The organism is Mycobacterium sp. NGS29 (genome assembly GCF_059812965.1).
The window spans coordinates 1-54,095 of record NZ_JCALDR010000008.1 but is presented as its reverse complement, the minus strand read 5'-3'; the positions used below and the strand labels follow the sequence as shown (position 1 = coordinate 54,095).

The window sequence follows — 54,095 nt, the reverse complement described above, 5'->3', positions numbered from 1 at the left end:
TGGGCAGGCATTGCCGACGTGTGCGCGGCCGCGCGTAGGCCGGCCGGCACGTCGGCACCCATCCTGGCCCGCGCCGCGACGCCCCGCAGCGCGACCGACACTGCGCCGCCGGTTTCCCCGGCGGCGGCCTCGAAGGCCCGCACCGGGTGGGCACCCACCCGGAGTTCGCCGACCAGGACCTCGAGGGCGGCTTCCAGCGCCGCGCCCTCTGCCATCGCACTGCGGGCGTTGCGTCGACGCCGGTACCGCACCCCCGTCGTAACCCCGACCACAGCCAGCGCGGCGGCTACCGTCACCGGCAAAACCGTCGCAGCCAGCATGAACACGCAGCCGCACAACCAACCGACACCGCGGGCAGTGACCGCGAATCGACGGTGGACGGCACCCTCCGCCCGGAGTCGACGCCGCGGCGAGCCGGGCGCCACCAGCAAGGCCATCGCCAACAGCAGAGCGGCGAGCTGCCAACCCGTCATGGCCGCGCCCCGGCCGGCAACAACGCGAGCAGATCCGCTGCGGGAGCGGCCATCCCGTGATCAGCGTGCCACGCCGGCACCGCGTGCACCCGCCCGTCCCCGGCCTGCCGTAGCGTGGCGATCTCGACCAGCCGGCGTCGTCCGGACCGGTCGCGCGAGACATGCAACAGCACCCGCACGGCCGCGGCGAGCTGGGTGTGCAGCGCGGCCCGGTCCAGCCCGCCGAGCGCGCCGAGCGCCTCCAGCCGGGCCGGTACCTCACCCGGGCTGTTGGCATGCACGGTGCCCGCACCGCCTTCGTGTCCGGTGTTCAGCGCGGCCAGCAGGTCGACCACTTCGGCCCCTCTGACCTCTCCGACCACGATCCGGTCCGGGCGCATGCGCAGCGCCTGGCGGACGAGTTGGCGCACGGTCACCTCACCGACACCTTCGACGTTGGCCCGCCGCGCGACCAGCTTCACCAGATGTGGGTGTGCCGGCGCCAACTCGGCGGCATCCTCGACGCACACGATCCGCTCGGCCGGTGAGACCGCGCCGAGCATCGCGGCCAACAGCGTCGTCTTGCCGGCCCCGGTGCCACCGCACACCAGGAACGCCAGCCGGGCGGTGATGATCCCGGCCACCAGCTCGGCGGCTACGGGGGTCAACGCCCCGGCGGCGGCCAGCGCCGCGAGATCCTGCGTTGCCGGCCGCAACACCCGCAGGGACAGGCAGGTACCGCCCGCCGCCACCGGCGGCAACACCGCGTGCAGGCGCACCGCGAACCCGCGTGCGCCGATCCCGGCCAGCTGTCCGTCCACCCACGGCTGGGCATCGTCGAGCCGCTGGCCGGCCGCCAGCGCCAGCCGTTGCGCCAACCGCCGCACCGCCGCCTCGTCGGGAAACCGAATATTGCTGCGTCGCAATGCGTTTCCATCATCAACCCACACCGAGTCGGGCGCGGTCACCATGACATCGGTGGTGCCGTCGGCGCACAGCAATGGTTCCAGGATGCCGGCGCCGGTCAGTTCGGTCTGCAGCAGCCGCAGGTTCGCCAACACCTCGGTGTCGCCGAGAATGCCGCCGGACTCGGCACGAATCGCCGCGGCCACCACGTTGGGCCGCAGCGGTCCCGACTCGGTTGCCAGCCGTTCCCGGACGCGTTCGATCAGCGAGCCGTTCATGCCGCGCGGCCGTCCAGCGTCGTTCGGCGGCTTGCCAACACGCCGACGACGCGGCGCGCCGCCGCCGCCAACGCCGATCGCCGCCCCAGCCGCAGCCCGGCGTGCTCCAGTCGTTCGGCGAGGTGCGGTTCGGCACGCATCGATGCCAGCAACGGCACGCCCGCGATCTCGGCGACCTCGGCCGCACGCAACCCCCCTGGGGACGGACCGCGCACCACCGCGCCGACATTCGGATTGATCGCGGCCAGCACCGGCGCGATCGTGGCAGTGGCTGCGCAAGCCCGCACATCACACCGGCTGACCAGCACCACCAGATCGGCGGCGGCCAGTGCGACGTGGCTGGCCTCGGACAGACGCCGCGGCAGGTCGCACACCACGGTGACTCCGCCGCGGCGGCCGGCTTCGGCGATCGCCTCCACCGGTGCGGCGTCCAGCTCGCGGCCGTGCCGGGTGCCGGACAGGACACTGATCTCGCGGCGCCGCGGCAGCACGTCCCGCACCGCCGACCAGTTCAGCCGACCACCCTGCAGCGCCAGGTCGGGCCACCGCAGCCCCGGCGACGCCTCGTCGCCCATCAACAGGTCGATGCCGCCACCCCACGGATCCAGGTCGAGTAGCAGCGACTCTCCGGCGACCTCCGCGACGGCGGCGGCGAACAGCGATGCCCCCGCCCCGCCGCAGCCGCCGACGACCGCAAGGACCTGGCCACGCCGCCTGACATCACGCGCCGATTCGGCCGCTTCCGCCAGTGCGCACACCAGGTCCGCTTCCTGCTCGGGCATCCGCAGCACCTGCTCGGCGCCGACGGCGACGGCGGCCGCCCAGGTCGCCGTGCCGGACTCAGCACCGGTCAACACGCTCACGTGGGCGCGACGGGGCAGCGCGGACTGCGCACAGCACTGCGCTGCGTCCGAATCGAGCACCACCGCGGCCGCGGCCAGCCACGTTTTCCTGCTCACCGGGGTGTGGGCACCGGTATGCACCACCCGCGCGCCGACGGCGGCGCCGACGCGATCCAGCTCCTCGCGCAGATGCGAATCGGTCAGCATCGCCAGCACGCCGGAGCCGGCGGTGCGCGGGGAATTGGTCACCCTTCTACGCTGGCGCGCCACCGGTATTGCCCGCCAGTGCCGAAGGCCAATTTGTGGAGAAAGTCCGGTCTGTGTACAAATGTTCGCTGAATGGCGCGACTTCGCGACCAAGCGCTATTTCGGCAATGGTCGACAAACGGGTTCTGAGACCCGTAGCAGTGAATTTTTTACCCCAGAAAAGGGACGACCCCCGCCAGGGGGGGAGGAGGCGAGGGTCGTCGTGTATCAGCCCCGGGGGGTCGGGCTGATACACCCTCGGCTCACGGCCGAGTAATGCTTACTATACACATGCCAGCCGGGCTTCACGCAAGTACTCAACCAACCGAAAGTGCCGCCTGAGCCGTGAAAACACCGACCGGAGAAAGACACCCTTCGTATTCGTGCGCTCAATTCGGGCCGGAGATCACGGGTTTGCCGCATCCCGGACCTATGCTGGATCGGTGACCGTCCCCGACCCGGCCGCGCAGCAGCAAGTCTCGCCGCAAATACCGGGACCGACAGTGCCGGGCCTGCGCACCGCCGCTTTCTTCGATTTGGACAAGACCATCATCGCCAAGTCGAGCACGCTGGCGTTCAGCAAACCCTTCTTTGCGCAGGGGCTGCTTAACCGTCGTGCCGTTTTGAAGTCCAGCTACGCGCAATTCATCTTCCTGCTCTCCGGGGCAGATCATGACCAGATGGACCGAATGCGAGCTCACCTGGCCAATATGTGCATCGGGTGGGACGTCGAACAGGTCAAGTCGATCGTCAGCGAGACGCTGCACGACATCGTGACGCCGCTGGTGTTCGCCGAGGCCGCCGATCTGATCGCTGCGCACAAATTGTGTGGCCGTGACGTCGTGGTGGTATCGGCATCGGGTGAGGAGATCGTCGCGCCGATCGCCCGTGCCCTGGGCGCCACGCATGCCATGGCGACCCGGATGGTGGTCGAGGATGGCAAGTACACCGGCGAGATCGCGTTCTACTGCTACGGCGAAGGCAAGGTCCAAGCGATCCGCGAGCTGGCCGTGCGCGAGGGGTATCCGCTGGAGCACTGCTACGCGTACTCCGACTCGATCACCGACCTGCCGATGCTGGAGATCGTCGGCCACCCGTCGGTCGTCAACCCTGACCGCGGGTTGCGCAGGGAGGCCCTGGACCGCGGCTGGCCGGTGTTGTCGTTCTCCCGGCCGGTCTCGTTGCGCGACCGGATCCCGGCGCCGTCGGGTGCCGCGATCGCGACGACGGCCGCGGTGGGTGTCACCGCGGTGGCTGCCGGCGCCGTCACCTACGCGCTGTTGCGGCGCTTCGCGTTCTAGTCTCCGGCGACAGGGCGCCGACGGACGTCGCCCCAGCTTTCCCAAACGCCACGGCAGCAAACACTTTTCGCGCACGAGCCGAATCCGTTGCGCAACTTTGAGGCGTCAGCCCCTTGCTGTGCCAGTGCTCTAGTAGTACAAAGGAGACACGGCAGCCCGGTGAGGCCAAGGTCGATCCGGAAGAGAAGGTTCGATCTCCCGACCCGGGCACCCAGCACGGTTCCCGGCACCCACGCGGAGTCATAGCCGCGATAATGGCAGAAGTGTTGCGGGCCTGCGTAATTGCGAAGATGGAATGCCGCGACGGCCCTTTGGGTGGGGCTGCAGCAGGAAGTGTCGCAAACGCGCCGAGGCCACCCACGCAGCCCACATAATGCACGCTTGGTAACCGAGAACCGTGTTGGCGGGCGGCGATTCGAAATCTTCGTGTCGCCGCCCGCTTCGCATTTGTCGCAGGGTTATTTCGGCGGGCCGCCGGTTACTGATTCAGCAATAATCAGCGCCTCCTGCGCACCGGCTCTGATCGCCCGGCAACACAGCACCAACCACGCCGCGACTCCGTCGGGCGAGCCCGAGGCGAACTTCAGCGCGGCGTCCCGGTACGCGGCGGACTGCCGCATCCAGTTCACCTCCGGCACTCCCAGCCCGTGCGGATCGAGCCCCCGTGCGATCGTCACCAACCGCGACACCGCGCGGGCCACCACCCCGTCACCGCTGCCGAATGGCTTGAGCGTCAACAACTCCCCGTGCGCCACCGCAGCAACTACGGCCGCCGATGCTGCTGTCGGGCGAGTCACCAGGTCGGCCAGCAACTCGAGGCGCGGACCGATCTCCGGATCGGTCCGCGGCCGGCCGAGCCGGTCGGCGTCGACCTGGTCGGCGGCGGCAAGCATGTGCAATCGGGCCAGTGCCTGCAGCGGCGCCTTCTGCCAGACCGCGATCAGCGGGCCGCTGCCACCTTCCAGCGCCTGGGCCACCCGCAGCGCACCGCCGAACACGGGATCACTGACGCCACCGTGCTGGGTGGCGGCCTCCGCCACGTCGTCCAGGCGCACCGGCCCGCCGTCGAGCACCGACGACGCCCGTGCCGCGCGCAACGACGCCTCGGCGGCGGTCACCGGCCAGCCGCGCAGGTTGGCCCGGTGCCGGTGCGCCCGACCCAGCGCCTCACGCGCCCGGTCGCTGGCTTCGGCGACACCGGGCAGGTCCATCAGCGGAGCCAGCGGGTCGGTCACAGAGAGCCAAACTAGCGGGACGCCGCCGGGGCGCCGGGGATGGCCTCCAACAACTGCCGGGTGTAGTCGTGCTGTGGCGCGGTGAAAACCTGTTCAGTGGCGGCGTGTTCGACCACCCGCCCGTCCCGCATCACCAGCACGTCGTCGGAGATCTGGCGGATCACCGCCAGATCGTGGCTGATGAACAGATACGTCAGGCCCAGCTCGGCCTGCAGTTCGGCCAGCAGGTTCAGGATCTGCGCCTGCACCAGCACGTCGAGCGCGGAGACCGCCTCGTCGCACACCAACACATCGGGCCGCAGCGCCAGCGCCCGCGCGATCGCCACCCGTTGCCGTTGCCCGCCGGACAGTTCGCGGGGCAGCCGGTCAAGCACCGAGGACGGCAGCGCCACCTGGTCGAGCAATTCGCGCACCGCCCGCCGACGCTGGGCACGGTCGCCGACCCGGTGGATCCGCAGTGGCTCCTCCACCGCGCGGGCCACCGAGTACATCGGGTCCAGGCTGCTGTAGGGATTCTGGAAGACCGGCTGCACCCGACGGCGAAACGCCAATTCTGCGCGGCGGTCCAGCGTGGTGACATCGGTCCCGTCGAAAACCACGCTGCCCGACGTCGGCCGCAACAGGCCCAGCACCATCCGCGCCAGCGTCGACTTGCCCGACCCCGACTCGCCGACCACGGCCAGGGTGCCGGCCCGGGCCAGCCGGAACGAGACGGCGTCGACGGCGCGAAATTCCGCGCGACGCCACGGCACGCCGGGTGATTCGCGGTAGGTCTTGGTCAACTCCGACACGACGAGGATGTCCGCGGAACCCCCAGCGTGCTCGGTCGCCGTCGCTGCTACCCGTTCCCGAATCTGGGCTGAGCGCTTGTCCCGAGCCCGCAGCGACGGCGCGGCGGCCACCAGCCGACGCGTGTACTCGTGTTGCGGGTGGCGCAGAATCTCCTGCGCTGCACCGGATTCAACCACGACACCACGATGCACCACGATCACGGATTCGGCCCGCTGCGCCGCCAGTGCCAGGTCGTGGGTGATCAGCAGCAGCGCAGTCCCCAGTTCGTCGGTGAGGTGGCCGAGATGATCGAGGACCTGGCGTTGCACGGTGACGTCCAGCGCCGACGTCGGTTCGTCGGCGATCAGCAGCCGCGGCCGGCCGGCGAGTCCGATCGCGATCAGCGCGCGCTGGCACATCCCGCCGGACAGCTGGTGTGGATACCGGCCGGCCTGCCGGGCCGGGTCGCGCATCCCCGCCTCGGCGAGCAGCTCAACCGCGCGCCGTCGCGCCGCGCGGCCATCGGCATTGGCCCGCAACGCTTCTCGAACCTGAAAGCCGACTTTCCAGACCGGGTTGAGGTTGGTCATCGGATCCTGGGGCACGTATCCGATCTCCCGGCCGCGGATGCTGCGCATCGCGCGTTCACCGGCCCGGGTGATGTCGCGGCCGTCGAAAACGATGCGGCCGGCGGTGATTCGGCCACCCGGTGCGAGCAGTCCCAGGACGGCCGCTGCCGCGGTGGACTTGCCCGACCCCGATTCCCCCACGACCGCGACGGTCTGCCCGGGCAGCACCGAGAAAGACATCCCGCGGACCGCCTGCTGGTCCCCGAAGCTGACCTCCAGACCCGCTACCGACAGCAGCGCGCTCATGCCCGCCACGCCTTGGATGCCGGATCCAGACCGTCGCGCAGCGCGTCCCCCATGACCATGAACGCCAGCACCGTGATCGCCAGCGCGCCGGCGGGATAGAACAGGATGGGTGAACCGGCCCGCAGCCGCATCTGCGCCACGTTGATGTCCCCACCCCAGGAGACCACCGACGGCGGTAACCCGACACCGAGGTAGGACAACGTCGCCTCGGTCACGATGAAGGCGCCCAAGGCGATGGTGGCCACCGCGATGACGGGGCCTATCGCGTTCGGCACCGCATGCCGGAGCAGGATACGAAACCTGCCCAGCCCCAATGCTTTCGCCGCCAGCACGTAATCGCTGCCCCGTACCTGGAGAATCGAGCTGCGCGCGATCCTGGCCACCTGCGGCCAGCCGAACAACGCCAGGATGGCGATCACCGTCCACACCGTTCGGTGCCGCAGCACCTGCATGAGCACAATGGCGGCCAACAGCAGCGGCAACCCGAAGAACACGTCGGTCAGACGGGACACCACCGCGTCGAGCCAGCCACCGTAAAAGCCGGCCAGGGCGCCCAACACCCCGCCGACGACGAACACGGCCATCGTTGCGCCGAGCCCGACCATCACCGACGCCCGGGCGCCATAGATGGTGCGCGCGTAGATGTCATGGCCCTGCAGGTCCGTGCCGAACCAGTGCGCGGCCGACGGGGGCAGCAGGCTCTGACCCGGGTCGGCGTAGGTGGGGTCGGCCCCGGTGAACAACGACGGAAACGCCGCTACGAGCAGGATCAGCACGATCATTGCCGCAGCGATGACGAACTTGGGTCGCCTATACATACCGGATCCTGGGATCCAGCGCGGCGTAGAGCAGATCCACCAGCAGATTGCTCACCAGGTAGATCAGCACCAGCACCGTGACGATCGACACCACTGTAGGCGCCTCCTGCCTGGTGACCGCCTGATACAGCACACCGCCGACGCCGTGGATGTTGAAAATCCCTTCGGTCACTATGGCGCCACCCATCAGCGCGCCCAGGTCGGCACCCAGGAACGTCACCACCGGGATCAGCGAATTGCGCAGGATGTGCACGGTGACCACCCGCGACCGCGACAACCCCTTGGCGGTGGCGGTGCGCACATAGTCGGCGTGGGCATTGGCGGCCACTGCGGAGCGGGTCAGCCGCACCACGTAGGCGAAGGACACCAGACCCAGAACGATGCCGGGCAGCAGCAGCCGGTCGAAGCTGGCCCGTCCCCCGACCGTGACGGGCGCCCACCCCAGCCGGACCCCGAACACGAACTGCGCCAGGAAGCCCAACACGAAAATCGGGATCGCGATGATGACCAGTCCGGCGACCAGCACCGTGGCATCGAAGACACCGCCCTGGCGCAGTCCGGCGATCACGCCGAACCCGATCCCCAGCACCGCCTCCACCACCAGAGCGATCAGCGCCAGCCGTATCGTCACCGGAAAGGCATGTGCCAGAACGGCGCTGACCGGAAGACCGGAGTACGCGCGGCCCAGATCGCCGTGCAGCAGGCCACCCAGGTAGCGCAGGTACTGCACCAGGAACGGGTCGTCGAGGTGGTATTGGGCGCGTAGTTGCGCGGCGACCGCCGGGCTCAGCGGCCGGTCGCCGGCGATGGCGGCCACCGGATCGCCGGGCAGCAGGAACACCATGCCGTAGATCAGCAGGGTGGCGCCCAGGAAAACCGGCACCATCACCGCGATCCGGCGCAGCACATACCAGCCCATGTCAGCCCTTGTGCAGGTTCTCGTAGTCGGGCAGACCGTTCCAGGTGGGCTGCACATTGCTCACCTGAGCCGACCAACCGATCACACTGATGTAGTACCACAGCGGAATGGCAGGCATGTCGCGCAACAGAATTCGCTGTGCGATGTTGACCCGCAGATCGGCCTCGTGCACGTCGGGCGCCGCTTCGGCGGCGGCCAGCGCGGCGTCGAACTCCCGACTGGAGTACCCCACATCGTTGGAACCGGCGCCGGTGGCGTAGAGCGGTGCGAGGAATTCGATCATCGACGGGTAGTCCCCGATCCAGCCGGCTCGGAAGGCCGTATTGATGGTCCGGTTGGTGATTTGGGTGCGGAACCCGGCGAACGTGGGCTGTGGCGCCCCGGCCGCGTCAATACCGAGCACGTTCTTGATGCTGTTGGCCACCGCGTCCACCCACTCCTGATGACCGCTGTCGGCGTTGTAGGCGATCGCGTACCGTCCCGTCCACGGCGAGATGGCATTGGCCTGTGCCCAGAGTCGCTGCGCGCGAGCAGGATTGAAGTCCAACGCATCGCTTCCCGGAATGTTCGGGTCGAACCCCGGCAGCGAGCTGGCAGTGAAATCCCTTGCCGGCTGCCGTGTTCCGCTGAATATCTGTTGGCAGATCTGCGGGCGGTTGATGGCCGCCGACAGGGCCAGTCGGCGCAACCGGCCCTCCTCGCCGCCGAAGTGGGGCAACCGCAGCGGTGTGTCCACCGACTGGCTGACCGCGACCGGCGCCTTGCCGGCATTGCCACCCAGGTCGCGCTGATAGATAGGCAACGCGCTGGACGGAATCGTATCCAGCACATCCAGATTGCCCGACAGCAGGTCGGCGTACGCGGTGTCCAGGTTGGCGTAGAACTCGAACCGCAGACCTTTGTTGTGCGGCTTGCGGTTGCCGTGGTAGTCGGGGTTGGGCACCAGGTCGATCTTGACGTTGTGTTCCCATGCCGGCCCGTCGGCACTGTCGGCGAGCCGGTAAGGCCCGTTGCCGACCGGGCTGCGGCCGAATGCCGCCATGTCGCGAAATGCCATGGGCGGCAACGGGTAGAAGGCGCTGTGCCCCAGGCTCATGATGAAGTCGATGGTCGGTGCCTGCAGCCGGACGGTGAACTCGAGATCGTTGACGACGCGCAGCCCGGACATGCTGGTAGGCCGGCCGTCCCCGGGTGGGCCGGCCACTTCGTCGTAGCCGGCGATCGGGCTGAAGAAGTTCTGCTGCAGTTGGGCGTTGGCGCTCAACGCCCCGTAGTTCCACGCGTCGACGAACGAATGAGCGGTGACCGGCGAGCCGTCGGTGAACTTCCATCCCGGTTTGAGCACAATGCGGTAGTTGATGTTGTCGGTGCTCTCGATCGACTCGGCCACCTCCGGGGATGGCCGGCCCGCCGCGTCGTACGACATCAGGCCCGCGAACAACCGGTCGATGATGCGGCCGCCGTTGGAGTCGTTGGTGCCGGTCGGGATCAGCGGGTTGGGTGGCTCGGCACCATTGACCACCACCACCTCGGGTGTCAGCATGCCGCCGCCACAGCCCGCCAAGTGAGCAGACACCAGCAGGGCGGCCAGCGCGGCCCGCATCCGACGCATGACAGCGACCCTAATAGGCTCGCTACGTGACAGACGCCACCGCCGAAGGCCCGTCTACTTACCCACCGCCCGAGCACTTCGTCGACCAGGCCAACGCCCGCGCGGAGCTCTACGAGAAGGCCGCCGAAGACCGCCTGGCGTTCTGGGCCGAACAGGCCGACCGGCTGGCCTGGGAGACGCCGTTCACCGAGGTGCTGGACTGGTCGGACGCGCCGTTCGCCAAGTGGTTCGTCGGAGGCAAGCTCAACGTCGCCTACAACTGTGTGGATCGCCATGTCGAAGCCGGCCACGGCGACCGGGTCGCGTTCCACTGGGAAGGCGAGCCCGACGACCACCGGCGCACCTTCACCTACGCGGACCTGCAGACAGAAGTGTGCAAGGCGGCCAACGCGCTGACCGACCTCGGCCTGGTGGCCGGGGACCGGGTGGCCATCTACCTACCGCTGATCCCCGAGGCGGTGATCGCGATGCTGGCCTGCGCCCGACTGGGCGTCATGCACACCGTGGTGTTTGGCGGCTTCACCGCGCACGCGCTGCAGGCCCGGATCGCCGACGCCGACGCCAAGCTGTTGATCACCGCCGACGGCCAGTTCCGCCGCGGCAAGCCCGCACCGCTGAAAGAGGCCGCCGACGAGGCGGTCTCGGTCGACGGCAGCCCGGTCGAGCACGTGCTGGTGGTGCGGCGCACCGGGGTCGACGTGTCCTGGGACGACGACCGCGATCTGTGGTGGCACGATGTCGTCGACGCGGCCGCCCCGGAGCACGTGGCCGAGGCCTTCGATGCCGAGCAGCCGTTGTTCCTGCTCTACACCTCGGGCACCACCGGCAAGCCCAAAGGGATCGTGCACACCAGCGGCGGTTACCTGACCCAGTGCGCCTACACCATGCACGCGATCTTCGACGTCAAGCCGGACAGCGACGTGTTCTGGTGCACCGCCGACATCGGCTGGGTCACCGGACACACCTACGGCGTCTACGGGCCGCTGTCCAGCGGCATCACCGAGGTGCTCTACGAGGGCACCCCGAACACCCCGAGCCAGCACCGGCATTTCGAGATCATCGAAAGATACGGCGTCACAATCTATTACACGGCTCCTACGCTGATCCGCACGTTCATGAAGTGGGGGCGGGAGATTCCGGACGCGCATGACCTGTCCAGCGTGCGACTGCTGGGCACGGTCGGCGAGATCATCAATCCCGAAGCCTGGCGCTGGTACCGCGACGTGATCGGCGGCGGGCGGGTGCCGGTGGTCGACACCTGGTGGCAGACCGAGACCGGTGCGGCGATGATCTCCCCGCTGCCCGGCGTGGCCGCCGCGAAACCAGGTTCGGCGATGGCGGCGCTGCCGGGCATCTCGGCGAAGATCGTCGACGACCACGGCGAACCGCTACCTCCCGACAAGGAGGGGGAAGAGCACGTCACCGGTTACCTCGTTCTGGACCAGCCGTGGCCGGGGATGTTGCGCGGTATCTGGGGCGACCCGGAGCGGTACCAGAAGACCTACTGGTCCAAGTACGCCGAGCACGGCTACTACTTCGCCGGCGACGGCGCCCGGTTCGACCCCGACGGCGACATCTGGGTCCTGGGCCGCATCGACGACGTGATGAACATATCCGGGCACCGGATCTCCACCGCCGAGGTGGAGTCCGCGCTCGTCGGACATTCCGGGGTGGCCGAGGCCGCGGTGGTGGGGGTCACCGACGACACCACCGGCCAGGCCATCTGCGCGTTCGTCGTGCTGCGGGAAGACTACGAAGCCAGTGACCGTACCGTCGAGGATCTACGCGGCGAGGTCGCCCACGAGATCTCCCCGATCGCCAAGCCGCGCGAGGTCCACATCGTGCCCGAGCTGCCCAAGACCCGCAGCGGCAAGATCATGCGGCGACTGTTGCGCGACATCGCCGAGAACCGGGAACTGGGCGACACCTCGACGTTGCTGGACCCCGATGTATTCGACGCGATCCGCGAGGCGAAGTAGCTCAGTCGGCGATCGGCACGAATCCTGAACCGGGCCGGTTCTTGGCGTTGATGTCGGCCAGGTCGGCATTGATCGACATCACCACCGCGGGCGTGTGGAGCGGGATGTACTTGGTGACACAGGTGGGCAGATTGTCGCTGAAAGCGCCGTGAATCATCCCGACCAGCATGTTGTCCACCGTCACCGGCGCACCGGAATCCCCCGGTCCACCGCAGACCTGCATCAGGATGGTGCCTGGGTCCTGCCCGGGTCCCCAGGTCACCCCGCACGAGTTGCCGGTGGTGCGGCCCTGCTTGCAGGCGACCTGACCGGCCGTTGGTTCGGGGCCGATGCCGTTGACGGCAAAGCCGTTGAAGTTCGCCACCGGCGTCACCTTGGCCGGATCGAACCTGATCACCGCGTAGTCCAGACCGTCGTTGCCGGCGACCATGGTGCCCACCTGGCCCCGGTTCTCGGCCCCCTCGGCGGCGACCGGCGCGCCGGGACCCCCGCAGTGCGCGGAGCTGAACCCGATGAGGTCGCCGAACTTGTCGTGCCCGATGGCGGTCAGCGTGCACAGGGTGCCGGTGTTGACGACGATGCCCGCACCGGCGCCGAGCGGGACTTTGTCGTCGGCGGCCGCGGTGCTGACGGGCAGGATCAGAAGGCCCAGGAACGCGGCCATCACCGCCGCGACCCGGAGGGGCTTTCGGCCGCTGGGCGCCTTCTGCAAAGTGATACTCCCGTCAGGATGGTCGAAAAGAGGAAGAAGATGGATGAGAGGTTCGGAGAACAGTCCGCCCAGTGTATTGGCCGGGTTCGCCGCGGGTTCGGCTGGCCTCGTCGGGCATCGGGCCACATGGCAACATGAACCGCGACGACTGACGCGCCACCGGAGCTGCAGGGGCGTTGCAACGGAGAGGATCGTCTGTGAGCAAACCTGACAAGAACGGTGTGCCCAACACGCTGACCACGATTCCGCTGGCCGACCCGCATGCCAGGGTCGGCGACCCGTCGGTGGGCGACCTCATCAAGGACGTCACGACGCAGATGTCGACGCTGGTGCGCGCCGAGGTGGAATTGGCCCGCGCCGAGATCACCCGGGATGTCAAGAAAGGGCTGACCGGCAGCGTCTTCTTCATCTCCGCGCTGGTCATCTTGTTCTACTCCACCTTCTTCTTGTTCTTCTTCCTCGCCGAACTCCTCGACACCTGGCTGTGGCGCTGGGCGGCGTTCCTGATCGTCTTCGCGATCATGGTGGTGGTCACCGCCGTGCTCGCGCTGTTCGGTTTCCTCAAGGTTCGCCGAATCCGCGGCCCGCAGCAGACCATCGAATCGGTGAAAGAGGCGCGCACCGCCTTCACTCCGGGGCACGACAAGAACCTTGCCGCGGCACCGCAGTCCAAGGCGATCACGGCCGACGCCAAGACGCCCGCCGATCCCTCGGGTTGGTAGATGGCGGCTCCCGATCCGTCGATGGTCCGGATCGACGGGCCGTGGCGGCATCTGGACGTGCATGCCAACGGCATCCGGTTCCACGTCGTGGAGGCTGACGCCGGCATACCGGCCACCGGGCGGCCGCTGGTGATCCTGCTGCACGGCTTCGGCTCGTTCTGGTGGTCCTGGCGGCACCAACTGCGGGACTTGACCGGCGCGCGGGTGGTCGCGGTCGACCTGCGCGGATACGGCGGTAGCGACAAGCCGCCCCGCGGCTACGACGGCTGGACGTTGGCCGGCGATACGGCGGGTCTCATCCGGGCGCTCGGCCACTCTTCGGCGACGCTGATCGGCCACGCCGACGGCGGACTGGCCTGCTGGGCCACCGCGCTGCTGCACTCGCGGCTGGTGCGCGCCATCGGTCTGATCAGCTCGCCCCACCCGGCCGCCCTGCGCCGCTCCACGCTGGCCCGGCGCGACCAGGGTCGCGCGCTGCTGCCCACCCTGCTGCGGTATCAGGCGCCGTGGTGGCCCGAGCGGTCGCTCACCAAACACAACGGTGCCGAGATCGAGCGCCTGGTCCGCAGCCGCAGCAGCTCTCCATGGGTTGCCTCCGCAGATTTTTCCCAGACCATCGGGTATCTGCGCACCGCCATCCGGATCCCGGGGGCCGCGCACTGCGCGCTGGAATATCAGCGCTGGGCGGTACGCAGCCAGTTGCGCAGCGAGGGACACCGCTTCATCAAATCGATGGTCGCCCCGCTCGCTGTCCCGCTACTGCACATCCGCGGCGACGCCGACCCCTATGTGCTGGCCGCCCCGGTGGAACGCACCCAGCGCTACGCGCCGCACGGCCGCTACATCTCGGTCACCGGCGCCGGGCATTTCAGCCACGAAGAGGCGCCGCGGGAAGTCACCCGACACCTCATGCGGTTCCTCGATCAGGTGCACCGGGTCAGTTGACGCAGGCTCCGGTGGCCACCGGCTGGCTCGCGCCGATCCTGCCCAGCTGACTGCGCACCTCATCGGCAGTCAAGACGAATCCGGTGTCGGCGTCGTCGACGGCCGCGCCGAACACCACGCCGAGCACGTTGCCGTCGAGGTCGACCAGCGGCCCACCCGAATCGCCCTGTTCCACATTGGCCCGGATGGTGTAGACATCCCGGGTGACCGGCTGTGGGCTGCGGTAGATGTCCGGTCCGCTGAGCTTGATCCGCTCGCGGATCCGGGCCGGGGAAGCGGTGAAGTTGCCACCACCCGGATAACCCAGTACCACCACGTCGGTGCCGGTCTTGGCGGGGGAGTACTCGAAGACCAGCGGCGTGGCCTGCAGGCCCGGCACCGCGAGGATGGCGATGTCCACCGCCGAGTCGTAGGACACCACGGTGGCATCGAGGGTCTTGCCGTTGGCCTGGATCGAGACGCTGTTGGACCCCGCGACCACGTGCGCGTTCGTCATCACCCGTTCCGGGGAGATCACGAATCCGGTGCCTTCGAGCACTTTCTGGCAGCTCTGCGCGATGCTGCGGATCTTGACGACGCTGGGCGCGACGGCGGCCACCACCGGGTTGTTGGCCAGCGCCGGATCCGGGGAGGCGACCGGGATGACCGGGGTGCGGCTGAAGGGTTCCAGCACCGCGGGCAGCCCGGAGGTGTTCAGCAGGCCCGAGAGCCGTTGCCGCAGCGGCTGTTTCAGCCACGACGGGGCCACGTCATTGACCGTGGCGAGCACCTGCGAACCCTTCACCGCGGCGGCGAGTTCGGGCTGGTCCTTGGACTGCGTCAGCGGGGTGGCCAGCAACCAGGCCGCGGTCAACACCACCTGGAGCTGGATAGCTACGCCGATCACCGAGTCGATGGTGCGGATCGGCTTGTTGCGGATCGCCCCGCGCACCGCGCGTCCCAGCACCACGCCGGCGACCTCACCGACTACCACCAGCGCCAGGATCAGGAACAGCGCGGCGAACAACTTCGCCCGCGGCGCGGCGATATGGCTGACGATGTGCGGCGCCAGCAGCACCCCGGCGACCGCGCCCAGCAAGACACCCGCGAACGACAGCACCGACCCCAGCGCGCCGGACCGCCACCCGGAGATCGCTGCGATCAGAGCCACCGCCAGGATCGCGATGTCCAGCCACTGCGACGGGCTCATCGAGTTCACCGCAACCCACCCCTGTTCGTCGGGGTTTGCGCCGCAGGGTCGCCCACCAGCACCATCGCCTCGTCCAGCTCGCGGATGTCGTTGGTGTCCCAGGGCTGTGCCCAACCGGCGACGTCGAGAATGGCAGCAATCACCTGGCCAGTGAATCCCCACACCAGCATCTGGTTCAACAGAAACGCCGGACCGGCCCAGCGCCTGCCCAAGGTGCCGCGGTACACCATCAGCCTGTTCTCCGGATTGATGAAGGCCCGCACCGGCACCCGCGCCACGATCGCCGTCTCGGCGTCGTTGACGACGGTGACCGGACCGGGATCCGGTGAATAGGCCAGCACCGGCACGACATGAAAATTCGACGGCGCGATGAACGTCCGCTCCATCGTCGCCAGCGCGTGCAGCCGGCCGACGTCGATCCCGGTCTCCTCGCGTGCCTCGCGCAGCGCGGTGGCGACGGGTCCGTCGTCGCCGGGGTCGGACGCACCGCCGGGAAACGCGGCCTGCCCGGCGTGGTGACGCAGTGTGGCGGCGCGCACCGTCAGCAGCAGGTCGGCGTCATCGGGCACGCGACCGTCCGCCGGGCCGTCCTGCGGCCCGGAGAACAGCACCAGCACCGCGGCGTCCCGGCCGGTACGGCGCAACGACGATACCGATCTGGCCGCGGTCACCATGGCCAGCACGTCGGCCGGCAGGCGGCGCCGGTAGGCGTCGGGAATCTGGTCGACGTTGTCGACCAGCGGTCGTAACCAGGGCGGGCCGATATCGGGAGTCAGAGGAGTCGCAGCACTCACCGGCGTCTCCCTCCTGTCTCGACAGCCCGGCTCGCTCACCCCGCCCCGTCTCCGATCACGGCCGCGATCTCCTCAGCGCTGCCGAACGCCCGCGGCAGGGTTTGGGCAACGCTACCGTCCGGCCGCAGCACCACCGTCGCAGGCATCACGTTAACAACCCGCAGCGCAGCCGCCACTTTGCGGCGACCGTCCTGCAGGGTCGGCAACCGCACGCCGAGTTCGGTCAACCGCAGCAGCGCGGCTGTCTCGTTCTCGTCCTGATGCACCGTCACCACGGTGACGTCGGAACCGACCCGGCGCTGATATTCGGCCATCGCGGGCAGTTCGGCAGTGCACGGCGCACACCAGTACGCCCACAGGTTGAGCACCACCCGCCGGCCGGTCAACGCTCTGCCCAGGTCCACGGCCGCACCGTCGGCCGCGCACTCCACCACGACGCCCCGCAAGGCGCCCTCGCCCTCCCCCGGTCCCGGCCCCGGGCAGGCCGGCAGTCCGGCGCGCCGGCGTGGGCCGGCCAGCGCTGCGGGGGTGTCGGCGTCGCGGTGTTCACGCTGCACCGGCGCCTGCGTGTGCGCCGGCGGCACCGGCTCCCCGCGCAGTTCGGCCACGAAAGCGACCACCAGCGCGACCACCAACACCAGGACCGCGATCGTCCAGCGAGCCGTGCCGGAAAGTGCTTTCATCCGGGCGGGTTACAACCCGGCCAGGGCCAGCAGGTGGTCGGTTTCGGGTCCTTGGACCAGCGGCGCGGCCAGCAGTGGCTCGGTCGGACCAAGCCCGTAGGAGGGACAGTCCTTGGCCAGCACGCAGACTCCACAGGCCGGTTTGCGGGCGTGGCACACCCGGCGGCCGTGGAAAATCACCCGGTGACTGAGCAATGTCCATTCCTTGCGCTCGATCAGCTCACCAACGGCGCGCTCGACCTTGACCGGGTCCTCTTCCTCGGTCCATCGCCACCGGCGCACCAACCGCCCGAAATGGGTGTCGACGGTGATGCCGGGAATGCCGAAGGCGTTGCCCAGGATGACGTTGGCCGTCTTGCGGCCCACCCCGGGCAATGTCACCAGTTCGTCCATCGTCCGCGGCACCTCGCCGTCGAACCGCTCGACCAGGGCCTGCCCCAGCCCGATCAGCGACGACGCCTTGTTGCGGAAGAAGCCGGTGGGATGGATCAACGTCTCCAATTCGGCGCGGTCGGCCTGCGCGTAATCTAGCGCCGTGCGGTACTTGGCGAACACCGCCGGGGTGGTCAGATTCACCCGCTTGTCGGTGCTCTGCGCCGACAAGACGGTAGCCACCGCCAGTTCCAGCGGCGACGTGAAATCCAGTTCGCAGTAGACGTGCGGAAACGCTTGCGCCAGAGTGCGATTCATCCGCCGCGCCCGTCGCACCAGACCCGTCCGGGTCTCATTGGACCAGCGCTTGGACGCCTTCGCCGCTGTCACCTACGACAGAGTACTTATTTCGTGATCTGACTGAGACCCCGCCTTGATCGAAGTCCGTGTTTACTCTCCCTTGTGTTGTGGTTGCTGGTGGCCTGCATTCCCGGGTTGCTGATGCTGGCGGCGCTCGGGCTCGGGCGGCTGGAGAAGACCCTTGCCCACGACGCCGTCAGCAGCACGGACGTCGCCGCATTCCGGGAGCAGGCCGAGGCGGTCGACGTGCACACCCTGGCCCGCGAGGGCATGCCCGAGGCCCTGGAGTATCTGCACCGCCGTCATGCTCTGGGACTTGCCGCCGCACCCCAGTCCCGGTTGCTGACCGGGCGCCATCACGCCGAGACATTCTTCGTTGCCGACGTCGTCGGACGAATCGAGACGGGACTCCCCACCCGCATCCGACACGTCAATCGTGTGTAGCGTTGGCAGGCCGCACAGATTGGCCTACCTTTAGAATCGTGTCGGCCGTCACAGGTTGGCCTGCCCGTATCAACTTCGTCACCAACTGAAGAGGCAAGAAGAGGCAACGTGGACGAGATCCTGGCAAGGGCAGGAATCTTCCAAGGGGTTGAGGCCAGCGCGGTCGCCGCGTTGACCAAGCAACTGCAGCCCGTTGATTTCCCCCGTGGACACACGGTTTTCGCTGAAGGCGAGCCGGGTGACCGGCTGTACATCATCGTCGCCGGCAAAGTGAAGATCGGTCGCCGGTCCCCGGACGGCCGGGAGAACCTGCTGACCATCATGGGACCGTCGGACATGTTCGGCGAGCTGTCGATCTTCGACCCGGGCCCCCGGACGTCGAGTGCGACGACGATCACCGAGGTGCGCGCGGTCTCGATGGACCGCGACGCGTTGCGGGCCTGGATCGCTGACCGCCCGGAGATCGCCGAGCAGCTGTTGCGGGTGTTGGCACGGCGGTTGCGCCGCACCAACAACAACCTGGCCGACCTGATCTTCACCGACGTGCCCGGCCGGGTGGCCAAGCAGCTGCTGCAGCTGGCGCAGCGGTTCGGCACCCAGGAGGGTGGCGCGATGCGGGTCACCCACGATCTGACCCAGGAGGAGATCGCCCAGCTGGTGGGCGCCTCCCGGGAGACCGTCAATAAGGCGCTGGCCGATTTCGCGCACCGCGGCTGGATTCGCCTGGAGGGCAAGAGCGTCCTCATCTCGGACTCCGAACGTCTGGCCCGCCGGGCTCGCTAACCGGACTCTGCGCGCAGGTAGTCCAATTGCACCTGCACCGACCACTCGGCCGCGTCCCAGAGCTTCTCGTCGACGTCGGTGTAGACGTGTTCGACGACCTGCCGGGCAGTCGCGTCGTCGCCCAGCGCGCGCAATGCGGCGCGCACCTGCTCGAGCCGCTCGTGCCGGTGGACCAGGTAGTCGTGCGTGACGGCGGTCAGATCGCCGAGGTCGGGCCCGTGCCCGGGCAACACCGTGCGCCGGCCGAGTCCGCGCAATCGCTGCAGTGACTCGAGGTAGTCGGTCAGATTTCCGTCTTCGGAGTCCATCACGGTGGTGCCGCGACCCAGCACCGTGTCGGCGGTCAAAACCGCGTCGTCGAGGATGAAGGACAGTGAGTCGGCGGTATGGCCGGGAGTGGCCATCACCTTGATCGTCAGGCCGGCGGCGTCGATCACCTCGCCGTCGGTGAGATGACCGCCGAGTCCGCGCAGGAACCCGCTGCCCGCCGACCGCACGGTCGCCCCGGTCAGCTCGACCAGCTTGTCGATGCCGTCGGTGTGGTCCGGGTGGCGGTGGCTGATCAGGACCAGGCTGATGCGGCCGAGCGCCGCCACCCGCGCGATGTGCTCGTCGTCGTCGGGCCCGGGGTCCACGATCACCAACTCGTCGCTGCGCGGGCCGCGCAGCACCCAGGTGTTGGTGCCGTCCAGGGTCATCAGACCCGGGTTGTCGGCGAGCAGCACCGAGGCAGTCTCAGTGACCGCCCGCAGCTGACCATAGGCGGGATGCGTCAACGCCGACTCAGTCACGGCCCGTTACCCGACCTCCACGATCAGCTCCACTTCCACCGGCGCGCCCAGGGGCAATTCGGCTACGCCCACTGCCGAACGCGCGTGCACGCCGCTGTCCCCGAAAACCTCGGCGAGCAATTCCGACGCGCCGTTGACCACACCCGGCTGACCGTGGAAACCCGGCGCGGACGCGACGAATCCGACCACCTTGACCACCTTGGTCACCGAGTCCAGGCCCACCAGCGAATCCACCGCGGCCAGAGCGTTGAGCGCGCAGATCCGCGCCAGGCTCTTGCCGACGTCCGGGGTGATGTCGCTGCCGACCGCGCCGGTGGCGGGCAGCTTACCGTCGACCAACGGCAGTTGGCCGGCGGTGTAGACCAGGTTGCCGGTGCGCACCGCGGGAACGTAGGCCGCCAGCGGCGCGGCCACTTGGGGCAGCGTGATGCCCAGCTCCGCGAGCCGGGCAGTGACGCTCACTTGGGGCGTTTGAGATAGGCGACGTGCTGTTCGCCGGTGGGACCTGGCAGCACCGCAACCAGCTCCCAACCGTCGGCGCCCCACTGGTCGAGAATCTGCTTGGTGGCGTGGGTGAGCAGCGGAATCGTCGCGTACTCCCATGTCGTGGGTTGGGTCATGACGCGAGCTTATCGGCCGGTGTTGACCAGCTCCGGCCAGCCCGCTGGCCGGCCGAACCGGTAGGGCTAGCATGCGATGGTGGCAAACACATCGAGCGGCGGTAACTCCGTCGGGTGGCCGTCGCGGCTGTCGAAGGCCCGGCTGCATTTCGTGACGGGCAAGGGCGGCACGGGGAAGTCGACGATCGCGGCCGCGCTGGCACTGACGCTGGCGGCCGGCGGCCGCAAAGTCTTGTTGGTGGAAGTCGAAGGCCGCCAAGGGATTGCGCAACTCTTCGACGTACCGCCGCTGCCATACCAGGAAGTCAAGATCGCCACCGCCGAACGTGGCGGGCAGGTCAACGCGCTGGCGATCGAGCTCGAGGCCGCGTTCCTGGAGTACCTGGACATGTTCTACAACCTGGGACTGGCCGGCCGGGCGATGCGCAGGATCGGTGCCATCGAGTTCGCCACCACCATCGCACCCGGTCTGCGCGACGTGTTGCTCACCGGCAAGATCAAAGAAACGGTCATCCGGCTGGACAAGAACAAGCGGCCGCTCTACGACGCGATCGTCGTCGATGCGCCCCCGACCGGTCGGATCGCCCGCTTTCTGGACGTCACCAAAGCGGTCTCCGACCTCGCCAAGGGCGGCCCGGTGCACTCGCAGGCCGAAGGCGTGGTCAGACTGCTGCACTCCGACCAGACCGCCATCCACCTGGTGACGTTGCTGGAGGCGCTGCCGGTGCAGGAGACGCTGGAAGCGATCGAGGAACTCGCCGAGATGCAGTTGCCCATCGGCAGCGTCATCGTGAACCGCAACATTCCGGCCTACCTCGACTCCGGCGACCTGGCCAAGGCCGCCGAAGGTGTCGTCGACGCGGACTCGGTCCGCGCCGGGCTGGCGACGGCCGGCATCGAATTGGACGACAACGACTTCGCCGGCCTGCTGACCGAGACCATCCAACACGCCACCCGGATCGCCGCGCGCGCCGAGACCGCACAACAGCTCGACGCGCTGCAGGTGCCGAGGCTGGAATTGCCGACCATCTCCGACGGCGTCGATCTGGGCAGCCTGTACGAGCTTTCCGAAGCGCTTGCCCACCAGGGGGTTCGATGACTACGACGCAGTCCCATAAGCCGGAAACCCTTGACATGGCGGCTCTTTTGGCCGACACGTCCAACCGGGTCGTGGTGTGCTGCGGTGCGGGCGGTGTGGGCAAGACCACGACTGCCGCAGCCATCGCGCTGCGGGCAGCCGAATATGGCCGCACCGTAGTGGTTTTGACGATCGACCCGGCCAAACGCCTCGCACAAGCGTTGGGGGTCAACGACCTTGGGAATACGCCGCAGCGGGTACCGCTGGCACCCGAGGTCCCCGGGGAGTTGCACGCGATGATGCTGGACATGCGCCGCACCTTCGACGAGATGGTGATGCAGTACTCGGGTTCCGAACGGGCGCAATCGATTCTGGACAATCAGTTCTATCAGACCGTCGCGACCTCACTGGCCGGCACGCAGGAATACATGGCCATGGAGAAACTGGGCCAGCTGCTGGCTCAGGACCGGTGGGACCTGGTGGTCGTGGACACTCCCCCGTCGCGCAACGCGCTGGATTTCCTGGATGCCCCCAAGCGGCTGGGCAGTTTCATGGACAGTCGGCTGTGGCGCCTGCTGCTCGCGCCCGGACGGGGTCTCGGTCGCCTGGTGACGGGTGCCATGGGCCTGGCCATGAAGGCGATGTCGACGATCCTGGGTTCGCAGATGCTCGGGGACGCGGCAGCGTTCGTGCAATCGTTGGACGCGACATTCGGCGGTTTCCGCGAGAAGGCGGACCGCACCTATGCGTTGCTGAAACGGCGCGGCACCCAGTTCGTGGTCGTGTCGGCCGCCGAGCCGGACGCGCTGCGCGAGGCGTCGTTCTTCGTGGACCGGCTGTCCGAGGAGTCCATGCCGCTGGCGGGCCTGGTGTTGAACCGCACCCACCCGATGCTGTGTTCGTTGCCGGCCGAACGGGCCATCGATGCCATCCAAAAGTTAGCGGCCGAGACCGATTCGGAAGCCTCCTCGCTGGCCGCCGCCGTGCTGCAGATTCACGCCGACCGGGCGCAGACCGCCAAGCGGGAGATTCGACTGCTGTCGCGGTTCACCGGCGCCAACCCGCATGTGCCCGTCATCGGGGTGCCGTCGCTGCCGTTCGACGTCTCCGACCTCGAAGCGCTGCGCGCTCTGGCCGACCAGATCACCTCGACCGCATAACCAGCGGCGATACCCCGCCTGGGCGATTTATTTGACGCCGTTATAACGGCAGTAGTTACCATTTGCCCCATCAGTAACGCTCAATAGCAGCTTGACCTGCGCAAATAAGCATCGTTTCATGGTGCTATCAACTAACTTGTAACACTTTCGTCATGATGAAGGCTTGCCGTAGCGTCGGTCCGCGCTGGGCTGCAGGCATGCTGCGCGGGGGCGGAATCAGCGTCCACCCGCTGCGCGTTCGCAGGTTTCCGACTCCGCTGAGTCCAGCGTCCGGCACGGCCCCCACCTGCACCGATATGAGGATAACCGGCCTTTATTTGACGGCCGTTCAACGGATGCACCAAATGCGACCCCGCCCAGGAGGCCGAAAAAGTGCCTTTGAGCTGCGCATATAAGATGAGGGCCGCAGCATACTGAGGCAGGCTGTAACAGAAAAGTAATAGGGAAGGACGTGCCGTGCGGCCCGGGTCAGATGATGCTGCGACGCCTGCGCTTGTCGAAGTAGTCGGACCAGGAGACCACCTCGGGGTGCTGCTTGAGCAGGGCCCGGCGCTGACGTTCGGTCATGCCACCCCACACGCCGAACTCCACCTTGTTGTCCAGGGCGTCTGCACCGCATTCCTGCATCACCGGGCAGTGCCGGCAGATCACCGCAGCCTTGCGCTGGGCGGCCCCCCGCACGAAGAGTTCGTCGGGATCGGTTGCCCGGCACAGTGCCTGCGATACCCAGGCGACGCGGTCATCGGCTTCGACGCTGCGCAGCAGGTTTCCGGTGGACGTGAGGTTCGTCTTACGAGCGCCCGGGCGCGATCCTGACACGAGCTGATCCCTTTCTCCCGGCCGCGAATCGCGACCGCCTCCTCGGGTACCAGCCGATGATGCGATCTGAGCCACACTGCGCATATCGGTGTTACCTGAATCTCAATGCGTATCTAAGTTAGGTGGTCAGGTGCTAATTGCGCAACAGTCCGATAACGGTTTTTCTGGGACGTCCGTGCCGTCTGGATCGTGACGCGGGCCCCGACGGCCGCCGCGGGCCGCCGTTGGGCCCTCTGACCTGTGATATCGCCGCCAGGTCGGCCGGCGACGTGGTGCGAATCCTGTTCAACACCTGCCGAAGAAAGTTTTCCCACCCCGCACGGCGCGGGGACGTGACGCGAGGTCGCTACTGTAGTACGCATGTCCGAGCGCCCCCCGGTCCCGCTGACGCTGCTGAAGCTGGCGGGGTTCTGTGTGCTCGCCAGCGTGGTCGCGACAGCGTTGATGTTCCCCTTCGCCGGCGGCGTCGGGTTGATGTCGAACCGCGCGTCGGAAGTCGTCGCCAACGGATCGGCGCAACTTCTCGAGGGTCAGGTCCCGGCCGTGTCCACGATGGTGGACGCCAAAGGCAACGTCATCGCCTGGCTGTATTCGCAGCGCCGTTTCGAGGTGCCGTCGGACAAGATCGCCAACACCATGAAGCTGGCGATCGTGTCCATCGAGGACAAGCGGTTCGCCGACCACAACGGTGTGGACTGGAAAGGCACGCTGACCGGGCTGGCCGGTTACGCCTCCGGCGACGTCGAGACCCGCGGCGGCTCGACCCTCGAGCAGCAGTACATCAAGAACTACCAATTGCTGGTGACCGCGCAGACCGACGCGGAGAAGCGGGCAGCCGTCGAGACCACCCCGGCGCGCAAGCTGCGCGAGATCCGGATGGCGCTCACGCTGGACAAGACCTTCACCAAGCCGGAGATCCTGACCCGTTACCTGAACCTGGTGTCGTTCGGCAACAACTCGTTCGGCATCCAGGACGCGGCCCAGACCTACTTCGGCGTCAACGCCATCGACCTGAACTGGCAGCAGGCCGCGCTGCTGGCCGGCATGGTGCAGTCGACCAGCTCGCTCAACCCGTACACCAACCCGGAGGGTGCACTGGCCCGGCGCAATCTGGTGCTGGACACCATGATCGAGAACATTCCCAATGAGGCCGATGCGCTACGCGCAGCCAAAGCGCAGCCGTTGGGCGTCCTGCAACAGCCCAAGGAGTTGCCGCGCGGCTGTATCGCGGCCGGCGACCGGGCGTTCTTCTGCGACTATGTGCAGGAATACCTGTCCCGGGCCGGCATCAGTAAGGAACAAGTGGCCCGCGGCGGCTACCTGATCCGCACCACGCTGGATCCGGACGTGCAGATCCCGGTGAAGGCGGCGATCGACAAGTTCGCGCCCCCGACGCTGAGTGGCATTTCGAGCGTGATGAGCGTGATCCTGCCGGGTAAGACGTCGCACAAAGTGGTCGCGATGGCCAGCAACCGCAAGTACGGCCTGGACACCGAGGCCGGCGAAACCATGCGGCCGCAGCCGTTCTCCCTTGTCGGCGACGGCGCCGGGTCGATCTTCAAGCTGTTCACCACAGCGGCCGCGCTCGACATGGGCATGGGCATCAACGCCAATCTGGAGGTCCCCGGCCGGTTCCAGGCCAAGGGCCTGGGCAGCGGGGGTGCCAAGGGCTGCCCCAAGGACACCTGGTGCGTGGTCAACGCCGGCAACTACCGCGGATCGATGAATGTGACCGATGCGCTGGCCACCTCGCCCAATACCGCGTTCGCCAAGTTGATCTCCCAGATCGGGGTGTCCCGCGCGGTGGACATGGCTATCAAACTGGGCCTGCGGTCCTACGCCAACCCCGGCACCGCCCGCGACTACAACCCGGACAGCAACGAAAGTCTGGCCGACTTCGTCAAGCGACAGAACATCGGCTCCTTCACCCTGGGCCCCATCGAGGTCAACGCACTGGAGTTGTCCAACGTCGCGGCGACGCTGGCGTCCGGGGGCATGTGGTGCCCGCCCAGCCCGATCGACAAGCTGATCGACCGCAACGGCAATGAGGTGTCGGTCACTACCGAGACCTGCGAACAGGTGGTCCCCGAGGGGCTGGCCAACACCCTGGCCAATGCGATGAGCAAGGACGCCACCGGCAGCGGTACCGCGGCCGGCTCGGCCGGTGCGGCCGGCTGGAACCTGCCGATGTCCGGTAAGACCGGCACCACCGAAGCCCACCGTTCGTCCGGCTTCGTGGGATTCACCAACCGGTACGCGGCCGCCAATTACATCTACGACGACTCCCCGGCACCAACCGACCTGTGTTCGGCGCCGCTGCGCCATTGCGGCAGCGGTGACCTGTACGGCGGTAACGAGCCGGCGCGAACCTGGTTCACCGCGCTGCAACCGATCGCGAACAACTTCGGTGAGGTGCACCTGCCGCCGACCGATCCGCGTTACCTGGACGGTTCACCGGCCGGGCGGGTGCCCAGTGTGGCCGGCCTGGACGTCGACCAGGCCCGGCAGCGGCTCCGGGACGCCGGTTTCCAGGTCGCCGATCAGCCCACCTCGGTCAACAGCTCCGCCAAGTACGGCGAGGTCGTCGGCACCACGCCCAGCGGCCAGACCATCCCCGGCTCGATCGTGACCATCCAGATCAGCAATGGCGTCCCGCCGGCACCGCCGCCGCCGCCTGAGGGGAGTCTGCCGCCGGAAGTGGTCGGATCGCAGGTGGTCGAGATTCCCGGTCTGCCACCTATCACCATCCCGCTGCTGGCACCGCCCCCGCCGGCGGCGCCGCCACCGCCGTAGCGGCCGGTCGGGCAGTAAACTGCCTGGCATGGCTGACGTCCGTCTGACTGCCCCGCTTCCCACGCTGCTACGCGCCGGCGCCGCCGTCGTCGGCTCGGCGGCTGCCGGAATCGGCTACGCCTCGCTTGTCGAACGCAACGCGTTCGTGCTGCGCGAGGTGACGATTCCGGTGCTGAGCCCAGGTTCCACACCGCTGCGGGTGCTGCACATCAGCGACCTGCACATGACCCCCAATCAGCGGCGCAAACAGGCCTGGGTGCGCGAGCTGGCCAGTTGGGATCCCGACCTGGTGGTCAACACCGGCGACAACCTCGCCCACCCCAAGGCGGTGCCCGCAGTCGTGCAGTCGCTGGGCGATCTGCTGTCCCGGCCCGGCGTGTTCGTCTTCGGCAGCAATGACTACTTCGGTCCCCGGCCGAAGAATCCGGCCAACTACCTGACCAACCCCGGCCACCGCGTCAAGGGTGAGCCACTGCCCTGGCAGGATCTGCGCGCGGCCTTCACCGAACGCGGCTGGCTCGACCTCACCCACACTCGGCGCGAGTTCGAGGCGGCCGGCCTGCATGTCGCGGCCGCAGGCGTCGACGACCCGCACATCGACCGGGACCGCTACGACACCATCGCGGGTCCGGCCAGTCCCGCGGCCAACCTCAAGCTGGGCCTGGTCCACTCACCCGAGCCACGCGTGCTCGATCGCTTCGCCGCCGACGGTTACCAGCTGGTGATGGCCGGACACACCCACGGCGGGCAACTATGCCTGCCGTTCTACGGCGCCATCGTGACCAACTGCGGCCTGGACCGGTCCCGGGCCAAGGGGCCGTCGCAGTGGGGCGCCAACATGCGCCTGCACGTCTCGGCGGGACTCGGCACTTCGCCGTTCGCGCCGGTGCGATTCTGCTGCCGGCCCGAAGCGACCCTGCTGACCCTGATCGCCACCCCGATGGGCGGCCGCGACTCGACCAGCAACCTGGGCCGACAGCCGACTGCTACGTCGGTTCGTTGACCGACCGGACCCGCATCGCGGTCCGAAGTAAATCTCGCAGCTGGACCGACATGCGATCCGGTTGATCGAAGCCGACGCGCGGCGCAGTGCCGACACCCATCTGCTGCGCTATCCGCTGCCCTCGGCGTGGGGTGACGACTCCGGCGTCGCGCTGTATCTCAAAGACGAGACGACCCACATCACCGGCAGCCTCAAACACCGGCTGGCCCGCTCGCTGTTCCTCTACGCGCTGTGCAACGCATGGATCGACGAGGGCACCACCGTGGTCGAGGCCTCGTCGGGTTCCACCGCGGTGTCCGAAGCGTATTTCGCTGCGCTGCTGGGCTTGCCCTTCGTCGCCGTGATGCCGGCCGCCACCAGCACGGCAAAGATCGCGCTGATCGAATCCCAAGGTGGCCGTTGCCATTTCGTGGACAATTCCAGCGAGGTCTACGACGAGGCGGTACGGGTCGCCGCCGAGACCGGCGGCCATTACCTCGACCAGTTCACCAACGCCGAACGCGCTACCGACTGGCGGGGCAACAACAACATCGCCGAATCGATCTATCTGCAAATGCGCGAGGAAACCCACCCGATCCCCACCTGGATCGTGGTGGGCGCCGGCACGGGTGGCACCACCGCGACGATCGGGCGGTACATCCGATATCGCCGGCATTCGACGCGACTGTGCGTCGTCGACCCGGAAAACTCCGCGTTCTTTCCGGCCTTCGCCGAGCAGCGCTACGACGTCGTGACGGGAGCGTCGTCTCGGATCGAGGGCATCGGGCGTCCGCGGGTCGAACCGTCGTTCCTGCCGTCGGTGGTCGACCGGATGGTCGCGGTGCCCGACGCGGCCTCGATAGCCGCCGCGCGACACGTCAGCAGCGTTCTGGGGCGCCGGGTGGGCCCCTCCACGGGAACCAATCTGTGGGGAGCCTTCGGTCTGCTGGCCGAGATGGTGGCCGACGGCCGCGGCGGTTCAGTGGTCACCCTGCTCGCCGACAGCGGCGACCGGTATGCCGACACCTATTTCGACGACGACTGGGTGGTTGCTCAGGGGCTCGATCCCGGCGGCCCCGCCCAGGCTCTGGCCGTCTTCGAGCGCTCCTGCCGGTGGGGCTAGCCACGCGTTTGGCGGTGCCGCCGGACGGTGCGATAGGCTGGCCAAGCTTCAAGCGGGGTGTGGCGCAGCTTGGTAGCGCGCTTCGTTCGGGACGAAGAGGCCGTGGGTTCGAATCCCGCCACCCCGACTCGCTGAAGACAAGCAAGGCCACCGACAGTTTTCACTGTCGGTGGCCTTCGCCGCATTCGGGTGCTAGTACCAGACTTTTCGACCGCCGATGGGGCGACCGACCGCGCCCAGAATCCACAACACCACGCCGACGAGCAACAAGATGCCGCCGATTGTGTAAAGAATGCTGATGCCGGTGAAGTAACCGACCACCAGCAACACGATCCCCAGGATAATCACGTCGCGCCCCTTCTGTTGAACGCTGTCTAATTGACTGACAAGTTGTTGAATACCCCGCTGCGCGCAGTTCAATCACGGGGTAGCGCAAGAGGATCTGGACCGCTGGCGTGCGGACGGAATCGCACTCTGGTGCCGCGTCGCGGCGCCAGCATGATGGAGCGACGCACGATCCGCTCGGACGTGCTGTCCACCGCATCGAATTCGCCCTCGCGCACCAGCACCTGCAGCACAGTGATCAGCTCCCGCATGCTGAAAGCCGCACCCAGACAACGTTTTACGCCGCCCCCGAACGGTACCCAGGCATATGTCTGCGGCCGCGATCCCAGGAAGCGCTCCGGCCGGAAGTCGCTCGGGCGGTCGTAGACGGCCGGATTCCGGTTGATCGCAACGATGTGTACGACGATGCGGGTGCCGGCAGGGACCAGGTAACCGCCCAGTGCGAACGGCTGCGCGGCGACCCGCGCAGTCAGCGGCGCCGGCGGACGCACTCGCAGCGTCTCGTCGATCACTGCCGTCGTGAATGCTTCCTCGCCGGCCAAGGCCTCTGCCCGCACCCGGCGCAGCGCGTCCGGATGATGCAGCAGCAGATCGAACACCCAGGCCAACGTCGTCGCGGTGGTTTCGTGACCGGCCAACATCAGGGTGATCAGATCGTCGCGAATTTCGCTGTCCGACAAGACCTGGCCGTCGTCGCCACGCGCGCACATCAACAGAGCCAGGATGTCGCGCTGAGTCGCGAGCGTGGGGTCGGCGCGGCGCGCGGCGATCAGGGGCATGACGACGTCGTCGATCTCCCGGTTGGCCCGGGCGCGCGAAGGCCAGATGCGCAACGTACCGAGGCCTCGCAACGCGTAGCGAACCGTCAATTGCTCTGAGACACCAAGGTTTAACAGCCGATCGAAGGGCTGTCCCAACCGCCGGACTTCGTCGGGATCGTCGACCCCGAAGATCACCCGGACGATCACGTCCAGCATCAACTTCCGTGCGGCATGCAGCATCTCGAAGGGGCGGTCCACCGGCCAGTCCCGCATCGCCGCCCGCGCGGCCTCTTCGATGATGGGCACGTATCCGCTCAGCGCGGACCCGTGCAGCGGCGGCGTGAGCAACTTGCGCCGCCGCAGGTGTTCCGGTTCTTCCTGCACGAACATCGATCCCGATCCGTAGATCGCTGCGGCGGGCCCCACTCCCGCACCGCCGAGTAACACGTCGGTCGGGGCGGTGAAGACTTCTTTCGCAAGTGCCGGATCGGACACGATGGCAACGTCACCGAGGCTGAGGATCGGCATTGTCATCAGCGGTCCATATCGACGGATCAACCGCATCATCCGCCGCTCGCCGCCGAGGAGGTACATCACGGCATACGCGGTTGCGCACGCGCCGCGTAACCCGCGCGGTGCGGGCAGACCGGGCGGCGAAGGTAGCCCCACGGTCGGTGACGCTACTGCATAGCCGATGCCGTACGGCTGAGCCGGCTGAGTGTCAGGCGCAGTCCGCGCAGATCTGGCGTCCGCCGGTGGAGACGCGCAACCGGTTGCGATGCTGGACCAAATAGCAGCAGGAGCAAGTGAACTCGTCGGAGCGCTGGGGGATCACCACCACCGACAACTCCTCGCCGGACAGGTCGGCGCCCGGCAACTCGAAGAAGGACGCATCGTTGAGGTCGTCGTCGACGACCGCCGTCGCGAGCTTGGGCATGGATCCCAGTTCGCTGAGCGCATTCTTGTCGGCGGCGTCGGCCTCGGTCACCCGGCGGGCGTCATAATCGCTAACTGTCGGCATAGCTCTTCCCTCCTGAGTGACCGGGCTAGGCACCTAGTGGTCGCCCGTTGGCTCAGGCAGTACCCCGTTCGAATGCTGCTCACACCCACCGGAGAACAAGAAATTGCACACCCGCAAAATTTGCGTGACGCGGACTCAGAGCGCGGGCCAACCACCCGCATAGGACGCCACCGCAGGGACGGTTGTGGTGCGCGCGTAGGCTTTCCGCCGCTGCGTGCGGGAGGCCCAGGCCATCCCGAACCACGGCGACATGATGGCTGCCACTAGGGCGACGCCCGCCAGCAGTTCGTGGCCGGTCGCCAGCGCCACCAGACCAGCCAACAGTCCCAGCACCCAGACCGCGGCGGCCGCCACACCCGGCACGCTGATCACCCGACCACCGGTCGTGGTGTCTAGGCGCCCGAGCGGGTCAGACCCGAGATGAACCATGCTGCACTCCCAAGGCCGAAGCGAAAACCAGTATCCAGCTACTATAGCCTATGGATACTGTTGCTTGGCGCACTGAGTGGCGGGCGGCACGCCAGCCGCACGCAGGGACGGAATGCGAATCCCGCTGCCCTACGTGCGGACTGGCGTGCTGACGAAACTCAGGGGCGCGTTGCCGGGCCCGTGACGTGCGTCGCAGCGGTGTTGGCGTTCGGCCGACGGTCACGACGGAGCAGACCGGCCAAGCCGCCCAGCCCGAGCAGTCCGAGCAGTCCCCACTTGCCCGAGTTGTCCTCCTGACGCTGGTTGGTGTCGTTGTCCGCCAATGTGATCGTCGTCGCCGACGGCGCGGGAGCGATCTCGGTGGCGGCGGAAGCGACCCCGGCACCGCCGAACAGCAGGGCGCCGGTGACAGACGTGACAGCAAGGATCTTGTGCATGGTGATACTCCTGAAATGGATGAATAGTGACGCCAGAGACCGAACCGGCTGTTTGAGTTCGACTGGCAACGCGACCTGCGGTGGTATCCGCAACGCTGGCAGGAGATCTACCCGCCCGCGCGTCAGGTAAACCGGATCGCCGAGAAGATTTCAACAGGTGTGCAATGCAGATCCGCGGGTAGCCTGCGACGGTGAGCGACACCGCAGTGCTTGTCATCGACATGTTCAGTGACTACGACCATCCGGATGCCGAGCAGTTGGCCGAAAACGTCGCTGCCGTCATCGATCCCCTGACCGGGCTCATCAACGAGGCGAACGACCGCGACGACGTCGACCTGATCTACGTCAACGACAATCAGGGCGACTTCACCGCAGACCACGACGCCATCATCAGCAAGGCGCTGGCGGGCAAGCGACCGGATTTGGTCAAGCCGTTGGTTCCGGCATCCGGCAGCAATTTTCTGGTCAAGGTGCGGCACAGCGTCTTCTACGCCACATCGGTGGACTATCTGCTGCACCGGTTGGAATCCAAGCGCATCGTGCTGACCGGCCAGGTGACCGAACAGTGCATCCTCTACAGCGCATTGGACGGCTATGTCCGCCACTACGACGTCGTCGTGCCGCCCGATGCGGTGGCTCACATCGACGAGGGACTCGGGTCCGCCGCACTGAAGATGATGGAACGCAATATGAGTGCCGAATTGCTGGCCGTTGCCGACTGCCTGGGCTGACGTGCCCAGCTTGCAAAACCGAAGGGACAGTTCATGACCGAACACAAGCCGCAGAACGCCGAGTCCGACGCGGACTCCGACGACAGAGTCGCCGAGTCACGCGCTGGGCGCGACGAGGACGGCGACTACGTAGGGCGCACCGGGGCCGACGACGACTTCGACGCCGGGGAAACCGGCGCGGAGGCGCGCAGCAACGACGGCTGAGCTACCGCTGTAGATCGACCATTAGCGGCCGGTGGTCGGAGATGGTCATCAGATCCGCTGCCCCGGCAGCACCGACAAGTTTTCGATCGTCGGTGAGGATGTGGTCGAGCTGGCGGACGGGGTCGGTCGCGGGGAACGTCAGCGCAGTTGCCAACGGCCGCATGCCCGTCCAGCGGTGCACGGCTGCCGGCGTCGCATTGAGGTCGCCCAGCAGCAGGCGCGGCCCGGGCGAACCTCGCAGCGCGCGAACCAGCCGCCGCAACTGGTACCTGTTCCAGCCCGGCACGAAGGACAGGTGGGTATTGGCCACCGTCATCGGTCCCAGTGGCGTCTGCAACCGCGCGATGACCGCCGCCCGTGGTTCCTCGTCGACAACCACCACTTTTCGGGCTCCCGGGAGGTAGACGGGTAGGCGCATCGGAATTCGGGGTAGCCGCACCACCTGCCAACTCGACGCCGGGAACCGGGAGAGCAGCGCGATCCCGTAAGCGGCGGTGCCGGGTTGTTCCTGTCCGGTGGCCGCCATCCACGTTGCCCCGGGCGTGCCGGAGATGGCGGCGACAAAGCGGTGCTCGACCGCGGCCATCGCTTCGGCCGCTGCCGCTGTCAGATCGGCCCGGCCGGACCTGGGCTGGTCGACGTCGACTTCCTGTAACGCAAGCACGTCAGGATCGAGTCGCCGCACGCAGTCCTGCAGCCGCTGCAGGTCGACCCCATCGCCCACGGTGCGACCGTGCAGGATGTTGAATGTCGCCACCCGCACGGCTATTCCCCTGCTCCGGGTACTTCTTCTCGTGCCGCCACCGACCGTCCGTCGCCGGTGTCGAATACCTCGATGACGACGTCGGCGTCGCGGTAACCGCCCAGTGATTTGAGCCCCGGGGTGGCGTGCAGGATGTCGTGTGCCTGGTCGCCGGTGAGCGGGTAGTCAGCCACGGGATGCCGCCAGTGGGCGGCGAGCACGGTTGCGCCAGGTCGCAAGCGAGGGCATTCCCGGCGCAGCACGGCAGCCAGCGTGTCGGCGGTGAGGTAGTAGGCGACTTCGCTGAGCACCAGCAGGTCGAAGGGCCCATTGGGCCACGGCTCGTCCAGCGACCCGCGGGACAGTATCACCCGGTCCCGGCAGCCCTGGTCGACAAGCCGTGCGTCGGCGGCGCGGATTGCCGCCTCGGCCACGTCCATCGCGGTGACGTGGGCGCAGCGCGACGCGAGCAACGTGGTCAACGTTCCGATCGAACAGCCCGGCTCAAACGCGTGTCTGTACCGGCGAATTGGCAGCAATGCCAGGGTGATCGCGTATTTGCGTTGTTCGTACCACCGTGACGACAACTGCCAAGGATCGTCGGCGCTCGCATACATGCGGTCGAAGTACGCGTCGGGCAGTCGCGCGGTCATCGAAAGACCAACTCCCCCACCGCCATCAGCCGATCCAGCACCACGGGAGGCAGCACCGCGTCGGGGCCGTGCGGTTCGAACTGACTGCGAAAGCAGTGCGCGGCTTGTTGTTTGCGCTGCATTGCCCGACGGTCCGACGGCAGCGTGTGGGCGCTGTCCCAGGGCACGTCGGGATCACCCGGAGTGGCCCAGTGCCACATCCACACCGGATACTCCAACAGCTGTACCCCGTTGCGCGCGCACGCGGTCACGGCCGCGCGACCCACCGCCTCGTGATCGGGATGCCCGTCGCCCCGCCAAGTCGCCGCACACCAGGTACCGGGCGCGGACCCAGTGAGGATGTCGGTGAGCAGATCGGCGATTCGCTCCTCACACTCGCCCAATCTGCCGTCGGGCAACCCCAGCGATATCGGTGCGGCAACGCCTAATACCATTGCTGCACTGCGCAATTCGCTTCGACGCAGGTTTTCGAGACGGGTCCGCTCCTCAGCAGGCGCGTGCGGCTGCGCGGCACCGCCGTCGCTGACCGAGACCACTTCGACCGCCACCCGCGACGCGACGAGCTGTGCAATGGTGGCGCCCATCCCCAGCGTCTCGTCATCCGGATGAGCTCCGACGACGACCAGTCGCGTGCACGGACTCAGATCCAGGGGTGGCGGCCGGTCGGCGGCCAGCCACTGCTGTGCGGACGTCCCACCGCTGGCCAGCGGAGTCGCAGCGAACCGGTGTCCGTTGCTCACGGTCTTCAACGGCCGGGCCGCCCGACCAATCGCCCGATCTCCGCCAGGTCGCGCTCGGCATGGCTCTGCCGGATGTAGATGCTCAGGTCGGCGACCCGCTGCGCATGCCGCCCGTCCTGGCACAGCGGACCGGGTCCCAGTGCGCGTCCGGTGCGGGTGATCGCCTCGTCGGCCGCGTGTTCCACGACGGCGCGGACCCGCCGGGCCAGTAATTGCGCTGTGCCCGAACGGTCGAACGGATCCGCGTCGATCTGGGCTGCCGTGCCCGCCAGCATCGCGTCCCCGGCCGCCAGCGCGGCGTCGACCGCCCCCAGGTGCGCCAGCGCATACGCGTCGGCCGACTCGCTGCCGGCGCAGCGGTACAGCGGGTCGGCGACCCGGCGGGCACCCCCCAACCAGCACGCGGCAACCCCGATCGCCCCGTGCCAGAAGCCGGGCCGGGTCAGATACTGACCCGGGCTGCCGACCAGGATCGCGTGCACGTTGTTGAACTGCACCGACCGGGTGTCGCTGCCGGCCATTCCGGGGTTCCACCAGGTGCTGGGCAACGGTTTGACCCCGGTATCGGTCAGGGTCACCGCGAACAACCCGCGGCCGCCTTCCGGCAGCCGGGCGGTGACCAGCGCATTGGTGCAGAAACCAGCCCCCGAGCACCACACCTTGGTGCCATTGAGCAGATATTCGTCACCGGCGATGCCGGTCGCGGCCAGCACGGCGTCGGAAGCCTCCGCCGCCCACACGCCCCACAATTGGCGCGGCTCAGGTGGTTTGCCGCCCAGCTCGTCCAGGATTGCGACCGCGTCGACGTGCGCCTCCGCGATGCGGGCGGCCGGGATGTCCTCCTCGGCCAGCTTGGCCAGGCGCTGCCAGCGTTCGGCCGTGTGTCCCGAGGCGGGCAACGGCATCTCGAGCAGTCCGGACTCCAGCCAGTGCTGGACCAGTCCCGCGGTCATGAGCGGTCCCCTGCCATCGACTTCTTCCCGGCACCGGCCAAGGTGCGCAAGTGGTGTGCGAAACCGCGCGGTGCGCGGCCCTTGGTGCGCGCTGACGTGATCACCGACTGCGCAGCGTCGCGGCGTATCCGGTATCCGGCGGCCTCAAAACGCCCGACGAGTTCGACGTCCTCACCGGACGACAGCGCGCGAAACCCACCGACGTCCCAGTACGCCCGGGAATCGAATCCCATATTCGCGCCGTGCACGTGATCGTGCTCACCGTTGATGCGCTGGTTGTAGGCCCGCAGATACCGGCGCGCGACTTCGACACCGTGCCGGCGCCAGTCAGCCACCCGCACCAGGCCGAGATACATATCGGCGCCGCAATCGAGTTGGCGCACCAGCCAATTCGGTTCCACGGTGCTGTCGGCGTCGGTGGTCGCGTACCAGCAGTCGGCGTCGGATCCGAACTGGGTACGGACGAAGTCGAATCCCGCTGCCCGCGCAGCACCGACATTGCGCGCCTCCACCCGAACGAAATGCACGTCGGCGCCGTACCGCCCGGCCAGCTCGGCACTGTCGTCCTCACTGGCGTCCAACACGACGACCACGGTAACCGGTATGGGGGCACACAATGCCGCGGTCAGGACCGCACGCAAGCAGGCCGGCAGACTCGCGCTCTCGTTGTGGGCGGGAATCACGACCGCAGCGTGGTGGTATGGACGCGGCGCTGCGGTTGACATAGCGAGATGAATTTCCGGTTTGCCCACTGCTTAAACGGCGCTGGTCAGGTTGCCAACGACGGCGCACCGGGTATGTGATTACCGCGATGACCACTCAATTGCGCGAGGCACTCCGAGTCGCCGCGTCCGCGCTCAAGGAACACGGCCCGCCCTTCGCCTTGGCGGGCGGCTATGCGCTCTGGGCCTACGGTGCGCCCGAACCTACCCACGACGTCGACTTCGTAGTCGCCGAGTGCGATGTGCCCGCTGCTGTCTCGGCGCTGGAGAAGACAGGCCTGACCATCGAGCGGCCACCGGAGGACTGGCTGTTCAAGGCACACAACGGTGACGCGGTGGTCGATGTGCTGCACCGGGTCAACGGCGCTCGGGTGGAGCCTGCTGACCTGGGTCCGGCCGAAGACCGTGTGGTGCTGGGACTTTCGTTGCCCGTGCTGCCACCGACGGTGGTGTTCATCCAGCGGTTACGCGCCTTGACCGAGCATTACTGTGACTTCGGCCATCTCATTCCGGCGGCGCGAGCAGTGCGGGAGAAGATCGACTGGGCCCTGGTCGAGGCCGAGACGGCCGACAACGACTTCGCAGTCGCGTTCCTCGTGCTGGTCGATCGACTCGGTGTGCGCGCGTGAAATGTGCGCTGCTGGGTATCTCCTAACCCATGGACTCACACCCTGACCGGGACGAAGACCTGGCGAACGTGGTCGACGACCTCGAGGAAAACGTGACGGGCGAGACCGCGGAAGAAAGGCGCGCGGCTGAACCGGAGCCGCCGGACAGCGCCAAGCAGGAACCGCCGGATTGATCTCCGGTCAGTGGTTGCGCAGCTTCGCGACCAGCTTGTCCTTGGTCAGACCTGAATATCCGGATATGCCAAGCTCTTTGGCCCGCTTCTTCAACTCCGGCACCGTCCAGTCGTCGTAGGATCCCGACTTGCCGCCCTTGCGGCTGACTTTGGACTTGCCTTGACCGGCAGCCGCATTGGAGATCCGTGCCGCCTTCTCTTTCGAATCACCCTGTTTACGCAAGTCTTTGTAGAGTTTCTCGTTCTTGATCGACGAGTTCGGCATACTTGTCACCCTCCTGCCCGGTGCTCGGAAAACCGCAGCTAGGTTGCCCCGTTACGGCGCAATCTAACCGCGCCGGTGATTCACCGAGATTCACCGACGGCCGCTGGTTTGGCCGGGTCGCCACCGGGAACACGGGACTCGACTGGCCGAAATGGACTGGCACCACATACGAAAGGAATGAATCGATGGGCGACAGCGGACCCGAAGAAGGCGCCAAAGGCGTTGCCGAAGGCATCAAGGGCAAGGCCAAAGAGGTCATCGGAAACGTGACCGGCAAAGAGGACCTGGCCAACGAGGGTGAGGCGCAGCAGGACAAGGCCGACGCCCAGCGGGACGCGGCGAAGAAGGAAGCCGAAGCCGAATCCGCGCGGGGCGGAGCTGAGGCAGCCGAGGAGCGCCAGAAGTCCAACCAGTAGTTCCTGGTCAGGTGCGCCGGCGGTAGGTACAGGTACAGCCCGCCGCCGGCGCTCCTGCATGCCCCGATCAGCCTGCGCATCTATCCGAAAAGCGAACCGCTGGGCCGTCGCCGTTTGCCCAAACCATCGAAAGGGGTATCTCCGACTTCTCGTAGTACAGACGAAGGAGTCTCGAGAAATGAACTGTCAGTGAGAGTTGCCGTCGTCAGCGGGGATGACGCGTTTTCTGATTACGAACAATATGGGGTCGCCGACGAGGCATCGTTCTGCGCCGCGCTCGCGGAACAGGGAGTGACCGTCCAGGCACATCGCCGCCGTCGAGACGAATTGATCGCGACACCCGTCAAACCAACTTATCGCCAAGCCTCTGCTGAGGTCGGCCCGTACGATTCGGTGCCGCCGGTGGAGGTTTTGCCGTGGATCGGTCAGTGGTCTGCGATGCTGACCCGGCAGTGGGCGGCGGACCCGCCCGACATCGTGCACGCCTTCGGGTGGCTGGGCGGGTTGGCGGCACAACTGGCCGCCCGACCGGACCGGTTACCCGTCGTGCAGAGTTTCTACGGTCTCGCGGCGCCGGACGGCACCGCGGCCGACGCGGAACGCGCCCGGATCGAACCGCTGCTGGTCCGCAATGCCGCGTGGGTGACCGGCGGCAGCACTGCCGAGGTAGACACCTTGACCCGGTTACGCCGCCGCCGCGCGCAGCTTTCGGTCCTGTCCACCGGAATCGACGTCGATCTCCACACGCCGCCCGGACCGAGGGTGGTCGACGACGGCTCGTTTCGCATTCTGCAGCTGGCACCGAACAGCATGCCCTGCAACGGATTCGACAAGTCCGTTCGCGCACTGGTCAAACTTCCCGCCGCGGAGTTGGTGATTGCGCAGACGAACCCCCTGGACGCAACAGACAGACCGACGGCAGCGCTGCGGGAACTCGCCGCCAGACTCGGTGTCCGCGACCGGGTGCACTTCGTCGGACACGTTGTCCCCGAAGATGTTCCGGCTCTCATGCGGTCCGCCCACGTGGTTGCGTGCACACCCCGACGGGCGCCGCAGGCGACGACAGCTTTGCAAGCCATGGCCAGCGGAGTGGTAGTAGTCGGTGCCGCCGTGGACGCTCTGAACGATGTGGTGATCAACGGGGTCACCGGACTACTGGTGTCCCCCGATGATTCTCGCGAATTAGCGTCAGCCCTGCGCGCTCTTGAGCACCAGAGCTTTCAGCGGGACAGCATGGGTTCGGCCGGCCGCTCCCGGGCGGTGTCGCGGTTCAGCTGGAATCGGGTCGCGATGGATGCACTGAGCATCTATCACCAGACCCTGTCGCGACACCTGGGGGTGCCACGAGACCCGGCAGGCCGCGTCAAGTTCCACACCGTGGCATAGGAACAGATGCCTGTGCTACCCGCAAGAAACGGGAATTACTACTCCAGCAACGCAATTCGATACCGGCAATTCCGTACCACCACGTCCGAGACCGCGACTCAGTTCTTCGCCGAGGCGTACCAGCCGGGGTGGCGGATCAGCAGTCTGGCGCGCGGCACCTCGATCACCCATCGGCGTTTCGAAGCCGATTGCGTCACGGTGGACGAGTTGCTGGTGGAAGGTCGGGTGGGGTGTGAGATCCGACCCACCGACTCTGTCGTGGCCATTCAGCCGCGCGCGGGTTCGCTGACCGTGGCAGGCGACCCGGGCGCTCGGCTGGAAATGGCAGTGCTCGCCGCCGACGGTCTGCCCTGCGTGCTGCAAGCCAACACCGCACGCTTTCACGTCGTCAGCATGAATCTGCAGCTGTTGAGTCACGTTGCGGCCGAGCGAGGTGGGCCGCTGGCGCAGCGATTCCAGTTCCTGGACTGCCGTCCGCGCACCGACGCTGTTGCCCATTCCTGGAGTCAGGCACTCGATTACGTCATCGCCAGCTTCGGACGCGCGGAGACGACCAGTCAGCCGTTGATCGTTGCGGCGGCAGCGCGCCTGCTCGGTGCTGCGCTGCTCGAGTGCTTCCCATCCAATCTGCACGCCGACCGCGAACTGCTGAGCAACCCGACCCTGCCGCCCAGCCTGAAGGTCGCGGTCTCGTTCGTTCACCGCCACTGCGGAGATGGTATCGGCGTCAACGACATTGCCGACGCGCTGCGCATGACGCCGCGGGCGGTGCAGTACCTGTTCCGGCAACACCTGGGCACGACGCCGACCGAGTATCTGCGGCGCACCCGGTTGCAGCGTGCCCATCAAGACCTCAGCGCCGGCGACCGGTCCACCACCACCGTCGCCGAGATCGCGCAACGCTGGGGCTTCAGCCACACCGGCCGATTCGCCTCGATCTATCGTGCCAGCTACGGGCAGAGCCCGCACACCACCCTGCAGCAGTGATCAGTGCCCGTCGCGCGGAGTTCGCAAGAGCCGGTCGACCCGATAGGCAGCGTCGTCTTCGTCGTCCTGCGTGGTGATCTCAGCGACCACCCGCTCGGCGATATTGCGCAGTTTGACGTTGGATTCCTGGGACAGTCTGACCAGTATGTCGAAGGCCGAATCGGAGTTGACGCCGTAGCGCAGCATCAGGATTCCCATGGCCTGGTTGATGACGGCGCGGCGGGAATCGACGGCCAGCAGCGCCTCGCTGAGATGCTTTTGCAGGTCGGCGTCGAACTGGTCGGTGATGTCGATGTAAAAGCCGCCGATTCCAAGCAATCGGCCGTCGGGCCCGGAGAATCGGTCTCCCACCACTACGACAACGTGGGTCTCGCCCCGGGTGTCGATGATCCGGTGTCTGCTGCTGAACGCGGCACCGTGCCGGCGCACCTGCTCGATGAGCTCCGGCACGGTGGGTTTGTCGTCGGGATGTTTGTGCTTGAGCAGCAATTGGGTGTTCGGCGTGACGGTACCGGGTTCGTAACCATGCATCCGTGCGACCTCTTCGGACCACTCCCAACGGTCCTCACGGGTCAGGTAGCGGAATCTACCCACCGCGGGCCACCGGCGGCCCTTCTTTCGCCGCGAATCTGCGCACACCCGCCTCATATTATTCGGCCCCGGTACGCACGGACCCCTTTTGCACGACTCAGGCCGTTTTGGCCAGCCTCGCAGTCCCAGATGCATTGTCACTTCGGGCGACTCGCCGGATCAGCTTGTGGGTGGCCTCTTCCAGAATGAGTTGACCGGCGCCAGCACGACGGGCCCGTGCGGCCCGCTGCACCGCCTTCTCGATGGTCGCTCCCTGCCGGTAACCGCGGACCACCCGCGGATCGACGTAGGAGCCGCGCGCGACCGCCGGGGTGTTGCCCAACTCCGCAGCGACCTCCCGCATGACGGCGGCTTCGATCTTCTTGGCCTGCCGTTCCGATACCGCGGGGTCGGCGTCGGCGAACGCCGCGGCGGCCAGCACCGTGCCGTGCCAGGTGCGCAGGTCCTTCACGCTGTACTCGCTGCCGACCAGCTCCTTGAACCGCGTGTTGATGTCGTCAGCCTTCACCTCGACCCAGTTGGAACCGTTGCGGCACACCAGGAATCGACCGCTGCAGTCGGTCCTGCGTAATAGCGCGCGTACCGCCCGGACCACTTCGGCGTTCTTGACCTCGTACTGACGTTGCACACCGCTCTTGGCGGGGTAGTCGAACGCCACCGCGTCCTTACTTACCGTCACGTGCTCACACAACAGCGTCGCCAGCCCGTAGGACTCGTTCTCCTCGGCGTACTGCTCACCGCCGGCCCGGAAGTAGCCGAGGTCCAGCAGGTGCAGACCCAACGCCAGCACCCGTTCCCGATTCAGTCCGCGACTGTCCAGGTCGCGTGCGATCTGCTCGCGCCAGGCCGGCAATTTGGTGGACAGCTCCAACACCCGGTCGAACTTCTCCTCGGCGCGTTCCTGTTGCCAGAGCTCGTGATACAGGTATTGCCGGCGGCCGGCTGCGTCGGTCCCGACAGCCTGGATGTGACCGTTGGGATACGGCGAGATCCATACCTTCTTCCAGGCCGGCGGGATGACCAAGTCCTTGATCCGCTGCACCGTCTTGTCATCCGTCAGCAGGTCACCGTCCGGGCCGTAGAAGGCGAAGCCCTTACCGCGGCGCTTGCGGGTGATTCCCGGCTTGCTCAACACACTGCGGCGCAGCCGCATGGTGGGTCCTCCGCATGTCCCCGACTCGCGGTCGGCTGCAGCCTGAATTACCCGCGCGGCCAGCACTTACACCTTGCGCAGCACCAGCGGCACCAGCAGCCAGGCGACGCCCAGCAACGCCAGTGCACAGCTCCCCGCGGTGATGCCGGCAATGTTGCCGGCGACCGCACTGAAGATGATCACCGTCATCCCCGTCAGCGCCAGCCCCAACAGGCACAGCCCCCAGAACGCACAGCGGTGCGCCGCGGAAACCAGGACAGCGGTCCGGTGCCGCCGGAACAGCAGGCGGTGCAGGCCGACCGGTGTGATCAGCATGATCGTCGCACCCACTGAGCACCCGACGGTCACCAGGTACACCACCCGCATGTCGTGGTTCAGCACGTCGAACCGGGTTTGGAACGGCAGCGTCAACAGGAACCCGGTGAGCAGTTGCACACCGGTCTGCACCACTCGCAGCTCTTGCAGCAGGCTGTTCCAGTTGCGGTCGAGCCGCTCGACTTCGGTTTCCCCACGTTCGCGGCGATCCCAGTTCTGGTCCCGTTCCGGATGATCGACATCCATGGCGTGATCATGCCGAACGACCCGCCACCGGGTGGTGGCGGGTCGTTCGGTTCAGTGCGGTTGAATCAGCCGGCCATGAACTCGTGGTAGGCCGACTCCAGGTTCGACGGCAACGCCGTCACATTGCACTGCCGTTCGGTGTCGCCGATCGGCGCCAGAATCCCACGCAGGTCGTGGTACTCGTTGGGATGCGCGGTGAAGTAACCGCGAATGTTGGCGGCCGCCTCACCCCGCGGCTGACCGTAGGCGTCCATTACCACCCGGTTGGCGCCCGGGTGACCGGCGAGGTACTGCTGCGCTGCGCCGGTGACGGACGAGACGGTGGCGTTGACGCCTTCCGGGCTGCAGTCGGGTGCCGCCGCGGCCGATGGCGCGCCGACGATTCCGATAACGACTCCCCCGAGCAGACAACCGGCGCTGACACCGGCCACTCGTCGTGACGCGACGATACTGCTGAATTTCATAATGATGTGTTCCTCCGCATTAGCGAACTGATCGCCAGGGCTCCCGAGTCCCTGAAATCCAAAGTAGCGGAAGCAAAATCGCGATCGTTTGTTGTTCGCGGCTGCCGAACAAACCAAACCATCCGGGCTCGGGGAAATATGTGACACGAGCAACTCGTGTTGCCCTATTAGCTAAACGAACGAGTAAACGTGCGCGCAAACGCTGAGAATTCTCAGAAACTCGGCGGGTTTCTTAACGAATCGTGACCTGAATTCGTGACGCAACCGTTATCTCGGATCCGCCCGGGTCAGCGGTTGAGCTTGCCGTCCCGCGCGCCGGTCAGGGCGTCGTCGAGAGACGGGTACAGCGGGAATGTCTTATCCAGACCGGTCAGATGAATCGGTCGCCGGGTCGCCGGACCCCGGGCCACCACGCCGAACTCCGCAACGTCACCGAGTTTCTCGTAGGTGGCCGCCAGGATTTTCAAGCCCACCGAGCCCAGGAATTCCACCGCGGACAGATCGATGATCAACGCGGCCGGTCGGTCGACCAACACGCCGTCGATTGCTTCGTCGAGGGCGGGCGCCGTAACCAGGTCGATTTCGCCGCCGATGCTGAGCACGACTACTCCGTCGTGGTCAGAGACCGTGGCGGTGATCGAATCAGGAGCTGACAATGGCGATCCTTCGTCCGGGTGTGGTGCAAGCCTAACCTGCTGCGGTAATGGCGAGAAGAAGAAGACCTCAACATCCTCAACCCTGCACCTCAAGCTAGTCTCCCCATAGCACCCGCGCCCGGCAGGCCTTGGAGGCAACGATGTCTGATTCGACGACGTCTGATTCGACGACGGATTTCACCAGCAATGCCGCCGCCGGCGTCTCCAGCGAAGGCTTGCTGCCGCAGCTGGTCCAGCACCTGAGACGGAACCGGACCGCGCTGCGCGAAGAGTGGGCCCGCAGAATCACCGAAGCCGAACTGCTCACGGCGATGACGCCGGAGGAGATCTTCTCCGAAGCGACCGCCGTCTACGACAACTACGTTGAGGTGCTGGAGACCGGCAGCGTCGAGGCGCTGCAGGACTACGCGCGCGACCTGTCTGAGCGGATCATTCCGCGGGGCGTGGAAACCGACGAAGTCCTCGGCATCGTGCTGCTGTTGCGCGACGTGCTGGCGCGCTCGCTGTTCGAGAAGTATCAGGCCGAGTTCGACATGCTGAACCAGGTGCTGGACGCCTATGAGCCCGCCGCCAACCGGATCGCCAACACCGTGGGCGTCAGCTTCGTCCAGGAGCGCGAACGCATCATCCGCCAGCAGCAGGAGGCCATCCGCGAACTGTCCACGCCGGTGCTGCAGGTGCGCGAACAGCTGCTGATTCTGCCGATCATCGGCGTGTTGGACAGTCAACGCGCCCGGCAGGTCACCGAGCAGTTGCTGCGGGCGATTCGCGCCAACCGGGCCAAGGTGGTCGTCATCGACATCACCGGTGTGCCCACCATCGACTCCACGGTGGCCAACCATCTGGTGCAGACGGTCGACGCGTCCGGGCTGATGGGTGCCAGCGTGATCATCACCGGGCTGTCCTCGGAGATCGCCCTGACGCTGGTGACGATCGGCCTGGACCTGTCCAAGATGAATGCCGTCGGCGACCTGCAGGGTGGGATCGAGGAAGCCGAGCGGCTACTCGGCTACGAAGTCACCCGCACCGGCGAGTAGCCAAGCTCCGCATGCCAGTTCCGATTCTGAAACAGGGCGCGATTCTGATCGCGACGGTGCAGGCCGCGTTGACCGACTCGGACACCGAGCGCCTGCGCGAAGATCTGATGGAGCGGGTCAGCCGGTTTCGCGCGCAGGGCATCGTTGTCGACGTCACCGCCATCGACGTGATGGATTCGTTCGCCGCCCGCTCGCTGCGGACGATCGCGCACATGACCCGGCTGCGTGGGGCGACCACCGTGATCGTGGGTCTGCAGCCCGAGGTCGCCTTCGCCATGGTGCAACTCGGCCTGGCCTTCGACGACATGAGCACCGCGCTCGACCTGGAAGAAGGCATCGCGGTGCTGCACAAGAAACTGGGACTGAATAAGTCGACGATCGGGCGCGACGGTGGCGGGTGAGATTGTGGTCGCCATCAACACCTCGGACGACATCGTCGCCGCCCGCAAAGCCGGGCATCAGCTTGCCCTCGACCTCGGCTTCTCGTTGACCGACGTCACGATGATCTCCACCGCGATCTCCGAGATCGCGCGCAATATCACCAGCTACGCCGGCCGCGGCGAGGTGCGGGTCGCGGTCGCCGACCGGGAGGGCCGCAGGGCGCTGGTGGTGCGCGCCGAGGACGACGGACCCGGCATCGCCGACATCGACCGCGCCATGGAGGACGGTTACACCACCGGGCGCGGGCTGGGTATGGGCCTGCCCGGTGCGCGGCGGCTGATGGATCGGTTGATCGTGGAGTCCGCGCTCGGTCGGGGCACGGTCATCGAGATGTGGAAATGGGTCCCGGCCCGTGCCTGAGCAGGTCCGGTCCGCGGGCCGGTTCGGTCCGATCGAGTGGGCGACGGCGAGTCGGGCACGGCCGGGCGAGCACGTCTGCGGCGATCAGTCGATCGCCGTCGATATCGACAACGACCACGCACTCTTCGGTGTGCTGGACGGCCTCGGTCATGGCCCGGAGGCCGCCAGCGCCGCGCTCACCGCGATCGAGGCACTCGACGGGGCTCGTAGCGAACGCCTCGAGGTGCTCATCCAGCTGTGCCACCGGGTGCTGGAGGGCACCAGGGGTGCCGCGATAACCCTGGCGACGATCGATTTCCAGGCGTCGAAACTCACCTGGACCGGCATCGGCAACGTCAGCGCCCACTTGGTCGCCAAAAGCATCAGCGGCGCCCAGATCCGGTCCAGCGCCCGACTGGCCGGCGGCATCGTCGGCTACCGGATACCGGAAACCCGTCCCGCACAAACGGTTCCGATCCGCACCGGGGATCTCCTGGTCGTCAGCAGTGACGGGATCACCGAAGATCACCTCGACCACATCGACTTCGCCGCGTCGGCCAAAGACATCGCCGAGCAGATACTCACCAAGCACGCCAAGGAAAGTGACGACGCGATGGTTCTTGCCGCGCGGCACCGGGGCATTCCGACATGAGCAGTTCGGACGACTTCCACACCCAGTACCGGTCCGCGCTGAGCAGTTACCTGGACGCCCGCGACGAGGACGTCCTGGCACGGGGTTACGAACTCGGACGCCGGGCGCTGCAGGAACGAATCAGCATGCTCGACATCATCGAGCACACCTTCCAAATGCTCAACGACCTGTCCAGGACCGCTGCCGCCGAGCGCGCCCCCGCCCTGGAATTCCTGCTGCAGACACTGGCGCCGCTGGACGTCGCAACCCGCGGATTCCTGGACGGCACAAAGAAATTCGCGGCCGAGCGGGCCCGGGCAGAGGATCTGGCGGATCGTGACAAATTCCGCACCGCGCTGGTGAACTCACTACAGGAGGGGTTCTTCGTCGCCGACCAGGATGGTGCGGTGATCGAAGTGAACAACGCGTTCGCCGATATTCTCGGCTACGGCGCCGAAGGCCTGCCCTACCCGTGGCCGCAGCCCTGGCTGGTCGATCAGGAGGGCGTCTACCGGCACCAGCGGCGGCTACGCAGCGAAGGCAGCGCCCAGTACGAGATTCCGGTCCGCCACCCGAGCGGCCATCTCTTGTGGGTGGCAGTGAGCATCAACGCAGTCCGCAGCCCCGACGACGAGGGCGACGTCTACGTCGGCACGGTGCGTGACGTCACCGCCCAGCGCGCATTCGCCGCGCGCGAGGGTGCGGTGCTGCGACTGGCCACCTCGGTGGCCGTGGCCAAGAGTGTGGCCGAGGTGCTGCAGGTGACCCTCGAAGAGTGCCGCACCGCCGTCGACGTGCAGCGCGTGGTGGCGGTGTTGTGGCCCAGCGGCGATGGCGAGCCGACCGTCGAGGTCGCCGGCGAACCCGCTGAATCGAGCTGGCGCACAATGGATCCGGTCCTGCGGCAGACTTTCCTGGATGCCCGTCACCAATTGCCGCTGACGGCCAAGACGGTCGAGTGGCCGGACGCGCCGGGCAAGGCCCGCGGGTTGGTCGTCATGCTGTCCGGCACCGGGGATGTCGCGCTGTGGTTGGAGCTTCGTACGCCGCGCTGGGTCAGCGGGGAGGATCGGTTGCTGGTGACCGTTCTGATCGGCCATCTCAGTCTGGCCATTCAGCATGTCCGCCAGTTCGAGAATGCGCGGGTGACGTCGCTGACGCTGCAGCGGGCCATGCTGCCGCCGATGCAGCCGCCGCCGGGCTTCGCGGTGCGGTATGAACCGGCGGTCGAACCGCTGGAAATCAGCGGCGACTGGTACGACGTGATCGCGATCGACGACCGGCGCATCGGTATCGTCGTCGGTGACTGCGTGGGCCGCGGGTTGCCGGCGGCCGCGATCATGGGTCAGCTGCGCAGCTCGTCGCGGGCCTTGTTGCTCACCGGGGCCAAGCCGGCCGTGCTGCTCGAGCAGCTCGACGCGGCGGCGTCGCTGATTCCGGACGCCTACTGCACGACGGTGTTCCTGGCGATCTTAGACACCGAGTCCGGGGTGCTGGAGTACAGCAATGCCGGCCACATGCCCGCCGTGCTGGTCAAGCCCCGACCGGGGGCGGATTCGGAGACGACGCTGCTGACCAATGCCGGTTCGGTGCCACTTGCCGTGCGCCGCAACACAAGTCGTCCGCAGGCCGCCGAGGTGCTGCCGCCGGGATCGACGCTGATGTTGTTCACCGACGGCTTGGTGGAGCGCCGGCACGAGTCGATCGACGATGGCCTGGCCCGGGTCGCCGAAGTGCTGACCGACGCGGCTCAGTTGCCGGTCGACGCGGTGGCCGAAACGGTGCTGGACAAGCTGGCGCCGCAGGCCGGCTACGACGATGACGTCGCGATGGTGGTCTACCGGCACCAACTGGCGCCGCTGCGCATCGAAACCGATGCCACCGCAGCTCAGCTGGCGGCGGTGCGACGGCGGCTGCGTTCGTGGTTGCGGGCCGCCGAGGTCCCGGAGGAGCTGGCGGGCGACATCGTGCTGGTGGTCGGGGAGGCCTGCACCAACTGCGTCGAGCATGCCTATGCCGGGGAACCCGCCATGAAAATGCTGGTCGAGATGCGTGCCGACCACGGCGAGATCTGGGCGCGGATCGTCGACACCGGTCGTTGGAAACCCCCGGCGGCGAATCCGCGCACTGGCGGGCGTGGCCTGCCGCTGATGCGGGCGATGAGCGAGTCGATGGAAGTCGACCACGGCGTCGACGGCACCACGATCGAGGCCGTCTTCCGTTTGCCTGACCGATAGCGGGGTAATAGATCGTTGTGACTCATGTGTCGGTAGCCGTGGAGCCTGTCCTGCCCGCGGCACACGGTCCCCTGTCGACGGCGGTGTGCCGCGCGTTGACGGCGCCGGCCGCGCGCGAGCAGTCCGGCCGGATCAGTGCCGCGGTAGGTGACTCCGACCCGTACGGCCTTGACCTGCAGCTGGCGCTATACCTCTGCTACGAGCTGCACTACCGCGGTTTCGCGTCGGTGGACCCGGGTTGGGAGTGGAATCCCGCTCTGCTGGGTTTCCGGGCCGAATTGGAGCGGGTCTTCCTGGCCGGCGTGCGCCGCGACGTGGGACCCATCGGGCCCACCGACACGGCAGCCGCCGAGATGGACGCCCTGGCAATCGAACCCAAGAACGGCACGGGTCTGTCCTACTACCTGCGGGACAGCGGCACCTGGGAGCAGATGCGGGAGTACTTCGTCCACCGATCGCTGTACCACCTCAAGGAGGGCGACCCGCACGCCTTCGCCATTCCCCGGCTCACCGGTACCGCCAAGGCAGCCTTCGTCGCGGTGGAGTTCGACGAGTACGGAGCCGGCCGGGGTGCCCAGATGCACCAGCAGCTGTTCGCTGACCTACTGGAGGCGGCAGACCTGGATTCGACGTACCTGGGTTATCTGGATTCGGTGCCCGCGGAGGCGTTGGCGGTGGTGAACCTGATGTCGATGTTCGGGTTGCACCGCAGGCTGCGGGGTGCGGCGGTCGGTCATTTCGCGGCGACCGAAATCACGTCGCCGCCGGGGTCACGACGGATGGTCGACGCCCTGCACCGCATGCAGGCGCCCGCGGCGTGCGTCGAGTTCTACCGTGAGCACGTGGAGGCGGACGCCGTGCACGAGCACGTGGTGCGCCTCGACGTGGTGGGAGATCTGGTTTCTCGCGAACCGCAGTTGGACTGCGATGTCGTGTTCGGCATCCGCGCCAATGCGGCCGTGGAGAACCGTCTGGCAGATGTCATCATGGCGTCCTGGCAGCGGGGGGAATCGTCGCTGCGGCGGCCGCTCAGCTAGTCAGGTTCTTGACTTTGGTCGACCGGCATCTGCGATGGCTGGTATCGCACAGCGGATAGTCCTGGCTGCGCCGACAGGTGCAGACCGCCACCATGAAGCGGTCCGATTCCACGACATTGCCGTCGGGCATCTCGATTCGCACCGGACCGGAGACCAGTACCGGACCGTTGGGAATGACCTGCACTCGCGTGGTGCTCATGGCTTGTCTGCTCGAATGACCACGATTTCTTCCTCCCGATGGCCCGGGCGGATGAGCCCCAGTTCCTCGAGCCATTCTGCTCGTGCCGTCAGCACCGGTCCAAACGGAATGAGTTGACTGGCAACGACGTCGGCGTCCAACCCGGTGGCACGCAGCTGGTCGATCGACTGCTGCACACCGGCCAGCGCCGAGTGCACCAGGAGCAGAGATCCGCCGTTGCACAACAACTTTGACGCCGTTTCGCACAGCGGGTCCAGTACTTGCCGACCGTCGGGGCCGGCGTTCCACGCCCACGACGGACCGGCTGCTGCGGGGATACGGTCGGTGTCGTCGAGCGGAGGGGCGGGCACATACGGCGGATTGGAGACCACCACGTCGAACGGGGCGCAATCCAACGCGTCGACCCACGAGCCTTGGCGCACATCGACATCGGCTCCGACGCAGGAAGCGTTGCTGCGTGAATAGCGCACGGCCTGCGGACAGATGTCGAAGGCGGTGATGCTGGCACAACCCATCTGTGCCGCCGAAATCGCGACGTAACCCGATCCGGTACACAGGTCCAGCACCCGACGGCCCCGGATCAGACCCGTCCACCGCATGGTGTCCACGAGCAGGTGCGAGTCGTGCTGCGGCTGGTAAACCCGTTCGGCAATCGGAGTCGAATCCGAAGCTGGCAACGTGGCTGTCATGGCCAGATTAATGCCCGCAGACGATCGTGTTAAACCTGCTTTGCCAATGCCCGGTGCTATCGGGCGCGCGCCGGAGCCTGGGCAAGCTGCTTGATGACGGCTTTGCAGAACGCGGCGAGGTCCTTCGGTGAGCGACTGGTGATGATGTTTTTGTCCTCCACCACCTCTTCGTCGACCACCCGGGCACCCGCGTTGCGCAGATCGGTGCGGATGCTGCCATACGACGTCATCCGGCGGCCAGCAACCACGCCGGCTTCCACCAGCGTCCAGGGCCCGTGACAGATGGCGGCGACGGGCTTCCCGGAGTCGACGAAGTCCCGCACGAAGGTGACGGCATCTTTGTCGGCGCGTAGCTTGTCGGGATTGACCGTGCCGCCGGGCAGAATGAGTCCGTCGTACTCGTCGACCGATGCGTCCGAAACCTTGCGGTCGACCTTGATAGTGCCCGCCGGCTCCAGATCGTGGTTGCGGGCCTCGATTTCACCGTCTTCCAGCGACAACAGGTAAGTCTGGGCTCCGGCCTCCTGCAGCGCCTGGCGGGGTTGCTCGAATTCGACCTTCTCCACCCCGTCGGCGGCCAGAAACGCGATCCGCTTGCCGTCCAATTCATTTGACATGGTTTCCACTCCTTTACGGGTTGAGGATCACCTTGGTGCAGCTGTCCTGCTTGTGCTTGAAGATCTCGTAACCATGCGACGCCTGGTCGAGTTGCAGGTGGTGACTGATGATGACGGTCGGGTCGATATCGCCCTTGCGGATGCGTTCCAGCAACGGTCGCATATACCTGTGCACGTGGCACTGACCCGCCTTGATGGTCAACGATCGGTTCATGACCGCGCCGATGGGGAACTTGTCGATCAACCCGCCGTAGACGCCGACGATCGAGATCGTTCCACCGTTGCGGCAACTCATGGCCGCCTCTCGAAGTGCGTGTGGCCGTTCGGTTTCCAGCCGCGCGGCCTGTTTCAACCGGTCATAGGCGTCGACCAGAGTCGATCCGTTGCGGGCCTCCGACCCGACGGCGTCGATGCAGTGGTCCGGTCCGCGGCCGGCCGTCATGTCCTGTAGCTCATCGAGTACCGACGTCTCAGCGAAGTTGAGCGTCGTGGCTCCCAATTTCTGCGCCAGTTCAAGCCGGTACGGAACCTGGTCTATGGCAATGACTTTCGAAGCGCCCAGCAACAGGGCGCTGACCATGGCGAATAAACCCACCGGGCCGGCGCCCCATACGGCCACCACATCACCCGGCTGGATGTCGCACATCTCGGCGCCCATGTACCCGGTCGGCAGGATGTCGGAGAGGAAGAGCACCTGATCGTCGGTCAGATCGTCCTCGACCTTCAACGGGCCGACATCGGCGAACGGCACCCGCACGTATTCGGCTTGCCCACCGGCGAACCCGCCCATCATGTGGGAGTAGCCGAAGATACCTGCGGGCGAATGCCCCAGCAACTTCTCTGCCATCCCAGCATTGGGATTGGAGTTCTCGCATAGCGAGTACAGGTCGCGGCTGCACGCCGAACATGCCCCGCATGCGATCGGAAAGGGGACCACCACCCGGTCACCGACCGTGAGGTTGCCGACATTCTTTCCGATTTCGACGACTTCGCCCATGAATTCGTGTCCGAGCACGTCGCCGTGCTTGACGGTGGGGATGTATCCGTCGTAGAGGTGCAGGTCCGACCCGCAGATGGCGGTCGAGGTCACCCTAATGATGGCATCGCGGTCGTTGAGGATCTTCGGGTCCGGAACCGTTTGCACCTCAACGCTATTACGCCCGGCCCACACTGTTGCTTTCATGCTTGACTTCCTTGGTTGGCGGGTTGGGCGTTCTGCTGGTGCATCTGCTGGAAGGAGACCGTCCCGCCGGGCGATCCGTCCGAGCGCGTCACCTGGCCCGTTTCGATGATCTGTTTGAATCGACGGAGATCGTCGTTGACCTGCTGTTGAGGTGACTCACCGAGTAGCGCGGCCGCCGCCTTGGCCAGACCGCCACCCGGCAGTTGATAGCCGATGGTGACTCGGACTTCGGTACCCTTGCCGGAGCCGTCGGGGGTGAAGTCGACACAGCCGCTGTTGTCAATTCCCGAGCCGGGCAACGACTGCCACGATATCCGCTTGCCGGGCACGTCGTCGACGATCCGCGCGTCCCATCGAATGGGTTGCCCCACCGGAGCGTTCGCGACCCAGTGGGAGCGGCCGTCGGCATCGATGGTGACCGACTGCAGGTGATGCATGAAGCTGGGCAGGTTTTCCAAGTCCCGCCAAAAGTTGTAAACCTCGTCGGGAGAACGCAGTACGGTAACAGCGGCGCGCAGCGATTCATGATGTTGTCCGCCCGCATGGCGCGGGCTTTGACCGCCGGTGGTACTCAGAGCGGCGTACAGATCGAGGCCGCCGATCACCGTGAGGGCGGCGAGGGCGATGCTGCCTCTGGTGCGGCGACCGGGCCCACGCCGGGCTACGCCGGCAGCCAGCACTGCGACGTCAAGTACGTCGCCGGCCACCCGCGTCCACACCAGCTTTTCGGAACCCAGCAAAAGCGCTGCGCCGTGGCCACATTCGCGAACACCCAGCGCCTGGATGATCTTCCGAGCCCGCGGTGTCTCGTCGACACCGGCGAGGTCCGCCACTCTGCTTGGTGCCAATATCTCCGACAAACCAAGCCCAAAACTGGCTACGCCAAGGCCTTTCACCAATGCCACGGTCCTGCTAGCGGACTCATTCATTACCAACACCCCTCGTTCAGACCCGGTAGCGGATCCGACCCGCTCGTGTTACGGCAGCCATACCCGGGCTCTGGCCAGCCAAACCTGCCTAGGTCGAGGCTGCGCGCAACGACTCCAGCAGTGGTTCGGCGGCTTCCTCGAGGAATTGCTGCTGTGTGTCGCCGCCGATTTGGATGAGCGCGACGTCGCTGAAACCGCCTTCCCAGAACGGCTTGACTGCTTCGACGATGGCGTCCAGGTCCGGGCCGCACGGAATGCTCTCGGCGACATCTTCGGGCCGGACGAATTGCGTCGCGCCGGCGAAACCCGCGGGTGTCGGCAGGTCGGCGTTGACGGCCCAGCCGCCGGCAAACCACCGGAACTGGTCGTGTGCGCGCTTGATGGCGGTGTCGCGATCGGGATCCCAGCAGATTGGGATCTGGCCGATGACCCGCCCGGCCCCGGGCCACCCGCCGCTCTGCCGCGCCACATGCCACGCGTCGACCAGTTCGCTGTCGGGCTGCACCGCCACCAAGTGGTCGGCGAGTTTGCCCAGCTTGTCCACGCCCCTGGCACCCGCGAGCGCTACCGCGATGCCGGGCAGCACGTCGGGCACATCCCACAATCGCGCCGAATCCACTTGGAAGTAGTCACCCTTCCAGTCGACCAAGTCCCCGCTGAACAATTCGCGGATGATCTTGATGGCTTCGCGCAGCATGTCCTGCCGTCGCTCGACGGTCGGCCAACCTTTGCCGACCACATGCTCGTTGAGGTTTTCACCGCTGCCCAGACCGAGGGTGAACCGCCCGTCGGCGAGGATCTGAACGGTGGCGGCTTGTTGCGCGACGATCGCCGGGTGATACCGCATCGTCGGGCAGGTCACGTACGAGTAGAGATCTACGTTTTCCGTGGCGTGTGCCACGGCGCCGAGCACCGCCCACGCATTGGGCGCATGGCCCTGGGTAGCAAGCCACGGTGAGAAATGGTCGCTGCATACTTCGAAGTCGAACCCACGCTGTTCGGCCGAAACGGCATCGCGCACAAGCTCTTTCGGACCGCATTGCTCTGTCATCAAGGTATAGCCGAACCGTGCCATACCTAAGCGGGTACCCCGGCCCACCGAGTGCAAACGGTGCCGGTCAGAAGGGTGGTGG

The 54,095-nt window shown here is 66.9% G+C and carries 62 protein-coding genes, 1 tRNA gene and 1 pseudogene (1 of these 64 running past the window's edge); 25 read left to right on the top strand and 39 right to left on the bottom strand.

Annotated elements, in window-relative coordinates; translation table 11 throughout:
* The 3 genes in view from AC5Y5Z_RS13275 to ssd are tightly spaced (each overlapping or abutting the next) and all read right to left on the bottom strand, a layout consistent with a single transcriptional unit that may run on beyond the window.
* On the bottom strand, positions 1-473 hold the 5' portion of the coding sequence (locus AC5Y5Z_RS13275) for a type II secretion system F family protein (RefSeq protein ID WP_499925515.1). It extends 328 nt beyond the left edge of the window; only the first 473 of its 801 coding nucleotides appear in the window; the start codon lies at positions 471-473; its stop codon lies beyond the left edge, outside the window.
* Positions 470-1,636, bottom strand: coding sequence for a TadA family conjugal transfer-associated ATPase (locus AC5Y5Z_RS13270; protein ID WP_499925514.1), 1,167 nt, complete (start codon positions 1,634-1,636; stop codon positions 470-472). The genes AC5Y5Z_RS13275 and AC5Y5Z_RS13270 overlap by 4 nt, the downstream gene beginning before the upstream one ends.
* Positions 1,633-2,685, bottom strand: a complete 1,053-nt coding sequence (ssd, locus tag AC5Y5Z_RS13265; protein ID WP_499925660.1) for a septum site-determining protein Ssd — start codon at positions 2,683-2,685, stop codon at positions 1,633-1,635. Before ssd ends, AC5Y5Z_RS13270 begins: the two co-directional genes overlap by 4 nt.
* 482 nt (positions 2,686-3,167) lie before the next feature.
* Between ssd and AC5Y5Z_RS13260 the strand changes: the two genes are divergently transcribed.
* Positions 3,168-4,025 (top strand): HAD-IB family hydrolase, encoded by an 858-nt coding sequence (locus AC5Y5Z_RS13260; RefSeq protein WP_463828765.1) that lies wholly within the window; start codon positions 3,168-3,170, stop codon positions 4,023-4,025.
* Positions 4,026-4,483: 458 nt separating this feature from the next.
* Here AC5Y5Z_RS13260 and AC5Y5Z_RS13255 read toward each other — a convergent pair whose 3' ends face one another.
* From AC5Y5Z_RS13255 to AC5Y5Z_RS13235, 5 genes are read right to left on the bottom strand one after another with little or no spacing between them, the layout of a single operon-like run.
* Positions 4,484-5,236, bottom strand: coding sequence for a Fic family protein (locus tag AC5Y5Z_RS13255; protein WP_499925658.1), 753 nt, complete (start codon positions 5,234-5,236; stop codon positions 4,484-4,486).
* Between the two features lie 35 nt (positions 5,237-5,271).
* Entirely contained in the window at positions 5,272-6,906 is a 1,635-nt protein-coding gene (locus AC5Y5Z_RS13250) for a dipeptide ABC transporter ATP-binding protein (protein ID WP_499925512.1), read from the bottom strand.
* Positions 6,903-7,724 (bottom strand): ABC transporter permease, encoded by an 822-nt coding sequence (locus AC5Y5Z_RS13245; protein ID WP_499925510.1) that lies wholly within the window; start codon positions 7,722-7,724, stop codon positions 6,903-6,905. The genes AC5Y5Z_RS13250 and AC5Y5Z_RS13245 overlap by 4 nt, the downstream gene beginning before the upstream one ends.
* A complete protein-coding gene (locus AC5Y5Z_RS13240) occupies positions 7,717-8,643 on the bottom strand; it encodes an ABC transporter permease (protein ID WP_463828762.1) in 927 nt (308 codons plus the stop codon). The genes AC5Y5Z_RS13245 and AC5Y5Z_RS13240 overlap by 8 nt, the downstream gene beginning before the upstream one ends.
* Before the next feature lies 1 nt (position 8,644).
* Complete coding sequence (locus AC5Y5Z_RS13235; RefSeq protein WP_499925508.1) at positions 8,645-10,255, bottom strand: peptide ABC transporter substrate-binding protein; 1,611 nt, start codon at positions 10,253-10,255, stop codon at positions 8,645-8,647.
* Positions 10,256-10,281: 26 nt separating this feature from the next.
* Between AC5Y5Z_RS13235 and acs the strand changes: the two genes are divergently transcribed.
* Complete coding sequence (acs, locus tag AC5Y5Z_RS13230) at positions 10,282-12,234, top strand: acetate--CoA ligase (protein WP_473139892.1); 1,953 nt, start codon at positions 10,282-10,284, stop codon at positions 12,232-12,234.
* 1 nt (position 12,235) lies between these two features.
* Here acs and AC5Y5Z_RS13225 read toward each other — a convergent pair whose 3' ends face one another.
* Positions 12,236-12,898 (bottom strand): S1 family peptidase, encoded by a 663-nt coding sequence (locus AC5Y5Z_RS13225; protein WP_463828772.1) that lies wholly within the window; start codon positions 12,896-12,898, stop codon positions 12,236-12,238.
* Between the two features lie 245 nt (positions 12,899-13,143).
* Between AC5Y5Z_RS13225 and AC5Y5Z_RS13220 the strand changes: the two genes are divergently transcribed.
* Together AC5Y5Z_RS13220 and AC5Y5Z_RS13215 are read left to right on the top strand one after the other, a co-directional pair.
* Positions 13,144-13,668, top strand: a complete 525-nt coding sequence (locus tag AC5Y5Z_RS13220) for a phage holin family protein (protein WP_463828759.1) — start codon at positions 13,144-13,146, stop codon at positions 13,666-13,668.
* Complete coding sequence (locus AC5Y5Z_RS13215; RefSeq protein ID WP_463828758.1) at positions 13,669-14,613, top strand: alpha/beta fold hydrolase; 945 nt, start codon at positions 13,669-13,671, stop codon at positions 14,611-14,613. It abuts the gene before it with no gap.
* Here AC5Y5Z_RS13215 and marP read toward each other — a convergent pair.
* The 4 genes from marP to nth are packed head-to-tail and all read right to left on the bottom strand — an operon-like array spanning position 14,606 to position 17,969.
* The gene (gene marP / locus AC5Y5Z_RS13210) at positions 14,606-15,802 is read right to left on the bottom strand and encodes an acid resistance serine protease MarP (RefSeq protein WP_463828757.1); all 1,197 of its coding nucleotides are present in this window, start codon (positions 15,800-15,802) and stop codon (positions 14,606-14,608) included. The two genes, AC5Y5Z_RS13215 and marP, sit on opposite strands and share 8 nt — an antisense overlap.
* A gap of 5 nt (positions 15,803-15,807) precedes the next feature.
* Complete coding sequence (locus AC5Y5Z_RS13205; RefSeq protein WP_463828756.1) at positions 15,808-16,635, bottom strand: NUDIX hydrolase; 828 nt, start codon at positions 16,633-16,635, stop codon at positions 15,808-15,810.
* Complete coding sequence (locus tag AC5Y5Z_RS13200; RefSeq protein ID WP_473139893.1) at positions 16,632-17,279, bottom strand: TlpA family protein disulfide reductase; 648 nt, start codon at positions 17,277-17,279, stop codon at positions 16,632-16,634. The genes AC5Y5Z_RS13205 and AC5Y5Z_RS13200 overlap by 4 nt, the downstream gene beginning before the upstream one ends.
* A 9-nt stretch (positions 17,280-17,288) precedes the next feature.
* The gene (gene nth, locus AC5Y5Z_RS13195; RefSeq protein ID WP_463828771.1) at positions 17,289-17,969 is read right to left on the bottom strand and encodes an endonuclease III; all 681 of its coding nucleotides are present in this window, start codon (positions 17,967-17,969) and stop codon (positions 17,289-17,291) included.
* A gap of 183 nt (positions 17,970-18,152) precedes the next feature.
* Between nth and AC5Y5Z_RS13190 the strand changes: the two genes are divergently transcribed.
* Complete coding sequence (locus tag AC5Y5Z_RS13190) at positions 18,153-18,455, top strand: hypothetical protein (protein ID WP_463828770.1); 303 nt, start codon at positions 18,153-18,155, stop codon at positions 18,453-18,455.
* Between the two features lie 108 nt (positions 18,456-18,563).
* Complete coding sequence (gene crp, locus AC5Y5Z_RS13185) at positions 18,564-19,238, top strand: cAMP-activated global transcriptional regulator CRP (protein WP_463828754.1); 675 nt, start codon at positions 18,564-18,566, stop codon at positions 19,236-19,238.
* On the opposite strand, the gene AC5Y5Z_RS13180 is transcribed toward crp, so the two are convergent.
* The 3 genes from AC5Y5Z_RS13180 to sp36 are packed head-to-tail and all read right to left on the bottom strand — an operon-like array spanning position 19,235 to position 20,649.
* The gene (locus tag AC5Y5Z_RS13180) at positions 19,235-20,029 is read right to left on the bottom strand and encodes an MBL fold metallo-hydrolase (RefSeq protein WP_463828753.1); all 795 of its coding nucleotides are present in this window, start codon (positions 20,027-20,029) and stop codon (positions 19,235-19,237) included. The genes crp and AC5Y5Z_RS13180 overlap by 4 nt on opposite strands.
* A gap of 6 nt (positions 20,030-20,035) precedes the next feature.
* Positions 20,036-20,491, bottom strand: coding sequence for a RidA family protein (locus AC5Y5Z_RS13175; RefSeq protein WP_463828752.1), 456 nt, complete (start codon positions 20,489-20,491; stop codon positions 20,036-20,038).
* The gene (gene sp36 / locus AC5Y5Z_RS13170; protein WP_120794267.1) at positions 20,488-20,649 is read right to left on the bottom strand and encodes a Sp36 family protein; all 162 of its coding nucleotides are present in this window, start codon (positions 20,647-20,649) and stop codon (positions 20,488-20,490) included. The genes AC5Y5Z_RS13175 and sp36 overlap by 4 nt, the downstream gene beginning before the upstream one ends.
* 76 nt (positions 20,650-20,725) lie before the next feature.
* On the opposite strand from sp36, the gene bagA reads away from it, so the two are divergent.
* Positions 20,726-21,748: an ATPase BagA gene (bagA, locus tag AC5Y5Z_RS13165; protein WP_463828751.1), complete on the top strand. Its 1,023-nt coding sequence runs from the start codon at positions 20,726-20,728 to the stop codon at positions 21,746-21,748.
* A complete protein-coding gene (gene bagB / locus AC5Y5Z_RS13160; RefSeq protein WP_463828750.1) occupies positions 21,745-22,887 on the top strand; it encodes an ATPase BagB in 1,143 nt (380 codons plus the stop codon). The genes bagA and bagB overlap by 4 nt, the downstream gene beginning before the upstream one ends.
* Before the next feature lie 468 nt (positions 22,888-23,355).
* Here bagB and AC5Y5Z_RS13155 read toward each other — a convergent pair whose 3' ends face one another.
* On the bottom strand, positions 23,356-23,706 hold the full coding sequence (locus AC5Y5Z_RS13155) for a WhiB family transcriptional regulator (RefSeq protein ID WP_463828749.1): 351 nt from the start codon (positions 23,704-23,706) through the stop codon (positions 23,356-23,358).
* A 360-nt stretch (positions 23,707-24,066) separates the two neighbouring features.
* Here AC5Y5Z_RS13155 and ponA2 point away from each other — a divergent pair, with 360 nt between their 5' ends.
* The 4 genes and pseudogenes from ponA2 to AC5Y5Z_RS13135 all read left to right on the top strand — a co-directional run bounded on the left by ponA2 (position 24,067) and on the right by AC5Y5Z_RS13135 (position 28,731).
* On the top strand, positions 24,067-26,499 hold the full coding sequence (gene ponA2, locus AC5Y5Z_RS13150; RefSeq protein WP_463828748.1) for a transglycosylase/D,D-transpeptidase PonA2: 2,433 nt from the start codon (positions 24,067-24,069) through the stop codon (positions 26,497-26,499).
* A 43-nt stretch (positions 26,500-26,542) separates the two neighbouring features.
* Complete coding sequence (locus AC5Y5Z_RS13145) at positions 26,543-27,502, top strand: metallophosphoesterase (RefSeq protein ID WP_463828769.1); 960 nt, start codon at positions 26,543-26,545, stop codon at positions 27,500-27,502.
* A pseudogene (cds1, locus tag AC5Y5Z_RS13140) lies at positions 27,499-28,604 on the top strand (L-cysteine desulfhydrase Cds1). Before AC5Y5Z_RS13145 ends, cds1 begins: the two are co-directional and overlap by 4 nt.
* Positions 28,605-28,657: 53 nt before the next feature.
* A tRNA-Pro gene (locus tag AC5Y5Z_RS13135) sits at positions 28,658-28,731 on the top strand.
* A 65-nt stretch (positions 28,732-28,796) separates the two neighbouring features.
* Here AC5Y5Z_RS13135 and AC5Y5Z_RS13130 read toward each other — a convergent pair.
* From AC5Y5Z_RS13130 to AC5Y5Z_RS13110, 5 genes are all read right to left on the bottom strand, one after another.
* A complete protein-coding gene (locus AC5Y5Z_RS13130) occupies positions 28,797-28,952 on the bottom strand; it encodes a hypothetical protein (RefSeq protein WP_463828746.1) in 156 nt (51 codons plus the stop codon).
* Positions 28,953-29,020: 68 nt separating this feature from the next.
* The gene (locus AC5Y5Z_RS13125; protein WP_499925655.1) at positions 29,021-30,406 is read right to left on the bottom strand and encodes a cytochrome P450; all 1,386 of its coding nucleotides are present in this window, start codon (positions 30,404-30,406) and stop codon (positions 29,021-29,023) included.
* Positions 30,407-30,431: 25 nt separating this feature from the next.
* Positions 30,432-30,731 (bottom strand): DUF4193 domain-containing protein, encoded by a 300-nt coding sequence (locus AC5Y5Z_RS13120; protein ID WP_463828745.1) that lies wholly within the window; start codon positions 30,729-30,731, stop codon positions 30,432-30,434.
* 135 nt (positions 30,732-30,866) lie between these two features.
* Positions 30,867-31,160 carry a hypothetical protein gene (locus tag AC5Y5Z_RS13115; protein ID WP_463828744.1) on the bottom strand — a complete coding sequence of 98 codons (294 nt, stop codon included), beginning with the start codon at positions 31,158-31,160 and terminating at the stop codon, positions 30,867-30,869.
* Between the two features lie 158 nt (positions 31,161-31,318).
* Positions 31,319-31,597 carry a WGxxGxxG family protein gene (locus tag AC5Y5Z_RS13110; RefSeq protein WP_499925503.1) on the bottom strand — a complete coding sequence of 93 codons (279 nt, stop codon included), beginning with the start codon at positions 31,595-31,597 and terminating at the stop codon, positions 31,319-31,321.
* A gap of 191 nt (positions 31,598-31,788) precedes the next feature.
* On the opposite strand from AC5Y5Z_RS13110, the gene AC5Y5Z_RS13105 reads away from it, so the two are divergent.
* Complete coding sequence (locus AC5Y5Z_RS13105) at positions 31,789-32,328, top strand: cysteine hydrolase family protein (protein ID WP_463828742.1); 540 nt, start codon at positions 31,789-31,791, stop codon at positions 32,326-32,328.
* Positions 32,329-32,361: 33 nt separating this feature from the next.
* The gene (locus AC5Y5Z_RS13100) at positions 32,362-32,532 is read left to right on the top strand and encodes a hypothetical protein (RefSeq protein ID WP_499925501.1); all 171 of its coding nucleotides are present in this window, start codon (positions 32,362-32,364) and stop codon (positions 32,530-32,532) included.
* Position 32,533: 1 nt separating this feature from the next.
* Here the strand turns inward: AC5Y5Z_RS13100 and AC5Y5Z_RS13095 are convergent, their stop codons facing one another.
* Genes AC5Y5Z_RS13095 through AC5Y5Z_RS13075 form a run of 5 tightly spaced genes read right to left on the bottom strand, consistent with a single transcriptional unit; the run spans position 32,534 to position 36,345 of the window.
* Positions 32,534-33,295, bottom strand: a complete 762-nt coding sequence (locus AC5Y5Z_RS13095) for an endonuclease/exonuclease/phosphatase family protein (protein ID WP_463828740.1) — start codon at positions 33,293-33,295, stop codon at positions 32,534-32,536.
* Positions 33,296-33,297: 2 nt separating this feature from the next.
* Positions 33,298-33,927, bottom strand: a complete 630-nt coding sequence (locus AC5Y5Z_RS13090; RefSeq protein WP_473139900.1) for an SAM-dependent methyltransferase — start codon at positions 33,925-33,927, stop codon at positions 33,298-33,300.
* Positions 33,924-34,676 carry a PIG-L deacetylase family protein gene (locus tag AC5Y5Z_RS13085; RefSeq protein ID WP_499925499.1) on the bottom strand — a complete coding sequence of 251 codons (753 nt, stop codon included), beginning with the start codon at positions 34,674-34,676 and terminating at the stop codon, positions 33,924-33,926. The genes AC5Y5Z_RS13090 and AC5Y5Z_RS13085 overlap by 4 nt, the downstream gene beginning before the upstream one ends.
* Positions 34,673-35,620: an acyl-CoA dehydrogenase family protein gene (locus AC5Y5Z_RS13080; RefSeq protein ID WP_463828737.1), complete on the bottom strand. Its 948-nt coding sequence runs from the start codon at positions 35,618-35,620 to the stop codon at positions 34,673-34,675. The genes AC5Y5Z_RS13085 and AC5Y5Z_RS13080 overlap by 4 nt, the downstream gene beginning before the upstream one ends.
* Positions 35,617-36,345: a glycosyltransferase family 2 protein gene (locus tag AC5Y5Z_RS13075; protein WP_463828736.1), complete on the bottom strand. Its 729-nt coding sequence runs from the start codon at positions 36,343-36,345 to the stop codon at positions 35,617-35,619. The genes AC5Y5Z_RS13080 and AC5Y5Z_RS13075 overlap by 4 nt, the downstream gene beginning before the upstream one ends.
* Positions 36,346-36,431: 86 nt before the next feature.
* On the opposite strand from AC5Y5Z_RS13075, the gene AC5Y5Z_RS13070 reads away from it, so the two are divergent.
* Together AC5Y5Z_RS13070 and AC5Y5Z_RS13065 are read left to right on the top strand one after the other, a co-directional pair.
* The gene (locus AC5Y5Z_RS13070) at positions 36,432-36,971 is read left to right on the top strand and encodes a hypothetical protein (protein WP_499925497.1); all 540 of its coding nucleotides are present in this window, start codon (positions 36,432-36,434) and stop codon (positions 36,969-36,971) included.
* A 29-nt stretch (positions 36,972-37,000) separates the two neighbouring features.
* On the top strand, positions 37,001-37,144 hold the full coding sequence (locus tag AC5Y5Z_RS13065; protein ID WP_463828734.1) for a hypothetical protein: 144 nt from the start codon (positions 37,001-37,003) through the stop codon (positions 37,142-37,144).
* Between the two features lie 7 nt (positions 37,145-37,151).
* Here the strand turns inward: AC5Y5Z_RS13065 and AC5Y5Z_RS13060 are convergent, their stop codons facing one another.
* Positions 37,152-37,409, bottom strand: a complete 258-nt coding sequence (locus AC5Y5Z_RS13060) for a DUF7218 family protein (protein WP_473139904.1) — start codon at positions 37,407-37,409, stop codon at positions 37,152-37,154.
* Between the two features lie 185 nt (positions 37,410-37,594).
* On the opposite strand from AC5Y5Z_RS13060, the gene mbp1 reads away from it, so the two are divergent.
* From mbp1 to AC5Y5Z_RS13045, 3 genes are all read left to right on the top strand, one after another.
* A complete protein-coding gene (gene mbp1 / locus AC5Y5Z_RS13055) occupies positions 37,595-37,825 on the top strand; it encodes a microaggregate-binding protein 1 (protein WP_463828732.1) in 231 nt (76 codons plus the stop codon).
* Positions 37,826-38,014: 189 nt separating this feature from the next.
* Entirely contained in the window at positions 38,015-39,211 is a 1,197-nt protein-coding gene (locus AC5Y5Z_RS13050; protein WP_463828731.1) for a glycosyltransferase, read from the top strand.
* 6 nt (positions 39,212-39,217) lie between these two features.
* Positions 39,218-40,198 carry a helix-turn-helix transcriptional regulator gene (locus AC5Y5Z_RS13045; protein ID WP_463828730.1) on the top strand — a complete coding sequence of 327 codons (981 nt, stop codon included), beginning with the start codon at positions 39,218-39,220 and terminating at the stop codon, positions 40,196-40,198.
* Here AC5Y5Z_RS13045 and AC5Y5Z_RS13040 read toward each other — a convergent pair whose 3' ends face one another.
* The 5 genes from AC5Y5Z_RS13040 to AC5Y5Z_RS13020 form a co-directional block, all read right to left on the bottom strand.
* Positions 40,199-40,837, bottom strand: a complete 639-nt coding sequence (locus AC5Y5Z_RS13040) for a PAS and ANTAR domain-containing protein (protein ID WP_463828729.1) — start codon at positions 40,835-40,837, stop codon at positions 40,199-40,201.
* A 49-nt stretch (positions 40,838-40,886) separates the two neighbouring features.
* Positions 40,887-41,942 (bottom strand): DNA topoisomerase IB, encoded by a 1,056-nt coding sequence (locus AC5Y5Z_RS13035; RefSeq protein ID WP_463828728.1) that lies wholly within the window; start codon positions 41,940-41,942, stop codon positions 40,887-40,889.
* Between the two features lie 66 nt (positions 41,943-42,008).
* A complete protein-coding gene (locus AC5Y5Z_RS13030) occupies positions 42,009-42,503 on the bottom strand; it encodes a DUF6328 family protein (protein WP_463828727.1) in 495 nt (164 codons plus the stop codon).
* Positions 42,504-42,568: 65 nt separating this feature from the next.
* Positions 42,569-42,967, bottom strand: a complete 399-nt coding sequence (locus tag AC5Y5Z_RS13025) for a heme-binding protein (protein WP_499925493.1) — start codon at positions 42,965-42,967, stop codon at positions 42,569-42,571.
* Positions 42,968-43,254: 287 nt separating this feature from the next.
* Complete coding sequence (locus tag AC5Y5Z_RS13020; protein ID WP_463828725.1) at positions 43,255-43,623, bottom strand: STAS domain-containing protein; 369 nt, start codon at positions 43,621-43,623, stop codon at positions 43,255-43,257.
* 140 nt (positions 43,624-43,763) lie between these two features.
* On the opposite strand from AC5Y5Z_RS13020, the gene AC5Y5Z_RS13015 reads away from it, so the two are divergent.
* The 6 genes from AC5Y5Z_RS13015 to AC5Y5Z_RS12990 are packed head-to-tail and all read left to right on the top strand — an operon-like array spanning position 43,764 to position 49,345.
* A complete protein-coding gene (locus AC5Y5Z_RS13015; RefSeq protein WP_499925491.1) occupies positions 43,764-44,660 on the top strand; it encodes an STAS domain-containing protein in 897 nt (298 codons plus the stop codon).
* 11 nt (positions 44,661-44,671) lie between these two features.
* Entirely contained in the window at positions 44,672-45,061 is a 390-nt protein-coding gene (locus AC5Y5Z_RS13010) for an STAS domain-containing protein (RefSeq protein WP_463828724.1), read from the top strand.
* Complete coding sequence (locus AC5Y5Z_RS13005) at positions 45,051-45,461, top strand: anti-sigma regulatory factor (protein WP_463828723.1); 411 nt, start codon at positions 45,051-45,053, stop codon at positions 45,459-45,461. The genes AC5Y5Z_RS13010 and AC5Y5Z_RS13005 overlap by 11 nt, the downstream gene beginning before the upstream one ends.
* Before the next feature lie 31 nt (positions 45,462-45,492).
* Positions 45,493-46,092, top strand: a complete 600-nt coding sequence (locus AC5Y5Z_RS13000; RefSeq protein ID WP_463828766.1) for a SpoIIE family protein phosphatase — start codon at positions 45,493-45,495, stop codon at positions 46,090-46,092.
* A complete protein-coding gene (locus AC5Y5Z_RS12995; RefSeq protein WP_499925489.1) occupies positions 46,089-48,308 on the top strand; it encodes a SpoIIE family protein phosphatase in 2,220 nt (739 codons plus the stop codon). The genes AC5Y5Z_RS13000 and AC5Y5Z_RS12995 overlap by 4 nt, the downstream gene beginning before the upstream one ends.
* A 17-nt stretch (positions 48,309-48,325) precedes the next feature.
* Complete coding sequence (locus tag AC5Y5Z_RS12990; RefSeq protein ID WP_463828721.1) at positions 48,326-49,345, top strand: iron-containing redox enzyme family protein; 1,020 nt, start codon at positions 48,326-48,328, stop codon at positions 49,343-49,345.
* Here the strand turns inward: AC5Y5Z_RS12990 and AC5Y5Z_RS12985 are convergent.
* From AC5Y5Z_RS12985 to AC5Y5Z_RS12960, 6 genes are all read right to left on the bottom strand, one after another.
* Positions 49,338-49,544 (bottom strand): CDGSH iron-sulfur domain-containing protein, encoded by a 207-nt coding sequence (locus AC5Y5Z_RS12985; RefSeq protein ID WP_499925488.1) that lies wholly within the window; start codon positions 49,542-49,544, stop codon positions 49,338-49,340. The two genes, AC5Y5Z_RS12990 and AC5Y5Z_RS12985, sit on opposite strands and share 8 nt — an antisense overlap.
* Positions 49,541-50,233 carry a HemK2/MTQ2 family protein methyltransferase gene (locus tag AC5Y5Z_RS12980; RefSeq protein ID WP_463828719.1) on the bottom strand — a complete coding sequence of 231 codons (693 nt, stop codon included), beginning with the start codon at positions 50,231-50,233 and terminating at the stop codon, positions 49,541-49,543. Before AC5Y5Z_RS12980 ends, AC5Y5Z_RS12985 begins: the two co-directional genes overlap by 4 nt.
* A gap of 56 nt (positions 50,234-50,289) precedes the next feature.
* Complete coding sequence (locus AC5Y5Z_RS12975; protein WP_499925487.1) at positions 50,290-50,850, bottom strand: type 1 glutamine amidotransferase domain-containing protein; 561 nt, start codon at positions 50,848-50,850, stop codon at positions 50,290-50,292.
* Between the two features lie 13 nt (positions 50,851-50,863).
* Positions 50,864-52,033 (bottom strand): zinc-dependent alcohol dehydrogenase, encoded by a 1,170-nt coding sequence (locus tag AC5Y5Z_RS12970; protein WP_499925485.1) that lies wholly within the window; start codon positions 52,031-52,033, stop codon positions 50,864-50,866.
* Complete coding sequence (locus AC5Y5Z_RS12965) at positions 52,030-52,866, bottom strand: SRPBCC family protein (RefSeq protein ID WP_499925484.1); 837 nt, start codon at positions 52,864-52,866, stop codon at positions 52,030-52,032. Before AC5Y5Z_RS12965 ends, AC5Y5Z_RS12970 begins: the two co-directional genes overlap by 4 nt.
* A gap of 184 nt (positions 52,867-53,050) precedes the next feature.
* Entirely contained in the window at positions 53,051-54,037 is a 987-nt protein-coding gene (locus AC5Y5Z_RS12960) for an LLM class F420-dependent oxidoreductase (protein WP_463828715.1), read from the bottom strand.
* Positions 54,038-54,095: the final 58 nt, after the last annotated feature.

Coding starts and splice junctions, on each gene's coding strand:
- AC5Y5Z_RS13270 (WP_499925514.1), bottom strand. CDS start 1,636: ATGAACGGCTCGCTGATCGAACGCGTCCGGGAACGGCTGGCAACCGAG.
- ssd (WP_499925660.1), bottom strand. CDS start 2,685: ATGCTGACCGATTCGCATCTGCGCGAGGAGCTGGATCGCGTCGGCGCC.
- AC5Y5Z_RS13255 (WP_499925658.1), bottom strand. CDS start 5,236: ATGGACCTGCCCGGTGTCGCCGAAGCCAGCGACCGGGCGCGTGAGGCG.
- AC5Y5Z_RS13250 (WP_499925512.1), bottom strand. CDS start 6,906: ATGAGCGCGCTGCTGTCGGTAGCGGGTCTGGAGGTCAGCTTCGGGGAC.
- AC5Y5Z_RS13245 (WP_499925510.1), bottom strand. CDS start 7,724: ATGTATAGGCGACCCAAGTTCGTCATCGCTGCGGCAATGATCGTGCTG.
- AC5Y5Z_RS13240 (WP_463828762.1), bottom strand. CDS start 8,643: ATGGGCTGGTATGTGCTGCGCCGGATCGCGGTGATGGTGCCGGTTTTC.
- AC5Y5Z_RS13235 (WP_499925508.1), bottom strand. CDS start 10,255: ATGCGTCGGATGCGGGCCGCGCTGGCCGCCCTGCTGGTGTCTGCTCAC.
- AC5Y5Z_RS13225 (WP_463828772.1), bottom strand. CDS start 12,898: ATGGCCGCGTTCCTGGGCCTTCTGATCCTGCCCGTCAGCACCGCGGCC.
- AC5Y5Z_RS13215 (WP_463828758.1), top strand. CDS start 13,669: ATGGCGGCTCCCGATCCGTCGATGGTCCGGATCGACGGGCCGTGGCGG.
- marP (WP_463828757.1), bottom strand. CDS start 15,802: ATGAGCCCGTCGCAGTGGCTGGACATCGCGATCCTGGCGGTGGCTCTG.
- AC5Y5Z_RS13200 (WP_473139893.1), bottom strand. CDS start 17,279: ATGAAAGCACTTTCCGGCACGGCTCGCTGGACGATCGCGGTCCTGGTG.
- nth (WP_463828771.1), bottom strand. CDS start 17,969: ATGAATCGCACTCTGGCGCAAGCGTTTCCGCACGTCTACTGCGAACTG.
- AC5Y5Z_RS13190 (WP_463828770.1), top strand. CDS start 18,153: ATGCTGGCGGCGCTCGGGCTCGGGCGGCTGGAGAAGACCCTTGCCCAC.
- sp36 (WP_120794267.1), bottom strand. CDS start 20,649: ATGACCCAACCCACGACATGGGAGTACGCGACGATTCCGCTGCTCACC.
- bagA (WP_463828751.1), top strand. CDS start 20,726: ATGGTGGCAAACACATCGAGCGGCGGTAACTCCGTCGGGTGGCCGTCG.
- bagB (WP_463828750.1), top strand. CDS start 21,745: ATGACTACGACGCAGTCCCATAAGCCGGAAACCCTTGACATGGCGGCT.
- ponA2 (WP_463828748.1), top strand. CDS start 24,067: ATGTCCGAGCGCCCCCCGGTCCCGCTGACGCTGCTGAAGCTGGCGGGG.
- AC5Y5Z_RS13120 (WP_463828745.1), bottom strand. CDS start 30,731: ATGCCGACAGTTAGCGATTATGACGCCCGCCGGGTGACCGAGGCCGAC.
- AC5Y5Z_RS13115 (WP_463828744.1), bottom strand. CDS start 31,160: ATGGTTCATCTCGGGTCTGACCCGCTCGGGCGCCTAGACACCACGACC.
- AC5Y5Z_RS13110 (WP_499925503.1), bottom strand. CDS start 31,597: ATGCACAAGATCCTTGCTGTCACGTCTGTCACCGGCGCCCTGCTGTTC.
- AC5Y5Z_RS13100 (WP_499925501.1), top strand. CDS start 32,362: ATGACCGAACACAAGCCGCAGAACGCCGAGTCCGACGCGGACTCCGAC.
- AC5Y5Z_RS13090 (WP_473139900.1), bottom strand. CDS start 33,927: ATGACCGCGCGACTGCCCGACGCGTACTTCGACCGCATGTATGCGAGC.
- AC5Y5Z_RS13080 (WP_463828737.1), bottom strand. CDS start 35,620: ATGACCGCGGGACTGGTCCAGCACTGGCTGGAGTCCGGACTGCTCGAG.
- AC5Y5Z_RS13075 (WP_463828736.1), bottom strand. CDS start 36,345: ATGTCAACCGCAGCGCCGCGTCCATACCACCACGCTGCGGTCGTGATT.
- AC5Y5Z_RS13070 (WP_499925497.1), top strand. CDS start 36,432: ATGACCACTCAATTGCGCGAGGCACTCCGAGTCGCCGCGTCCGCGCTC.
- AC5Y5Z_RS13065 (WP_463828734.1), top strand. CDS start 37,001: ATGGACTCACACCCTGACCGGGACGAAGACCTGGCGAACGTGGTCGAC.
- AC5Y5Z_RS13060 (WP_473139904.1), bottom strand. CDS start 37,409: ATGCCGAACTCGTCGATCAAGAACGAGAAACTCTACAAAGACTTGCGT.
- mbp1 (WP_463828732.1), top strand. CDS start 37,595: ATGGGCGACAGCGGACCCGAAGAAGGCGCCAAAGGCGTTGCCGAAGGC.
- AC5Y5Z_RS13045 (WP_463828730.1), top strand. CDS start 39,218: ATGCCTGTGCTACCCGCAAGAAACGGGAATTACTACTCCAGCAACGCA.
- AC5Y5Z_RS13035 (WP_463828728.1), bottom strand. CDS start 41,942: ATGCGGCTGCGCCGCAGTGTGTTGAGCAAGCCGGGAATCACCCGCAAG.
- AC5Y5Z_RS13030 (WP_463828727.1), bottom strand. CDS start 42,503: ATGGATGTCGATCATCCGGAACGGGACCAGAACTGGGATCGCCGCGAA.
- AC5Y5Z_RS13025 (WP_499925493.1), bottom strand. CDS start 42,967: ATGAAATTCAGCAGTATCGTCGCGTCACGACGAGTGGCCGGTGTCAGC.
- AC5Y5Z_RS13015 (WP_499925491.1), top strand. CDS start 43,764: ATGTCTGATTCGACGACGTCTGATTCGACGACGGATTTCACCAGCAAT.
- AC5Y5Z_RS13010 (WP_463828724.1), top strand. CDS start 44,672: ATGCCAGTTCCGATTCTGAAACAGGGCGCGATTCTGATCGCGACGGTG.
- AC5Y5Z_RS12995 (WP_499925489.1), top strand. CDS start 46,089: ATGAGCAGTTCGGACGACTTCCACACCCAGTACCGGTCCGCGCTGAGC.
- AC5Y5Z_RS12985 (WP_499925488.1), bottom strand. CDS start 49,544: ATGAGCACCACGCGAGTGCAGGTCATTCCCAACGGTCCGGTACTGGTC.
- AC5Y5Z_RS12980 (WP_463828719.1), bottom strand. CDS start 50,233: ATGACAGCCACGTTGCCAGCTTCGGATTCGACTCCGATTGCCGAACGG.
- AC5Y5Z_RS12975 (WP_499925487.1), bottom strand. CDS start 50,850: ATGTCAAATGAATTGGACGGCAAGCGGATCGCGTTTCTGGCCGCCGAC.
- AC5Y5Z_RS12970 (WP_499925485.1), bottom strand. CDS start 52,033: ATGAAAGCAACAGTGTGGGCCGGGCGTAATAGCGTTGAGGTGCAAACG.
- AC5Y5Z_RS12960 (WP_463828715.1), bottom strand. CDS start 54,037: ATGGCACGGTTCGGCTATACCTTGATGACAGAGCAATGCGGTCCGAAA.